At 34.1% G+C, this 50,104-nt stretch carries 41 protein-coding genes (1 of these 41 running past the window's edge); 23 read left to right on the forward strand and 18 right to left on the reverse strand.

Going from position 1 to position 50,104, the window contains the following annotated elements:
• The 7 genes from BM088_RS10445 to upp (BM088_RS10475) form a co-directional block, all read left to right on the forward strand.
• Positions 1 to 341: the 3' portion of a GlxA family transcriptional regulator gene (locus BM088_RS10445; protein ID WP_091983438.1), read on the forward strand. 670 nt of this gene lie to the left of the window's left edge; the window shows 341 of its 1,011 coding nt (coding positions 671–1,011); the start codon falls outside the window, past its left edge; it ends in the stop codon at positions 339 to 341.
• 201 nt (positions 342 to 542) lie between these two features.
• Complete coding sequence (locus tag BM088_RS10450) at positions 543 to 2,465, forward strand: putative bifunctional diguanylate cyclase/phosphodiesterase (RefSeq protein WP_177208013.1); 1,923 nt, start codon at positions 543 to 545, stop codon at positions 2,463 to 2,465.
• Between the two features lie 65 nt (positions 2,466 to 2,530).
• On the forward strand, positions 2,531 to 3,025 hold the full coding sequence (locus BM088_RS10455; RefSeq protein WP_091983441.1) for a peptidylprolyl isomerase: 495 nt from the start codon (positions 2,531 to 2,533) through the stop codon (positions 3,023 to 3,025).
• A gap of 155 nt (positions 3,026 to 3,180) precedes the next feature.
• Positions 3,181 to 3,831 carry a uracil phosphoribosyltransferase gene (upp, locus tag BM088_RS10460; protein ID WP_091983443.1) on the forward strand — a complete coding sequence of 217 codons (651 nt, stop codon included), beginning with the start codon at positions 3,181 to 3,183 and terminating at the stop codon, positions 3,829 to 3,831.
• Positions 3,832 to 3,857: 26 nt separating this feature from the next.
• The gene (locus tag BM088_RS10465; protein ID WP_091983444.1) at positions 3,858 to 5,111 is read left to right on the forward strand and encodes a GTP cyclohydrolase II; all 1,254 of its coding nucleotides are present in this window, start codon (positions 3,858 to 3,860) and stop codon (positions 5,109 to 5,111) included.
• Complete coding sequence (locus BM088_RS10470; protein ID WP_218156498.1) at positions 5,108 to 6,337, forward strand: URC4/urg3 family protein; 1,230 nt, start codon at positions 5,108 to 5,110, stop codon at positions 6,335 to 6,337. The genes BM088_RS10465 and BM088_RS10470 overlap by 4 nt, the downstream gene beginning before the upstream one ends.
• A 61-nt stretch (positions 6,338 to 6,398) precedes the next feature.
• A complete protein-coding gene (gene upp / locus BM088_RS10475) occupies positions 6,399 to 7,028 on the forward strand; it encodes a uracil phosphoribosyltransferase (RefSeq protein ID WP_091983448.1) in 630 nt (209 codons plus the stop codon).
• A 760-nt stretch (positions 7,029 to 7,788) separates the two neighbouring features.
• On the opposite strand, the gene BM088_RS10490 is transcribed toward upp (BM088_RS10475), so the two are convergent.
• Entirely contained in the window at positions 7,789 to 8,643 is an 855-nt protein-coding gene (locus tag BM088_RS10490; RefSeq protein ID WP_091983452.1) for an alpha/beta hydrolase family protein, read from the reverse strand.
• A 198-nt stretch (positions 8,644 to 8,841) separates the two neighbouring features.
• On the opposite strand from BM088_RS10490, the gene BM088_RS10495 reads away from it, so the two are divergent.
• Entirely contained in the window at positions 8,842 to 9,204 is a 363-nt protein-coding gene (locus tag BM088_RS10495) for a MerR family transcriptional regulator (protein ID WP_091983454.1), read from the forward strand.
• A 30-nt stretch (positions 9,205 to 9,234) separates the two neighbouring features.
• On the opposite strand, the gene BM088_RS10500 is transcribed toward BM088_RS10495, so the two are convergent.
• Entirely contained in the window at positions 9,235 to 9,627 is a 393-nt protein-coding gene (locus BM088_RS10500; RefSeq protein ID WP_177208014.1) for a response regulator transcription factor, read from the reverse strand.
• Between the two features lie 677 nt (positions 9,628 to 10,304).
• On the opposite strand from BM088_RS10500, the gene BM088_RS27210 reads away from it, so the two are divergent.
• Positions 10,305 to 10,445 carry a hypothetical protein gene (locus tag BM088_RS27210; protein ID WP_177208015.1) on the forward strand — a complete coding sequence of 47 codons (141 nt, stop codon included), beginning with the start codon at positions 10,305 to 10,307 and terminating at the stop codon, positions 10,443 to 10,445.
• Between the two features lie 252 nt (positions 10,446 to 10,697).
• On the opposite strand, the gene BM088_RS10505 is transcribed toward BM088_RS27210, so the two are convergent.
• Positions 10,698 to 11,030, reverse strand: coding sequence for a PBPRA1643 family SWIM/SEC-C metal-binding motif protein (locus BM088_RS10505; protein WP_091983457.1), 333 nt, complete (start codon positions 11,028 to 11,030; stop codon positions 10,698 to 10,700).
• A 218-nt stretch (positions 11,031 to 11,248) separates the two neighbouring features.
• A complete protein-coding gene (locus BM088_RS10510; protein WP_091983459.1) occupies positions 11,249 to 11,842 on the reverse strand; it encodes a LysE family translocator in 594 nt (197 codons plus the stop codon).
• 97 nt (positions 11,843 to 11,939) lie between these two features.
• Between BM088_RS10510 and BM088_RS10515 the strand changes: the two genes are divergently transcribed.
• Positions 11,940 to 12,392, forward strand: a complete 453-nt coding sequence (locus BM088_RS10515) for an Lrp/AsnC family transcriptional regulator (protein WP_091983461.1) — start codon at positions 11,940 to 11,942, stop codon at positions 12,390 to 12,392.
• 19 nt (positions 12,393 to 12,411) lie between these two features.
• On the opposite strand, the gene BM088_RS10520 is transcribed toward BM088_RS10515, so the two are convergent.
• The 5 genes from BM088_RS10520 to gcvA all read right to left on the reverse strand — a co-directional run bounded on the left by BM088_RS10520 (position 12,412) and on the right by gcvA (position 19,577).
• Positions 12,412 to 13,701, reverse strand: a complete 1,290-nt coding sequence (locus tag BM088_RS10520) for a sensor histidine kinase (protein WP_091983462.1) — start codon at positions 13,699 to 13,701, stop codon at positions 12,412 to 12,414.
• 3 nt (positions 13,702 to 13,704) lie between these two features.
• Positions 13,705 to 14,376, reverse strand: a complete 672-nt coding sequence (locus BM088_RS10525; protein WP_091983464.1) for a response regulator transcription factor — start codon at positions 14,374 to 14,376, stop codon at positions 13,705 to 13,707.
• A gap of 11 nt (positions 14,377 to 14,387) precedes the next feature.
• Positions 14,388 to 17,444, reverse strand: a complete 3,057-nt coding sequence (locus tag BM088_RS10530) for an efflux RND transporter permease subunit (protein WP_091983465.1) — start codon at positions 17,442 to 17,444, stop codon at positions 14,388 to 14,390.
• Positions 17,445 to 17,467: 23 nt separating this feature from the next.
• Complete coding sequence (locus BM088_RS10535) at positions 17,468 to 18,571, reverse strand: efflux RND transporter periplasmic adaptor subunit (RefSeq protein ID WP_091983467.1); 1,104 nt, start codon at positions 18,569 to 18,571, stop codon at positions 17,468 to 17,470.
• A gap of 124 nt (positions 18,572 to 18,695) precedes the next feature.
• A complete protein-coding gene (gene gcvA, locus BM088_RS10540; protein ID WP_091983469.1) occupies positions 18,696 to 19,577 on the reverse strand; it encodes a transcriptional regulator GcvA in 882 nt (293 codons plus the stop codon).
• A gap of 92 nt (positions 19,578 to 19,669) precedes the next feature.
• Between gcvA and BM088_RS10545 the strand changes: the two genes are divergently transcribed.
• Positions 19,670 to 20,644 carry a glutathione S-transferase C-terminal domain-containing protein gene (locus BM088_RS10545; RefSeq protein WP_091983471.1) on the forward strand — a complete coding sequence of 325 codons (975 nt, stop codon included), beginning with the start codon at positions 19,670 to 19,672 and terminating at the stop codon, positions 20,642 to 20,644.
• Between the two features lie 95 nt (positions 20,645 to 20,739).
• Here the strand turns inward: BM088_RS10545 and BM088_RS10550 are convergent, their stop codons facing one another.
• Together BM088_RS10550 and BM088_RS10555 are read right to left on the reverse strand one after the other, a co-directional pair.
• Entirely contained in the window at positions 20,740 to 21,888 is a 1,149-nt protein-coding gene (locus tag BM088_RS10550; protein ID WP_091983472.1) for a M14 family metallopeptidase, read from the reverse strand.
• Between the two features lie 10 nt (positions 21,889 to 21,898).
• Positions 21,899 to 22,819: a permease gene (locus tag BM088_RS10555; protein ID WP_091983474.1), complete on the reverse strand. Its 921-nt coding sequence runs from the start codon at positions 22,817 to 22,819 to the stop codon at positions 21,899 to 21,901.
• 370 nt (positions 22,820 to 23,189) lie between these two features.
• On the opposite strand from BM088_RS10555, the gene BM088_RS10560 reads away from it, so the two are divergent.
• The 3 genes from BM088_RS10560 to BM088_RS10570 all read left to right on the forward strand — a co-directional run bounded on the left by BM088_RS10560 (position 23,190) and on the right by BM088_RS10570 (position 28,869).
• On the forward strand, positions 23,190 to 24,419 hold the full coding sequence (locus BM088_RS10560; RefSeq protein WP_091983476.1) for a leucine-rich repeat domain-containing protein: 1,230 nt from the start codon (positions 23,190 to 23,192) through the stop codon (positions 24,417 to 24,419).
• A gap of 254 nt (positions 24,420 to 24,673) precedes the next feature.
• Complete coding sequence (locus BM088_RS10565; protein WP_091983477.1) at positions 24,674 to 27,787, forward strand: efflux RND transporter permease subunit; 3,114 nt, start codon at positions 24,674 to 24,676, stop codon at positions 27,785 to 27,787.
• A gap of 14 nt (positions 27,788 to 27,801) precedes the next feature.
• Positions 27,802 to 28,869, forward strand: a complete 1,068-nt coding sequence (locus tag BM088_RS10570) for an efflux RND transporter periplasmic adaptor subunit (RefSeq protein WP_245763800.1) — start codon at positions 27,802 to 27,804, stop codon at positions 28,867 to 28,869.
• A gap of 116 nt (positions 28,870 to 28,985) precedes the next feature.
• Here BM088_RS10570 and BM088_RS10575 read toward each other — a convergent pair whose 3' ends face one another.
• The 3 genes from BM088_RS10575 to BM088_RS10585 all read right to left on the reverse strand — a co-directional run bounded on the left by BM088_RS10575 (position 28,986) and on the right by BM088_RS10585 (position 30,871).
• Positions 28,986 to 29,750 (reverse strand): DUF2182 domain-containing protein, encoded by a 765-nt coding sequence (locus tag BM088_RS10575; RefSeq protein ID WP_218156500.1) that lies wholly within the window; start codon positions 29,748 to 29,750, stop codon positions 28,986 to 28,988.
• Positions 29,738 to 30,361 (reverse strand): DUF1326 domain-containing protein, encoded by a 624-nt coding sequence (locus BM088_RS10580; protein WP_177208016.1) that lies wholly within the window; start codon positions 30,359 to 30,361, stop codon positions 29,738 to 29,740. The genes BM088_RS10575 and BM088_RS10580 overlap by 13 nt, the downstream gene beginning before the upstream one ends.
• Before the next feature lie 150 nt (positions 30,362 to 30,511).
• Positions 30,512 to 30,871, reverse strand: a complete 360-nt coding sequence (locus tag BM088_RS10585; RefSeq protein WP_091983481.1) for a DUF2750 domain-containing protein — start codon at positions 30,869 to 30,871, stop codon at positions 30,512 to 30,514.
• A 159-nt stretch (positions 30,872 to 31,030) separates the two neighbouring features.
• On the opposite strand from BM088_RS10585, the gene BM088_RS10590 reads away from it, so the two are divergent.
• A complete protein-coding gene (locus BM088_RS10590) occupies positions 31,031 to 31,783 on the forward strand; it encodes an SDR family oxidoreductase (protein ID WP_091983483.1) in 753 nt (250 codons plus the stop codon).
• A 15-nt stretch (positions 31,784 to 31,798) separates the two neighbouring features.
• On the opposite strand, the gene BM088_RS10595 is transcribed toward BM088_RS10590, so the two are convergent.
• A complete protein-coding gene (locus BM088_RS10595; RefSeq protein WP_091983485.1) occupies positions 31,799 to 32,638 on the reverse strand; it encodes an HDOD domain-containing protein in 840 nt (279 codons plus the stop codon).
• Positions 32,639 to 32,835: 197 nt separating this feature from the next.
• Here BM088_RS10595 and BM088_RS10600 point away from each other — a divergent pair, with 197 nt between their 5' ends.
• Both BM088_RS10600 and BM088_RS10605 read left to right on the forward strand, forming a co-directional pair.
• Positions 32,836 to 33,795 (forward strand): DMT family transporter, encoded by a 960-nt coding sequence (locus BM088_RS10600; RefSeq protein ID WP_091983487.1) that lies wholly within the window; start codon positions 32,836 to 32,838, stop codon positions 33,793 to 33,795.
• 67 nt (positions 33,796 to 33,862) lie between these two features.
• Entirely contained in the window at positions 33,863 to 34,300 is a 438-nt protein-coding gene (locus BM088_RS10605) for a nucleoside deaminase (RefSeq protein WP_091983489.1), read from the forward strand.
• Positions 34,301 to 34,332: 32 nt separating this feature from the next.
• Here BM088_RS10605 and BM088_RS10610 read toward each other — a convergent pair whose 3' ends face one another.
• Positions 34,333 to 34,884 (reverse strand): class I SAM-dependent methyltransferase, encoded by a 552-nt coding sequence (locus tag BM088_RS10610; protein ID WP_245763801.1) that lies wholly within the window; start codon positions 34,882 to 34,884, stop codon positions 34,333 to 34,335.
• A 529-nt stretch (positions 34,885 to 35,413) separates the two neighbouring features.
• On the opposite strand from BM088_RS10610, the gene BM088_RS10615 reads away from it, so the two are divergent.
• From BM088_RS10615 to BM088_RS10635, 5 genes are all read left to right on the forward strand, one after another.
• Positions 35,414 to 36,766 (forward strand): surface lipoprotein assembly modifier, encoded by a 1,353-nt coding sequence (locus BM088_RS10615; protein ID WP_091983491.1) that lies wholly within the window; start codon positions 35,414 to 35,416, stop codon positions 36,764 to 36,766.
• 11 nt (positions 36,767 to 36,777) lie between these two features.
• Complete coding sequence (locus BM088_RS10620) at positions 36,778 to 38,079, forward strand: FecR family protein (RefSeq protein ID WP_091983493.1); 1,302 nt, start codon at positions 36,778 to 36,780, stop codon at positions 38,077 to 38,079.
• 11 nt (positions 38,080 to 38,090) lie between these two features.
• Positions 38,091 to 45,101 (forward strand): Ig-like domain-containing protein, encoded by a 7,011-nt coding sequence (locus tag BM088_RS10625; protein ID WP_091983494.1) that lies wholly within the window; start codon positions 38,091 to 38,093, stop codon positions 45,099 to 45,101.
• 1 nt (position 45,102) lies between these two features.
• Positions 45,103 to 47,325 (forward strand): CHASE2 domain-containing protein, encoded by a 2,223-nt coding sequence (locus BM088_RS10630; RefSeq protein WP_091983496.1) that lies wholly within the window; start codon positions 45,103 to 45,105, stop codon positions 47,323 to 47,325.
• A 307-nt stretch (positions 47,326 to 47,632) separates the two neighbouring features.
• Complete coding sequence (locus BM088_RS10635) at positions 47,633 to 48,529, forward strand: DMT family transporter (RefSeq protein WP_091983498.1); 897 nt, start codon at positions 47,633 to 47,635, stop codon at positions 48,527 to 48,529.
• 78 nt (positions 48,530 to 48,607) lie between these two features.
• On the opposite strand, the gene BM088_RS10640 is transcribed toward BM088_RS10635, so the two are convergent.
• Entirely contained in the window at positions 48,608 to 48,994 is a 387-nt protein-coding gene (locus tag BM088_RS10640) for an MAPEG family protein (protein WP_091983500.1), read from the reverse strand.
• A gap of 148 nt (positions 48,995 to 49,142) precedes the next feature.
• On the opposite strand from BM088_RS10640, the gene BM088_RS10645 reads away from it, so the two are divergent.
• The gene (locus tag BM088_RS10645) at positions 49,143 to 49,769 is read left to right on the forward strand and encodes an SGNH/GDSL hydrolase family protein (RefSeq protein ID WP_091983502.1); all 627 of its coding nucleotides are present in this window, start codon (positions 49,143 to 49,145) and stop codon (positions 49,767 to 49,769) included.
• 56 nt (positions 49,770 to 49,825) lie between these two features.
• Here the strand turns inward: BM088_RS10645 and BM088_RS10650 are convergent.
• A partial coding sequence (locus tag BM088_RS10650; protein WP_143085036.1) for a transposase occupies positions 49,826 to 50,104 on the reverse strand: 279 nt, incomplete at its 5' end.

Raw genomic sequence — 50,104 nt, forward strand, 5'->3', positions numbered from 1 at the left:
GACATCCAGATGAATTGATTGCACAGATCCAGTTTTGGATGCGTACCAATTTATCTTCCACATTAGATTTAAGCCAAGTTGCAGCACAATTTGGCGTAAGTCAAAGATCATTCACACGTCGCTTTAAAGCGGCTACAGGTACAAAAGCAACAGATTATTGGCAGCAATTACGGATTGAAACTGTAAAAGATTTACTTTCATCTAGTAATTTATCAATTCAAGAAATTGCTTTTGAAGTAGGCTATAGCGATCAAGGATATTTAACCCGCCTTTTTAAAAAGCATTTAGGACAAACCCCAAAACAATACCGTGCTCTAGTACGTAAAAAACTTTTCAGTTGAATGTGCAATATACGGTGTTTTGACTCAAAAATGTAATTAATCCTAAAAACAGCTTTCCATAAAAGTAAATAAAAACTATTATCATTTTCGTGTTGGTATGTAGTAATAGAAGTATAAAGCATGAAGGATTTAAACTTAAAATTGAGTGGGCTAAAATTATATCTATTAGGTTACTTATTATTTAGCCTTACAGTTTTTTTAATGGCATATTATTTCAATGTATTGTTCGATAATTCACAGGTTTTTAGTTCATCTTTCATTTTAAATGAACTGAGTTTTATCATTATTTTATTGATTTTTGGGTCTGTATTTTTATGTCACATGCTCACCTTGTTAGTACGTAATAATAAAATCAGCGATATGTTAGTTCAAAAAACACAATGCTTAATTGAATCAAACTTAGCATTAAAAGAAGAGTCTAAATTAAAAGAGAGTGCGCTCAAGCAACAACAAAAATCAAAAAATCAGTATGAAAAATTATTTTTTAATTCTCCTGAAGGCTTATTTACTCTTGATAGCTGCGCTGTAATTACACGTTTTAATCCTGCTTTTTCAAGTTTGCTATTAGATCAAACACACAATATTCATGACTTGTCATTGAGTGATTTTATTTATAGTCAGGAACACATTGATACCTGGCAATTAGATGTTATAGCAAGAAAAAACTATAAAGAATATGAATGGTTAGCTAAAAACCAAAGCGGCAAAAGTATCTGGTTAAGGCAAAGTGGTCATTGGATAAAAAATGAGAGTGTTTGGACTTATGAAGGCCAAATTGTTGATATTACACAATCGAAATTATTGCGTGAACAGTTAAAATACAAAACGAAGCATGATGGTTTAACTAACTTATTAAATCGGGACGCTTTTTTTAAAAAAATTAACAATTTAAAAGGTCTAAATAAAGGTCACTATATTCTGCTGTATATAGACCTTGATAGGTTTAAATTGATAAACGATACGTTAGGACATGTTGCAGGAGATAAAGTACTTATTGAGTTTGCTGCGAGAATGCAATTTATGTTGGGTTCATTTTCTGATATTGCAAGACTCGGCGGTGATGAATTTGCAATATTAATGAGTGAAAAATCTTTAAATGGTAACGAAATTGATTTATTAATCAATATTCTTAGAGAAATCCAAAAAACTTTTAAATATCTTGAGCATCATATAAATGTAACAGGCAGTATGGGAGTACGTAAATTTAAGACTACATGTTGTAATTATGATGCTGAAAAATTATTACATGATGCTGATATCGCTATGCAAGAAGCTAAACGACAAGGTAAAAATGACTTCTTCATTTTTTCAAATCAACTTACCAAGAAAATTAAACGCAAATTACACATAGAAACCTTATTACGTGAGCTCGATCCAGATTTAGAGTTATCAATTAACTTTCAGCCACTTTATTGTAAATTTGATCAAAATTTAATTGGCTTTGAAGCTTTATTACGCTGGGATAATGATATTTTAGGGCGAATAAATCCCGATGAGTTTATTTCTATTGCAGAAGAGTGTGGCAAAATAACGATGCTAGGGAAATGGGTATTTGATCATGCTCTTATTTTTTTGGAACAGCAGGAAGCTCAATCGAAAAATTTATTTATTAATATAAATGTTTCACCTATGCAATTGCAACAAACTCGCTTCATGAGTTGGCTTGCAAAAAGAGTGACAAATTCTGCTTTATCAATTAATCAAATACGAATTGAATTAACTGAATCAGCGATGATTGCAAAGGAAGAAACCTTAATACCTCACTTGAATACAATTCATGAGCTAGGTATAGGTATTTATATTGATGATTTTGGTACCGGTTATAGTTCACTTGCTAGAATTAAAAAACTACCTATAGACGGCATTAAAATCGATCGCGCATTTATTGAAAATATAGAAACAGATAATGGAGCGATTCAATTAGTGAAAGCAATTTGTGCTATCGCAGAAGCTTTTAATTTATCGGTAACAGCGGAAGGTATTGAAACGCAGCAACAACTTAATGTGCTCAGACATTTTTATTGCCATCAATTTCAAGGCTATTTTTTTAGTAAGCCTTTAACTGAATTGCAAGCAATTAATTTGATTCAAAGTGAATTGGGGAACTTACCTAAGCGTGCATAAATTAAGATGAAACATATAATGTTATTGATTAAAATAGCATTAAATATTTTCAGCAGTTAAAAGTTATGATCACATTTAAAACAAACATGGGTGATATTCAAATCGCGTTAGATTATGAAAATACACCAATTTCAGCAAGAAACTTCTTAAAATATTGCAAAGAAGGTTTTTATGAAGGCACTATTTTTCATAGAGTGATCAAGGGGTTTATGATCCAAGGTGGCGGTATGTTACCTGATATGACGGAAAAAGAAGGCCATGATGTCATTGTTAATGAAGCAAACAGAGGTGGTAAAAATGTTGAAGGCACATTAGCGATGGCTCGTACTATGTCGCCACATTCTGCAAGCTGTCAATTTTTTATTAACGTAAGAGATAATTCTTTTTTAGATTTTACAGCAAAAACCAATGATGGTTGGGGTTATGCCGTATTTGGTAAAGTGACACAGGGAATGGAAATCGTTAAAAAAATTGAAAAAGTTAAAACGCGTTCTTATGGTGAGCATGATGATGTGCCCAAAATGGCTGTTATAGTCGAAAAGGTCATTGTGGCTGAGTAATATTTCAATTTTATGATTGCTGAGAATTGTTTCTCAGCTTCTATTTTAAACTTCGACTTTAATTAAATTTGTCTAAACCTTGTTGAAAAGCAAATGCTCTATTACTCTTTGAATTATAAATAAAATTTAAAAATTCAATTTATAGGGAAGTATGTATGGTTTTTCAAGATAATGCATCTCAAGCTGAAACTGACAATAATTTTGTTTTACCTCCTAATGTGACGTGTTTTTCTCGTGGTAAAAATGCACAAATCAGTGAACGACATTTATATTTACAACGACTCAGAAATCGTGACTTGTCATATCAAGAGTTTAGGCAAACGGCTAATAAATTATTTGAACTGATAGCCGATGCGATGATCCCTCATTTAGAAAATCATGAAGTGATTTTGACGCCTATTTTCAGAGCGGGTTTGAGTTTATTACCGGTATTTATGAATCGATTAGAAAACGCTAGGTTGTGTTCTATTGGTGTTAAAAGAAACGAAGAAACAGCAATGCCTGAACCTTATCTATTTAAAGTGCCACCTAATGTCGCTCAAGATGCTAAGTTTGTGATTTTGGAACCTATGATAGCAACCGCAGGTACCATGTGTTACAGCTTAGGTATGATGAAAAAACAGGGCTATAATTTAAATAATATAGAAATCATTTCCATTTTTTGTGCTTTAGAAGCTGTCACTAAGTTACAAAAAGAATTTCCTGAAATACATATTCATACCGAAGTCGTTGATCCTATTTTAGATGATCATAAGTATATCGTTCCTGGGTGTGGTGACTTTGGTGATCGATATTTTGGTACTTAATTTTGATAACATATTAAAGGATAAAAATGAAGGAATATTTAAAAACAAGCCATGTTATTTTAACATCTCATTCTAATCAGGCATTTCAAGAGTCAGCACCCGTAAAGTGGGGGGCTAAAAACCCAAAAGAGCGGGGTCCTGTGATTGCAACTATTTCAACAAAGGAAAATAGAAATGCAATAGGCTCACATAGTGGTAGTTATACAGTTTATCGTGCGCTTTCTATTGCGGCTGGGTCATTTGCACAAGATCATATTCCCGATCTTACTAATACCAGTCCTACGGTTAACATTACACCTAAATCCTCTTGGCATGATGCTGAGAAAATAATATCGCTCGACCCTTGGGGTGCAAGTATTGGCGATGTTTTTAGTAAAGAATTAAAAGAGGGGTTTAATATTCAACCCTCGATTGCAATTACACAGGCACATCTGACTTTACCTGAAATTAATGATGCAGTAGAAAAAGGTCGATTAAAACCAGACGGTGTAATTGTAAAAGAAAATGGCGATGTGTTTGTTACTAAGGTTGCGATTGAACCTGTATGGTATTTACCCGGCATAGCAAAACGATTTGGCATTGCTGAAGGCACTTTAAGAAAAATACTCTTTCAAGAAACTGGTGGTATGTTTCCTGAATTAGTAACACGGCCCGATCTTAAAATATTATTACCCCCTATTGGTAGCACAACGGCTTATATTTTTGGAGATATTAATAATTTAGCCGATGAATCAAAAGTGCTCACATGTCGAGTACATGATGAATGCAATGGTTCTGATGTTTTTGGCTCAGACATATGCACTTGTCGACCTTATCTAATGCATGGTATAGAAGAGGCCGTTAAAACCGCTCAAAATGGTGGCGTTGGCTTAATTGTTTACTTTAGAAAAGAAGGCAGAGCATTAGGTGAAGTGACCAAATTATTGGTATATAACGCACGGAAAAGACAAAAGGGTGGTGATAGTGCTGCGACTTATTTTGAGCGTACAGAATGTGTCGCAGGCATTCAAGATGCACGTTTTCAAGAATTTATGCCTGATGTTTTACATTGGTTTGGTATTAAAAAAATCGACCATTTAGTTTCTATGAGCAATATGAAATATAACGCAATAGTAAAGTCAGGGATCACAGTGATAGATAGAGTTTCAATTCCCAAGGAGCTTGTTCCTGATGATGCTCAAGTTGAAATTGAAGCTAAAAAAGCAGCAGGTTATTTTAGTGATGACGAAGCACTTACAGATGATGAACTCGATAGTATAAAAGGTAGGGACTTATCTTGAATTATCCTGATGTAACACCTAAAGAGATTGATTATTTATTATCACCCATTGCTATCAGAGAGCGTTGCCAAAAAATATTTGAGTTAAGCTTATCAGGTAAAGGTGCTTTTAATATTCATTTAGACAAACTCGATGATGTATCAGGCTATGTTCTTAGTGTTATTAAAGATAATTACCCAAGTTTAGATATCCCTTTTCACTCACGTTGGGGGCATTTTCAAACAGGGGGTATCGATAGACTCAAAAGTTTAAATGAAAAACTCAAGGGATGCTCTAAATACGAGCGTGTACGCGCTAAACTTGATTTGGTTTTAATCTCTGTATTATTGGATGCGGGCGCTGGTAATGAGTGGGGTTATGTCGAACCTAGCAGCGGTCATATTTATGCACGCTCCGAAGGGTTAGCTATTGCCAGTTTTGATATGTTTTTAGCGGGTGTTTTTTCAAATGATAAGTCAAATCCTTTGAAGGTTGATGCTCAGGCCTTAATTGAATTTAGTATTGAAAAATTAAAAATAGGATTTCAAGTAACGGATAAAAATCCATTAGCAGGTGTTGAGGGCCGAGTAAATTTATTACGTTCTTTAGGCAAAGTACTTACTCAAAATAATTCATTTTTTAAAGCGCAAAGGCCTGGGAGTTTGTTCGATTATTTAGTTGAACAGCATGGGAAGCATTTACAAGCAGAGCATATTTTAGCTGGCGTTTTAAATGGTTTCTCTGATATATGGCCAGGAAGAGTATCAATTAATCGCGTGAATATGGGGGACGTTTGGCAATATACGTTCTTACAATCAGAAGAGGCATTATCGAGTTTAGTCCCTTTTCATAAATTATCTCAATGGTTAACCTATTCATTGATTGAACCTATTGTAGAGGCAGGCGTCGAGGTCTCAGGTGTTGAAAAGCTCACCGGGCTTGCTGAATATCGTAATGGTGGTTTATTAATTGATAAACAGTTAATTGAACTAAAAGATAAAACGCTTTTTGATCAGTCTCATTTAGCAAGTAGTGATTTAATCATTGAATGGCGTGCTTTAACTATTATTTTACTGGATAAAATTGGTGATAAAATTCGAGATTCTCTCAACATGTCTAAAAATGAATTGCCTTTAGCCAAAGTATTAGAAGGGGGAACTTGGTGGGCTGGGCGTAAAGCTGCCAAGGAACTCAGAGCTAATGGTGAGCCACCACTCAAGTTAAAAAGTGATGGCACTGTTTTTTAATAAAAACATGAACAAATAAATAGCGCTTAGAATGTGCTGAAAAATCGGAATAGGAAAGACAATGGAAAAATTAACAATAATAAGTCATCCCGTATTGCAGCATAAACTGACATTACTCAGAAAAAAAGAGACAAAATCGTGTGAGTTTAGAAGACTATTAAATGAGATCAGTGGGTTGCTCGCTTATGAATCGACCAAAGAGTTAGCGCTGATTGATGTAGATATTCAAACACCGTTAGAGTCGATGCAAGGGCAAGAAGTAAAACAAGCACCTATAATTGTTTCTATTATGAGAGCGGGTAACGGCATGTTAGATGGATTATTAAATATGCTGCCTTTTGCAAGTGCAGGTCACATTGGTATTTATAGAGATAAATTTATTCAAAATACGGTGGAGTATTACTTCAGGTTACCCAAAGAAGTGGCAGGTAAAGAAATTATTTTAGCCGATCCGCTTTTGGCAACAGGTGATACTGCTTTGGCCTGCATAGATAGGTTAAAGCAATATAATGTTGGCAAAATAACGATGATCTGTATTTTAGTATCGCAGCAAGGTGTAGATAAACTTCATCATTTTCACCCTGATGTAAATATTATTGCCATAGGAAAAGAAAGAGAACTTAACGAGGATGGTCATTTATTACCGGGCCTTGGTGATGCTGGTGATAGGCTTTATAAAACAATAGATTGATAAAAATGTACAGCCTATTGTTTAACGGGTAAATAAATTAACCTATTGATGAAATCTATAAAGTTAACATTAAAAACATTATTGTAGGTTAAGTTTAATTGCGCTAATTCTTGCTTTGATGGGATTTCTTTTTTGGAGGTAATTAAAATAATATTTTTATAATTGTCAAAATCAAGCAAGGTAATATAAGAGAATGTTTTTCGAATTAAAATTAATAACTTTTCTAAAATTAGCGTATTAGATGCAATGAAATTAATGAATATAACCCCAGATCCATTTAAGTTTTTAAATAAACTTTTATAAAAACTATCTTGGTACAAATCATTGCTAGGTTCTTTATTATTAAATAATCGAATGCAGATTGTTGAACCAGATTCACATTTTTTGGCAGTTCAAAGTACTGTTTTGCTATATTTATTACTTCAGGGTTTTGTTTAAGAAATACTATTTTTATTTGTTGAAGTGAGTTTAAGCTTTGTTCAAATGAACCTGCCCCCATATCTAAATTAAGTCGCTGTATGTTTTTATTTTTCCATATAAAAACAGAAGTATAGGTTGTGTATAAGGTAGGGGTAACACTAAAGGTTTGGTGATATTAAAAAGTGATTGAAATGCTGGTAATTCTGAGGGAATATCGCTCAAAAATACCAAGGATACGCACCGTGTTCTCTCACTTCTAATAAGCCGCCAAATGTATTTTTTTATATATCAATTTGCCATCAGATGCATGCATTGGTAAGCATTTCAAAGACGTTTTCTCTTAGTATTTATCGATAATCAATTTTTGCCATAGATCTTGGTTTGACGGTTTAAAAAAACCAAAATGTCCGATCTTATGCTTATTAAGTTCTTTAGGATTAAATATTTTAATCTTCTTTTGCGCATTTGGAAAATGTGCCATTAAGTCAAAAATAGTTTTTTTAGGTGAAAAACCAAAATCATCAGAAAAACCAAAGGCTTGAATATTTCCCTGATATTGTTGATAAAATGTTTCCTTTAAACTGAGATCTGAAAATAAATAATCTCTTTTTAAGCTCCAATTTCTCCAATCCATTATCACACCTTTGGGTAAGTCATGACCAATGCCTAGTTTTCCTGGCATATAACCAAAAACTTTAATTGCAATAGGCACAAGTAATAACCAAGCAAATAACACTCTTGGCCATTGTTTAATTGAGAATAACCTCCAAGAGCAGGTGCCTGAACTAACTAAAATAATGTTTTTAATTTTATTAATTGAAGGACACAAACCAATTAAATGACCTCCAGCACTATGTCCTAGTAAGGTAATATCTTGCCATTTTGTTATATTGTTATTTATCAGGTAGTTTAATACTGCATTTAAGTCAATTTGGCCCCAATCTCTTAGCTTTGCAGTATCATTTTTTACTGGATTTTCTTTTGATAGTCCAATGCCTCTGGGATCCCAAGTAATTACGATATAACCTTGATTTGCTAAAAACTGTGCAAATTCTTGATAAAAAGATTGCTTTATACCTAGCGCTGAATTTAGGAGTATAAGCCCTTTTTCTTTTACCTTGGTATGTGTTGCTTGATATTGCATAGCCGATATTTTTCGACCGTCACTGCAAGTTATTTTTATTTGTATTGTCATAAAATCTCCTTATCTTTATCATAAACCGTGGAGCATACTCCATGGTCAAGATATTTATATTTCCTAACTTACATGAACGGTTTAAGTAATAGGATTAACTCAGTAGTCTAAGCTTGAAAGTATGCATTATAAAAAAGTGATATGTAAAAAAGATAACAATATAAAAGTGCTGTGAAATAAAAATATTAGGAGTGCAAAGTGTTAATTGGTGAGTTATGCCGTCAAACAGAAATGACAAAAGATACCATTCGATTTTATGAAAAAATGGGATTGTTGCCTCAAGTTAAAAGAAGAGAAAATGGCTACAAGGAATATACGTTATCTGATGTAAAACAGCTTAAATTATTAAAACATAGTAAAGAGTTAGGTTTTACATTAAATGAAATAAAAGACCTTGCGACATTATTTCGTGCAGATAATTTAGATATTAAAGAAATGAATCAATATTTGCTTAAAAAAGAACATGAAATAGATGAAAAAATAAAAAAGTTAAAGGCATTCAAAAAAGAGATTAAACTTACCCTTGAAGGGCAATGTATGTATAAAAATATGCTTTTTTGAGTCTATTTTATTAAATGTGATGAATATACGCTAATGTAACTTGCTGACTTCATCTTTTATTTTATCCAAATCGGCAATAAAATGGGTTTTACGAATACAATAATTTGCCCCAACAGAGTGACCGCAAGCAAGAAGATCATTCATATCAGCAAAACTTGGATCGCCAGCAGTCACTAAGATTCCAATTGTTTCATTGTTTATCTCTTTAGCTTTACTTAAAAGTTCATAGCCAGAAATATTAGGCATCACTAAGTCTGTTACTAAAATATCGACTCTTAAAAGCGCGAGTGTTTCCATTGCTTCTTCGCTATTTTGAAAGCAAAGTAAATTAGATTTAGGTAGTATTTGACTAAACACTTCTTTAAGTACAAGTAAGCTGCTATTGCAGTCATCTACAATTAAAACTGAAAGTTCTTTTCCCATAATTATTCCCTTCATTAGGTACTAAACAAAGATTAGTTTAATGTTTTCAAAACGCAATATTTAATAAATATTTAATAGTACTCAGTTAGATGAGGAAATAATGTAAGTCGGCATTGTTTAAAACGCGCGTATTAGGCGATTTAAGTTAAACAATACTGTGAATTCGTTTTTATATCTAATGCGCTTTGAATTACAATAAGCTTAAATTACTGAAATAATTGGTTATTTATTGTTATTTTGACATAAGGCTATTAGGAAATATATCTAAAGTGGTGAGTCATTTAGATGACTGACACAAGTCATTTTACAAAAGTTTTACAGTTCAAGTTACAGCTAACTGCTACCTTGGTTCGAAAGATATTAATAAACCAGATATTAAGCTACCGCTTGATTATATTTTTCTAGGATCATTACTTGAAGTTTCACATCGTTATCAAGGTTCTGACTTTTATGATTCAATCATTAACAAAAATAGAAATATAAACAATTATGTACCAAATGCTTTAGAAGTTAATTTTAGGCAGGACTTCATTGAACATAAATTAGCTTGGGGATTAGGGTATTCTGCGGGCACTTTAAATACAAGCTATCGTGTTAATGAGGTACAAACATTAGATGAAGCAAATAAAATTTGGTTTTTTATCGAATCCTCACAATTTTTTGGAGTAAAAACTTTTTTGGAAGTAAATAGCCGTGTTGAGCAAATACGTTCTCGTTTATTTTATCAGGGCAACCGTAATGGTCCATTTAACGGTCATCAGGTGTCCCACCGTAAACTAAACCCTGTCGTGGTTCTGAAGTTTTCAGGTACTTTTTAGTTTTATTTGGTGTATCGAAGGGAGTTTATAAAGTCATAAGTTGGCTAATGTATTCACAATTGTATTCATCAAATCTTGTAGTATAACTATTAGAAATTTATTGCTAATAGTTATACTGGTTTTGAGCAGTACAGCAAACACTGTGAATAATATAGTTTTGATTATTGAATGAGTTATGTATTTTTATAATGTTTTTGATTTCAGTTTTTATGTTCATTTCACATTTTAAAATCAATTATGAATCACTAAAACTCAGCCACAACATTTTTTGTATTTTTTACCGCTTCCACAGAAGCAAGGATCATTTCTATTGGGTTTTTTTTCAAATACTTGTGTTTTAGGTTTATTTAATACGGCATCAAGCTCTTTAATGTTTTCTGCTATATTGGCGTTTACTTCTATATTAGCGATATATTTATGAATTGCGATGATAGCTTCAATTTCAATTTTTCGTTCTTCAGATTGCACATTTAAAGTGAGTGGATTTGCATCAGTGCCTAACTTAACTAAAGGTTTAGGTTTATATGTGCCCTGATTATGTTTATCCATAATATCAGGCTTACCGCGGTAGAAAAATTTAGACATGATGTGATCCAGAATGAGTGTATTGTTTAGATTACGAAATAAATCATTACAACTTTAAATTGGCGCGCATTCTATCAGTTTAACTAACCTATGGCTAAAGCTGTTTTTTAATACTAATATAATTTTCTTCTAAATATTGTTGTTATAAATAATAGTTTTAAAATAATTAAAAGTAAGGTCGCTCTTATGTTTCCGATAGAGGTTTGGCTATAGCAGCCTTAAAGCAAAATAGGGTATAAACTTGCTACTAATAAAATTGCCATCGTGATATTAAATACTTTTAACTTTTTTTGGCTGGTTAAAAATCTTTGTAATTGCTGCCCTAAAATAGTCCATGCACTCACTGAAGGTAGATTAATAGCGCCAAAAATAATGCCTACTAACAATATTGATTCTAAACTTTTTGATGGTGAATAAACGCTGATAGCCGTTAATGCCATGGTCCAGGCTTTGGGGTTTACCCATTGAAATGAAGCCGCCTGTATAAAGGTGATAGGTTTGGCATTGTTCGCTTCTTTATTTTCAGGAGAGCTTGAAGTTGCAATTTTATAGGCTAAATATAGAAGATAAGTAATACTAAATACTTTTAATATTTGATAACTAATAGGATAAATATCAAATAATTGTATTAATCCAACCCCTACTAAACACACCATAAGTACAAAACCTAAGCCAACACCTAACATATGAGGGATCGTACGTTTAAAGCCAAAATTCGCACCTGATGACATTAGCATTAAGTTATTTGGGCCCGGTGTAATAGATGAAACAAAGGCAAATGTGATCAACGCTGTTAATAGTTCTATATTCATTTTAGTCTCTTAAACTTAAAGTGGTAAAACAATTATAATTTCTTTATGATGAAATTATCTTGCTTTGTTTTAATGGTTAACCTTAATTGCACAACTTATGATTGAATTAGATAAAATAAGCAAAAGAATATTGCGTGAGCTTGAATTGAATGGGCGTATTAGTAATGCGGAGTTGGCAAATAGAGTCGGGTTATCAGCTTCTGCTTGTTTACGTAGAGTGCAAGAATTAGAACGTTTAAATATTATTAAAGGATACAAAGCCGTACTTAATCAGACTGAATTAGGCATAGGGTGTATTGCATATGTTGCGGTTGGCTTATCGAGCCACACTAAAGATGCACAAGTTGCTTTTGAAAGTGCGATAACACTTTCTCCAGAAGTGAAAGAATGCCATAACATTACAGGTCCATATGAGTACTTGTTACGAGTTGAAACAACCGATTTAATAGCTTATAAAAAATTTCACACTGATGTATTAGGAACGTCGGCACATGTGGCCTCTATTACAACTCATGTTGTAATGGGTTCGCCAAAAGATGATAGGGCTTAAAATTTTTTGGTTTATCATATTATTTGTTTGAAAACTGAATAACCACCTTTCTGCCACCTGATATTTGAATATTTTCATATTGCCAGTGCATTTTGTGAATAATTTTGTCTACCAGTCTTAAACCCAGTCCATAGCCATAATCCGAGCCTGTATAGTCTAATTCACCATCAGCGATATTGATGTTTTCTATGATTAATTTGCTATTCTTAAAACTGAAATTAACAGTGCCCTCAGCTGTGTATTGAAATGCATTACGTATCAAATTATTTAAAATGAGTCGGCATGGAGTGGCTGCCAAGTCTTGCAATTCATTATCCATATTTATATTGAGCTTAACGGTTTTACCTTGTAATAAATATTGATTATCTTCTATTAAATGGCTGAGCATATCAGTGATATTGAGCTTTGATGTACTGAGTTTCTCTTTATCATCGTCTCGACTTAACCATAATAATGTTTCTGTCATATGTTGCATGTTAAGGGCTGCACGTTTTATTCGTGCAACCGATGCAAGGCTTTTATCTTCAGTTAATCTACGCTCCATAAGTTGTGCATTACTTTTTACGACGGCAATGGGTGTACGTAATTCATGGCTGGCGTGACGTAAAAAATCTTGCTCTTTGCTTAACACATCACTTATGCGTAGCATGGCTATTTTTTGTTGTTTGGCAATATGTTTAAATTCTTTAAAGTCAAAATCGGGTATAGGATCTGAAACATTTTCTAAGGTTAAATCATCAATCCAAGTACCCAGTCTAAAGAGTGGCTTCATTGTACGTTTTAATAAAACATGTACAGATAAGTGCATCATAATTAAAAATAAAAGAGCCAAAGGCCATGTGAGCTTAAACATATTTTTTATACTGCGTTTACTCAGTGCTTGATATGTTTCAATATCTATTTTTCGAATTAAATAAAAGGTTTTTCCATCGTTAAGTGGTTTAGCTAGAATAAAAATGACTTGTTCAGGCCAAGCAATTAAATTCCCTTCAGGTTTGAGTTTTACATTACTCATTTGGGTTTGAGTTACTTGCGCAAGTTCTGGAAATTGTTTTTGCGCCCAGTCGGGTAAAGTTTGCCAATTTAAGTAACCATTAAAATGAATTGACTTAGGTAACTTAGGGGCGAGATGTTTATTATAAGCTTGGCTAAAACTGATGGCTTCTAGATGGAGGTCTTGATAATTCCCCTCATCTAAACCAAACATAAAATAGATGTTAATTAAAATGGTGTAGCTTAAAATAATGACACTTGCGACGATGAAATCTACTTTGAGTATATAACGTTTTAATGTTTTATTTTTAGACATATTTTAAGATGCTTTTAAAGCAAAGCCTTGCCCAGTAATTGTATTTAATAACTTAGTGTCATCTGTTGCGTCAATTTGTTGCCTTAATTTAAAAATATGCACTTTTAGGCTATTACTATCAGGAATATCATCCCCCCAAACTGCGCGTGATAATTGTTCACGGTTGACGACATAAGGTGACTTTCTTAACAGTGCTTCGAGTAGTTTCCAACCAATTGGTGATAATTTTAAGGTACGCTCGGCGCGAATGGCCACTTTAGCTGAAAAATCTACTGATAAATCAGCTAAAGTAAACTTATTTGATTGTCCATTTTGCCTTTTTATCAGTACTTTTATGCGGGCTATAAGCTCTAACATTTCAAATGGTTTGACCATGTAATCATCTGTACCAACTTCAAACCCTGCCAGTTTATCTGGCAGCGTATCACGTGCGGTCAACATTAAGACGGGTATATTTGAACCTGAATCTCGTAAAGATTTACACATGCTTAAACCATCCATACGCGGCATATTGACATCTAATATCACCATGTCATACATGTTCTCTGCATGTAGCTGTAAACCAGCAATACCATTCGCTGCATGATCACAGGTGATATCTTCAATTTCTAGATAATCAATAATAGTGGCTGCTAAGTCGAGATCATCCTCAACTAGCAGAATATAAGATGTCATTTACTTTCCTATTAAGCAGGCTTTACTTTAAAGAAACTAGCATAAAGTACGGGCACTACAGCTAAGGTGAGTACTGTGCCGACACCTAAACCAAAAGCCAATACATTAGCCATGCCATAAAATAGCGGATCTTTATTTAAAATAAGGGGCAGTAGACCCATTATTGTTGTGACAGTTGTCATAGTAATAGGTCTTAATCGTGTTAAACAGGAATTAATGATTGCTTGATACTGACTGACACCATTTGAAATTTCGATGTCGATTCTATCAATTAGCACAATGGCATTATTAATAATGATCCCCGCCAAACTATAAATGCCTAAAGTGACCATAAAGCCAAATGGCGCATTCATAATTAATAAACCACTTACCGTACCAATAAGCAGTAATGGAATTGTCAGTACAATAATTAAAGCACGGCGGTAAGAATTAAATTGGATCACCAATAAAATTAATACAAACCCAATTACCATAGGCATGCTGGCGCCCAAGGCTTTTTGTGCATCTTTAGATTGGGTAATAACACCGTCGTATTCTATCGTATGGTTAACGGGTAAATCAGTTTTAAGAGCTTGAATTTGTTCATCGATTATTTTTTGTAAATCTTGTGCTGTCATGGCTGTATTGGCCGCTTCAACACTCACAGTATTAAACATGTCTTCACGTTGAATTTTTGAATATTGGTTTACTGGCACAAAGTCCGCAACTTGAAATAAAGGAATGGCTAAACCTGAGGTATTTGAAAATACGGATGCAGTTCGTAGCCTATCTAAATTAAAGCGTTCATCGTCATTTGCTCTGAGTAAAATAGGAATAATATCATCACCTTCTCTATATTCGGTGATGTTAGTACCACTAAAGAAGCCTTTTAGTGCTGTGGCAATATCATCGGATGTAACACCAGCACGACGTGCTCTATGTTGGTCTATTTTAACCATAACTTTAACAATGCGATTTTCCCAATCGGTGCGTATATTTTTGGTATGTGGCACTTGATGTAAAACATCCATTATTTCTTGGGCTTTGGCATAAATGAGGTCTTTGTCAGGACCTTTTACCTGGATTTTAATTGAACTTGAATCTGAAGGCCCTGCAAACATGCGTTTTACACGACCAAATACATTTGGAAAGTTTTCAATTAACCCATTATGTAGCTTACTGACCATTATATTAAGGTCGGTACCTTCTTTGACATTTAAAACAACAAAACCTTTATTATCAGAAGGGTCTTCTGGTGTTAAAGTTAATACAAACCGTGGACCATTAAAGCCTGAATATCCTGAGTAGCTGGTTATTTCTGGAAAACGTTGTTTATCATCTAACCAATTAAAAACTTGTTTCATTTGTCGGTTGGTTTCTTTTGCCGATGTACCATTAGGTAAATCGATATAGACCATTATTTGAGTTCGGTCTGAATCTGGGAAAAACTGCTTTGAAACAAATTTAAAGCCCGACATTGAGATGATTAATAGTGCAAGCATAGAAACCATAAATAGGGTTTTATGGTTTAATACCCAATGCAAAAAAGTTTCATACTTTTGATAAAAAACACTGTTTTTAGCTTCTTTCTCTTGGTTGGTTTTACCTTTTGGATCTTTTTTAATGAAAAAATAACATAGTGTAGGTGTGACACATAAAGCCAAAACCCAGCTTGTTAATAAAGTAATTAAAATTACTAAAGAAATGGCTCGGGTAAACTCACCGGCAACATGTTCAGCTAAAATAAGCGGTAAAAAGAAAAGAATAGTTGTTACAGATGAGCTAAGCAAAGGTAAAGCAAGCTCTTTACCGCCTTGACACATAGCCTCAAATCTATCTTGACCATCTTCGATACGACGTTTAAAGTCCTCGGCAACAACAATGCCGTTATCCACTAATAGACCTAATGCAATGATCAAAGTTGCTAAACTCATTTTTTCTAAAACCATGCCACTGTATTGCATGATGGCTAAAGTTGTTAGCATAACAAATGGCACAATTGAGCCCACAATAAGACCTGTTCGCATGCCCAAAAAGAAAACGACTACGACAAGTACGATGGCAAGTGTTTGTAATACGTTCATTGATACGCCCCGTACTGTGCGTTCAACTTGCTCGGCCTGATAAGTTGCGATATTGATGTTGTAGCCAATGGGCAAGGTGCTTTGCACTTGGGCCACTTTAGTTTTTATGCGAGGGGCATACTCTAATAAATTATAGTTAGGTAACATCGCTATAGAGAGCATAATCGCAGGTTTGCCATTAAAGTAAGCAGGTTGATGTGGTGGATCAATATAATCGCGACGTATCGTGACAATATCTTTAAGTGCTATGGTATCGCCAGTGTCTGGAATAGAAATATGGGTATTGCTGATCTCTTCAATAGAATTGAAATTTCCTGTTGGTTCAATAACAAATGATTTAGCACCTGTATCTATTTGACCCCCAGGGCTGATGATGTTTTGTTTTTGCAATGAAGCTATGATTGCTTGGGGTGAAATGCCCAGTTGTGATAACTTAGCCGAACTTGCTTCTAAAAAGATGCGCTCGTCTTGAATACCTAAAATATCAACTTTTTTAGTGCCTGCAACAGCGTAAATATGATCTCGTAAATGTTTTGCAATATCATGAGATTCACCCATAGTAAAACCATCCGCTGTGAGCGCTAAGGTTACAACGGATACATCTCCAAAAGAGTCATTAACATAAGGAGTACGTGTACCGTCAGGTAGATTAGCTTCTGCTTGTTTTACTTTATTACGTAAATCCTGCCAAATATTGTCTAAGTTAAAGTATCTATCGTATATTTCAACATGGATCACTGACTGACCTGTGGTTGAGGTAGAAGTCAGTTTTTCTACCTCAGGTATTTTGCGAATTTCCTTTTCTAAAGTACGGGTGATCAATTGCTCAATGCGTTCAGGTGCCATACCTGGATATGATGTTGTCACAATGGCATTACGTATTGTGATTGAGGGGTCTTCTTGTGCTGGCAAAGTAAAATAGGCAAACATGCCATTGATCAATAATAAAGCTAATATCATCAAAATTGATTTTCGATAAGTAAAAGCGATTTTTGTTAAATTCATTTTTAAACCTTAACTATCAAAAATTAATTAAATTGTTTTACATGTTTATCAAGTAAACGTACGTTTTGACCCTCTCTTAGGAAGCTCACTCCAGCAGTTGCGATAATTTCATCTGCTTTTAAACCTGATGACACCATAACTTTGTTATTGATAATATTTTCAGTTTGAACGACTCGCTTTGAGATTGTTTGATTTTTTTCATTATAAACAAATACATAAGATGATTGACCCGCACCCGCACCTAATGCAGATAAAGGTAGGCGAAAAGCTTGTCCGCGGTAGCCAGTGCGGCCAACGCCTACAAAAGTAAAATCAACTTCAGCTGTCATGCCAGCTCTAAGTCCTGTTATGGAGGTATCAATTAAAACGGTTACAGGAAAAGCATTAGCTGTTCTGGCGCGGGTTCCAATTTCTGTTACTGTTCCTTCACCATTCAAGTTAGGAAATGCAGGGTAATGTATACGCATTTTATTACCTGTTGAAAGGTCTCGAATCAAAGTTTCAGGGATCATAATTTGCACTTCTAATCCGTCTTCACCTTCAATTTCAAATACGGTTTGTCCTGGAGTAATCTGCATTGACGGTTCAATGGAACGTTTGGTTATTCTACCGTTATAAGGGGCTTTTAATTGGCTGTCATTTAAATCTTTTGTTGAGATATCGAGTTGCGTTTTAGCTAAATTTACGGCGCTGCTTGCAGTTTTAAATGCTGCTTGGGCATTATCAAAACCTGATTTAGAAACTAGGCCTTTTTCTGATAGTTCGGTATAACGTTCAAACTCATTTTTTGCTTCAACTAAAGCGGACTGGGCCTTTTGTAAGTTGGCTTGAGAAGATTGTTGGCTGAATACAAAACTACGTTTATCTAATTTTGCTAAAAAGTCACCTCTTTTAACAGCGTCTCCTAATTTTACAGAAACAGCATCAACCTTGCCGCCTACTTGAAAACTTAAGTTGGTTGCTTCAACAGGTTGAATGATCCCTGATAAACGTCTTACTTGGTCTAAATTAGACAGCTTCACTTGTGTCCAGGCGATAGGTCTAATAACTTGCTCAGAGACTTTTTCAGGTTTACTACACCCTCCTAAAATAAAGGCACAAGTGAGTAAAATAAATGAAGCACGCATAAATAAATCTCCGCTAGAGTGATGATTAAATAAGTGTAGGCTAAAATAGCTTATAAAATTCAATCTGTTTGATACATTTTTGACTAATTATACTTATTATAAACTAGCTGGGGTTATCACAGGGTTAACTTTTAATTGATTTAATCCAACAAAGAAATTTAATGATGTTTATGTGTTCTAATTTGTTTTTTGGGATCACCAGCCAGTGATAATCACCTAAGTCTACACTTGCTTCAAAAAGTTGAATTAAACGGCCTTGTTTTATATCTTCTTGTGCAAGTTTTTCACTGACTAAGGCAATGCCTTGGCCACTCATTGCTGCACGTAATAAAATGTCTGAACTTGAGAATCTAGGGCCTTTTGTTGGATCTATATTGAGTACTTGATTGTCTTTAAACCAACGACTCCACTGTGTTGTTGGGTCTTGGTCGTGCAATAAAGTTTGTTTTGCCAAGTCTTTAGGTGTTTCTAATTTATTGTTTTGGTTTAGTAATAAAGGACTGCAAACGGTAATTAATTTGTCTTTCATTAATGCAATACAATGTAAATCTGGCCAGGGTCCTGCTCCCATTCGGATCCCAATATCTATATTTGATTGCTGTAAATTTATGAGTTGTTGGTCAAGTGAAAGCCAAACTTCAATGTCGCTATGGCGTTTGTAAAAATCGGGCAACTTTTCCATTAGCCATTTACTGGCAAATGAATGTGTTGTGGCTAAACCTAAGGTGTTTGATGACTTGATATTTTGGATGTTTATTGTACCTTCTTGAATTAAATCAAGTGCGGCAGAAATGGTTTGTATATAACTTTTACCTAAAGTATTTAATTTTAAACTTCTTTGGCTTCGATCAAATAAAGTGATGCCTAACCATGATTCTAACTGTTTTACATGACGGCTTATTGCGCCATGAGTCACATGTAACTCTTCACTTGCTTTTTGGGCACTACCTAAGCGAGCCGTTGCTTCAAATACTTTAAGTGCGTTAAGTGGAGGGAGTTTTCTCATATGTTAAATAAAGTCACGTAATGGTGAGTTTATTATCCTTTTATATCTAGTAAATAGCCATATCATTGTATGAAATTATTTGGGAGTGATATATGGGAATGTTAGTTGAAGGTATTTGGTCTGATGAGGACCGTATTATTAAAAATGGAGCGTTTGTTCGTCAAAAAAGTGTACATGATCAAGATATTTCAAATGATATTGCGCTTACAATCATACAAGAGCCAGGTCGTTTTCATTTGATTGGTTCTTGGAGTTGCCCTTGGTCACATCGCACTTTGATTATGAGACAAGCCAAAATGTTACATGATTATATTCCATTACATATGACAGGAGGAGAGCGTATTGAAGGCTATCCTGCTAATTATGGTAATAAATGGCAAGTGCCCGGTAGTGAGAAATATATTACGCATTTACATCAACTCTATACCATTAATCATAATCAGCATACGGGGCGCGCAACAGTGCCAATTTTATGGGATGGTGCTAAACAAATAATCATCAGTGATGAATCTTCAAAGATAATGCGCTTATTTAACAAGGTAGAAACACAACAGGCAAGTATTAATTTTTTGCCTCATGACAAGCTAATTGATATTAATGAAATGAATGATGAAATTTACCATAACTTATGTAATGGCGTTTATAAGGCTGGTTTTGCAAAAAGCCAAGTGGTTTATGATGAAGCTATAAAAGTTGTTTTTACTATGATGGAAAAGCTGGAAAGCATTTTAAGCATTAATAGATATTTATTAGGTGAAATGATCACTGAAGTGGATTGGCGGTTATTTCCAACTTTGGTTCGGTTTGATATTGATTATTATTTGCATAGTAAGTGTTCGCAAAAAAAGTTGACTGATTTTCCCAATTTATGGGCTTATGCGCGAGATTTATACTCATGGCAAGGTATGGCTGAAACAATTGATTTTAATGCGATACATCTCAGTAATTATCAAAAAAATGACATTATAGGGGTTATGCCTGATATTGATTGGAGTGAAGCTCACAACAGGGATGCGTTAAGTATTGCACAAGTATGCTTAATGTCAGGCGAAAAAATAGAGATTTGACATTGTGAACTCTTAATTTAGTGCGAGTAAAAAACTAACATGTCGCGTAAGAGTGCTCATTTATACATGTTAGTTTCTGAATAAAAAGTTGAATTCTAATGGCTGAAATGCTGATAAATTGGCTCCGCAATATCGAAGCCTAATTGAATAAAAGGCTTGGTTATACATCTATTATCTATAGGTGAGTCTGTGTTTATAAAGGGCATCTCTAAAATCATAGATAAGCAATTAAATTTATTAGCAACATAATCGCTGGCCTTAGTTAAATTTTGTGCTCCATATGTATCATTTAAACGATTACAAGAACTGCCACAACAGCTGCTTTTATTATCAAAGGTATTGTAATCAACTTCAGTTTGAAAGCTGTTATTTGCTTTGACAAAGTTATGCTTAAAGATTATGGCTTGTTTGCTAAGTTTACAGCTAGTATTGGCTGGCATAATAAAGCTGTAGGGGATCTTTTCATCACCATGAATATCTAAAAATAAATCAACGCCTTTACTTTTCATGGCTTGTTGCACATAAAAAACTTCTGGTGTGTCTATTTCACTAGGTTTATGCCAGTGACGGTTTAAATTAAACCCTTTTGCATTGGTTCTGTGATTTCCTCTAATGGTGCCATCTGGGTTCATGTTTGGCACAATATAAAATACATTATCTTCTAATAACTGATTGGCAAGTTCATCACCTGAAATCAAACGCAAAATAAGTCCTTCAACAAACCAGTGTGCCATGGTTTCTCCAGGATGTTGCCTGGCAATTAGCCATACTTTATTTTTATGTTTAGCTTCTTTTCCAAAAATTAAAAGGTCTAAATTATTATCATCATGGGTTAACCCTAAAACTGAATGACGGCATATAGGGGATGCTGTTGCCTTGCGCAATAAATCTTGTTGCCTTTGGTTATTATAAGGCACAAAGTAGGCATAGCTGATAGTGCTTTTTTTGGGTATGTGTTTAATTATTAATTGGTTATCTTTAAACTGAGTATCAACCCGAAACCATGTTTTGTGATCATAAGAGGCAACAGCTTGATAACCTTCCCATGCATCACTAAAACTACTTTTTCCTGCATTTAATATTTTAATTGTATGTAGTTCATTTTGTGTTGTTTCTAATTTAAAATGAAACCACTGGCTAATATTCGCCTGGTTATCTTGAATGAGTTTGAGTTTTATATTTCTTTTGTCACTAATTTCAACGACTTCAATACTACCACTATCAAATTTGTGTGTAATTTTCATAAACTTCCCCTTAAATTAATTCAATTGCAAAACCTGTAATACATGCCGTGGTCAATACTACAAAAATAAAAGCGAACAAAAGCGGCCAATGAAACATTTTTTTCATCATGATCATTTCAGGTAAACTTGCACCTGCACCAGCTATGGTAAGTGACATAATTGCACCCATTGCCATGCCTTTTGCAGCAAGAGCCGTTGCAATTGGCACCATAGTGGATGCTCTAACATAAAGAAAAACACCTATGATGGCTGAAACTGGAATTAACCATAAAAGGTTTTGACCTGCGAGATTTTCAAAAGCGGTTTGTGGTACGTAACCATGCAAAACTGCGCCTACAGCGACACCTAAAACCATGTAAGGAGAAAAAGAAATGAATTGTTTGATTGTTTCTGAAAATAATTTTTTCCACTGTAATGGTTTATTATTTAGCTCAGGGATGTCATCAAAGTCTGAATTATGAGCCTTTTTAGTGTTGCAAGCTTTTTGATTAGAGTTAAAAATATCAGCACGGATAAAACGTTGGAAATTATATTTTTGCAATAAAATACCACTTAATACAGCACAAATAACAACAAATAGAGAATAAATAAGTGTTATTTTTGCACCAAAACTTATCCAAAATAATCCCACAATAAAAGGGTTTAGAAGTGGGGAGGTAAATAAAAATGCCATGATTGGGCCAAAAGCGGCTCTTGCTTGAATTAAACCGATAGTCATAGGTAACGTTGAACAGCTGCAAAAAGGAGTCACCGCACCTAAACCTACTGCAATACCATATCCTCGATTACCACTGAGTAAACGTTTAATTTTTTCGGGGGGAAGTTTCTGGTTAATTAAGCTTACAACAAAGCTAATCGCAATAAATAGTACAGCCAGCTCGCTAAAAACGAGCATAAAAAATTCTAAAGCACTGGATAATTGAGTTGACATTGAAAGTTCTCTTTAAATATATTTCGAATAACGTGGAATTATTATAATTCGACAAATCTAGAATTGTCAAATGTTAGTTTAAAGGTTTTTTATAAACTATTTTTGGTAGTGGTAAATTACTTGATGAAAGTAAAGTTATCCCTGATTCTGCATTTTTTAGCAGGATAAAATGAATTAGTTTTTCTGTTTCAGACTCATTTATATTTCACTATAGAGTCTTAATATTTGAATATATCAATAGAAAGTTTAGTAAAAGGGTCCCTATTTTACTATAAAATGTACCTAATATGTGTTTATATTACATTGTGTATAAATGCTTAGTTTTAAGCATTGTGCTACTAACTTAATAGTCATTATTAATGGAACTAATATGAATAAAATAATTATTTTTCTTTTGTTATGTTTTTTTTATTGTACAACCGCAAAGGGGGATGCGTTAGCAGAAGAAATACCTGATTTAGAGGATACTTACTATTGGCTTGCAGATATTTTAGGTGATGAGTTTAATGAAGAGCAATATAGGTTAGATAGGCTAATAGATTTACAAACATTATTGATAGATAAAAAGTGCTTAGATGATGATAGTTTGAGATTTTTGGCACCATTAAAAAACCTTAGAGCAATTTATATACCAAATGATAATTGTGAACAAAGGCTTATAACGGGTAGGGGGTTCAAGTGGTTATCGGACTTAAAAAAATTAGAAGAGCTTGATTTTGACTATAATGATATTAGACCTATTTACTTTTTTTATTTAAGTCATTTGACTAATTTACATACTTTATCTTTAAGAGGTAATAAATTAAATGAAAAAAAATTATTTGGTCTGTTATTTTTATCTCAGCTAAAAACCTTGCATGTGAATACAAATAATTTTAATAACAATAGTCTCAAAAATCTGAGTGTACTTACATGGCATCCTAATTTAATAACATTAGACATAGGAGATAATGCAATTGACGGGAGTAGCTTGTCAGCATTAAGTCATCTTAGAATCAAAAAATTAGTACTGGATGGTTGGCCAAATTCAAAAAATAACTTCCTCCTTAATGAAGAGTTGATTATTCCAATCAAATCTATGAAAAACCTAACAACTTTAAGTATTAATTATTTAGACATTTCAAAAACATTTATGACTGGCTTATTTTCAACTCAGATAAAATATCTACATTTTAATACTTATACATTATCTCTAGATGAAACTCTTGAAATGATCCTACATTCAAATATTGAACTCATTAAACTTTCTCCTGAAATTATTCAAAACTTTATTAAAGCTAATAAATATGCAGACTTATATTCAGCATTATCTGTTAGATCATCAATTGCTCTTCAAATTAGTCATTTTAATGATAAGAACTCGCGGCTTGAATTAGGTAATCTTACAGAAGGATTACCAGTTAAAACTTTATTTTTTAGTTATTTTGATTCAATTGAAAATGAATTACCTAAACTTGAACTTTTTCCTGAATTGAAAATAATTTTATTAAGTTATAAAGATTATCCTTATTTAAAAAGAGCAGGGGAAGTCGATGAGTTACAAAACCCTGAAAGCTTCAACTTTGATGTTTATCACTATGAAAAATATACAGTTCATTAATTATTTTTATTTTGTAGTTACTACTATTCAATAACTTATACTTTCCTCCTGTATTTTGTGCTTAATTACTTAGAGGTGATTAAGCATAAATACTAACTTCAAAAGATATGTCATTTTGTGTCAGAGTTTTACAAGGGATTTCTATTGAGTTGCTTGTCGTATTTAGCATGTCATTCATCGAAAGTGCACTTCATTTATCAGCAAAACTTGCTAGTTTTTAGTCATTATTTCTCATTTATTAAATAGAGATTGGCATGAAATTGATTTCGAATGCTTTGAAAAGTCCGGCTGCGGTGGCTGTAACCGTTGCGCTTATTTTGCTTGTGGGGGTGATTAGTTTATTTAAGTTACCGGTTCAGTTATTCCCAGATATTGAACGTCCTCGTATTGCGATTCAAACTACTTGGCGGGCAGCTGCGCCTAAAGAAGTTGAGTCTGAAATTTTAGAACCGCAAGAGCAAGTCTTAAAGGGCATTCCAGGGTTACGATCTATGAATGCATTTGCCAATCAAGGAAGCGGTTTTATTAATTTAGAATTTGGCGTTGAAACCGATATGGATCAAACGCTGATTGAAGTTATTAGCCGAATGACGCGGGTACAAAACCAACCAAGAGATGCTTTACCCCCTCGTATCATGCTAGGTGGGTTTGGTGGTAATAATCCCGCGTTAACGTGGTTTTTCCTACAAGCTTTACCTGGTAATACGAAATCAATTGATGAATATATAGATTATACCGATGATGTTATTAGGCCTCGATTAGAAGCTATCAATGGTGTCGCGGGTGTGCAAACGTTTTCTGCTCAAAATAGGGAGGAGCTGCAAATTCGTTTTGATCCTATCAAGGTTGCACAATACGGCATTCAAATACCTGAGCTTATTTCTTTAGTATCTGCCAGTAATGATGTTTCAGGAGGGTTTATCGATGTCGGTCGAAGACAGTATACATTACGATTTAATGGTAAATATAAGGTTGAAGAATTATCTGAACTAATTTTAGAGTCACGTAACTACAGTAATATTCGCTTAGGTGATATTGCTAAAATATCCGTTAGTCGTCAAGACAGGCAACAAATGGCGGTTCAAAATGGAAACCCTGCTTTTTCAATGCGAATTGATAAAGCGAATGGGGCGAATGTATTAGAAACACTGAATCGTGTTAAAGCCGAAGTTGAATTGATAAATACTGAAATATTAGCCGATAAAGAACTTGTAATGGTTCAGTCTTTTGACGCATCAGTTTTTATATATCGTGCCATTAATCTTGTTACCAGTAACTTGTTTATGGGTGTCATGTTGTCTTTAGTCGTTTTATGGTTGTTTATTCGCCGTATGAGAGCAACCTTAATAATTGCAACTGCAATACCAATTAGCTTGTTTACCACTTTTATCGTTTTACAGCTCACAGGGCGTTCATTGAATGTGATATCACTTGCAGGACTTGCATTTGCTGTGGGCATGGTTTTGGATGCGGCGATAGTTGTGCTTGAAAATATACTTAGAATGCGTGAACAGGGAAATGATTATCATACAAGTTCTGAGCTGGGTTCAAAGCAGGTTTGGGGAGCATTACTTGCTTCAACAGCCACAACGGTTGCTATATTTTTACCTGTGTTTTTTCTAAAAGACATTGAAGGTCAATTATTTGGTGACTTAGCGCTGACTATCGCCATCGCAGTTTCAGTTTCTTTATTAGTGGCGGCAGTGCTATTGCCTGTATTGGCTAAATATTATTTAAAAGAACGTAGCATTCCAGACCCTAATCAAGCGTTATGGCAAAAAATGAGTGCTTTAGTAATGACTGCTACTAATACTTCAGTTAAGCGGGTGTTACTTGCATTAACTATGTTAGTGATCCCTGTTGCAGTTACTTATGTTGCTATGCCTAAACTGGATTATTTACCGCCAGTAAAACGTGATGCCGTTGATGCAAACTTAAGGTTTCCACCGGGTGCTAATATCAAAACGATAGAGCAAGAGGTTGTAAAACCTATTGTTGAACGTTTAAAACCTTATATGGATGGTACTAAAGAGCCTGCGCTTAAAAATTACTACTTATTTAGTGGACCCTTTGGTGGCAATTTAGGCATAAGAGCAAAAGATCAATCTAAAGTAAATGAGTTACTTGACGTTGTGAAAAATGAAGTCTTAGTGGACTTGCCTGATACAACCGCATTTGCACGTCAGGGTAATTTATTTGGTGGGTTTGGTGGTGGTCGCAGTGTACAAGTCCATTTGCAGTCAAAAGATACCAATGCATTGCAACAAGTTGCTAAACAAGGTTTGCAATGGGTAAAAGATGCGATACCCGATGTGAGTGTCAGAGCTAACCCAGGTCTTGAAATGGCTGAACCTGAAATAAGATTACAGCCTAATGATCGTGAAATTTTAGAGCAAGGCTGGAATAGAAGAGATGTGGGTCGTGTGGTGCGTACTTTAGGAGATGGTTTATATGTAGGTGAGTACTTTAACGGTAGTAAACGTTTAAATATGATTTTACGTGCAGATGGTTGGAGTGATCCTGATACTTTAGGTGACGTACCCATAGTGACGGGAAAAGGCTCGATTAATCAACTATCTGACTTAGTAACAATTGATAGGACAGCAGGACCTTCACGTTTAACCCGTATAGATGGTAACCGAACAATTAGTTTAAACATTAATCCACCTAAAGGTTGGTCTTTAGAGGAGACAATCGCGGTACTCAAAACTCAGGTAGAGCCAAAAATAAGGGCTTTAATGCCTCAAGATGGCAATATTATATATGGTGGTAGTGCTGACCAGCTTGAAAAAGCCATAGGCATTATGAGTGAAAACTTTGCATTTGCATTAGTGATTCTATTTTTATTGATGGCTGCGTTATTTAGGTCTGTGAAAGACAGCGCATTGGTAGTGATCACTATACCTTTAGCAACTGTTGGCGGAATATTAGCATTACAAATTCTTAATTTGTTTGTATTTCAACCGCTTGATTTATTAACCATGATAGGATTTGTCATTTTATTAGGTTTAGTTGTGAACAATGCTATTTTACTTGTTCATCAAACTCGTTTAGCACAACAAAATGGTTTGACCCGTGATGAGGCTGTGAAACAGGCATTAACCTTAAGATTACGTCCAATTTTTATGAGTACAGCCACTAGCTTTTTTGGCATGTTACCGCTGTTATTAGTCCCAGGTGCAGGCAGTGTCATTTATCGTGGTTTGGCGGGTGTTATTGTTGGTGGGTTAGGGGTGAGTACCATTTTCACAATTGTGCTTTTACCTTGCTTATTAAGATTAACAGCAAAAGACTTTGGTTTTTCGATTAAAACACAAGATGAGTCTAAACATTTAGTCACAGTAGCAGCGAATACTGCTGAAAAATAATTTAGGAAAATATGATGAAAAAATTACTTTTAAGTATGTTATCAGCGGCATTAATTACAAGCACATTAGCTGTATCAGCAGAAGATCAAAAAGCAAAGTTAGTGACGGTAGATTTGGCTAAAAATGAACAAGTAAACCCAACAACTTGGTTACCTGGAAATGTGATTAGCCGAACAAATTCACCTATTTCTGCAGAGCAAACTGGTCAACTACTTTGGATTGAAGATGTCGGTAAAAAAGTAAAAAAAGGTCAGGAAATAGCGACAATTGATAATCGCCATTTGAAACTACAATTGGCGCAAAGACATGCATTATTAAAACAACATGAAGCCGATGTAGAATATTTAACAAAACAAAAAAAGCGTATGTCTAAACTCAATAAAATGAACAATACAGCCTTGAGCGAACTTGAGCGCATTATAAAAGATTTAGCCATTGCACAAAATGAAGTTTTAGCATTAGCATCACAAATTGCTCAAACCCAGTTAGCCATAGATAAAACACATATCACAGCGCCATTTTCAGGTAGTATAAGTCAGAGATTTGTTAATGTAGGTGAGCTCATTTCAATTGGTAGACCGTTAGTACAATTGGTTGATACGTATCATTTAGATATAAAAATTGCCGCGCCTATGAATATTGCGCCTTATTTAAAACAAGATGCAAAAGTAATGGTGAAATGGCAAGAAAAACTAATTGAATTACCAGTGAGAACATGGAGTCAGGCTGGTTCTCAAATATCGCGTACTTTTGATGTGCATTTATCAGCGGATGGCTTAAATTTATTAGCGGGTTCTGCTGTAACCGTTTCTTTGCCAAAAGATGCCACAAAATTAGCTACGCTTGTGCCACGAGATGCGCTGGTTTTAAGAGAGAAAGAAATTTATATTTTAACTGTGGATGAAAATAATCAAGCTAAAAAGGTTAATGTCTTAGTCGGGCAGGGGATAGGTCAGTGGGTTTCAATTTCAGGTGATGTGAATGCAGGTGATGAAGTCATAATTAGAGGTGGAGAAAGGTTGCAAGCCGGACAACAAATTAGACGTAATAAAGACCTTGTTGCAAAGGTTGAGCTAAATTAGCTTATTTTTGAATATAAAACTAAAGGTTTTTACTCTTAAATAGTGATCTGAACAAATACCTTATTTTGTGAAGATCACTTTCACGGCTTCATTAGTATTTTTATTGAAATGAAAGCTTATGAGTAATGAAAGCGCACTAAAATAAATACACAAGATAGTATTAAACCAATGCCCAGTATTTTGCTAAATACTGCTCCATATGGAGCGAGCTTTTCAATTAAGACAATGACTGTTAAAGCTAAAATCCACTTGAGATCCATGACACCAGCTACAAATAATAACGCCATTAAAACCCAGCAACAGCCAATGCAGTATTGGCCATGTTTAAAACCTATTTTTATTGAGTTTAAGGTTCCTTCTTGCCATTGCGTTATAATAAAGCTCAAGGGGGAACGGCATAATTTTAGACAGCGCTGTTTGATAGGTAACCATTGATACACTCCAGCACTGAATAATAATAAGCAGGTAAACCACTTTTGTGCACTTATCATCATAGGGGATAATATTGAAAGATAGTGTAATCCATACTGTACTAAAGTGATAATAAAGCTATATAGCGTCCAGGACAGTAAATAACCTAAGACAAAGTAAAGAGTATGTGAATATTTTGCTTTGCGAATTTTTCTATTTTGATTAATTTTTTCAACTAACAGTATTACTGGCAAAGCAGACGGAAGCATCATGCCAGCCATCATGATTGACCACATTATAAATAACAGAAGTATGTCAAGTGTACTCCAGTGGGATATCGGAGCCATATTCATGCTCATCATAAAAACCATGTAGTACCAACTTACCGTTATTAAGGTAAATATAATGAGCAGTATTAGTTTTTCATTTAATTTACTGGCACTAAAAGTATTCAAAATTAGTTTGCCCATTCAACTTCAGCTTTAGCTGCAAACCTTCCAACATGTTGAAAATCTAATGAATTATGTTTTATAGACATTTCACTCGATGTACCTATGATGCCATCGTTCCAAAAGAATCCACCATCGGGGTAAGTGATATGCACATTTTGATCTTCACCATTCATAGGGTTAATTAAAGGTGTTTGTTGTACTTTTAAGATACTTTCGACTGAAAATGATGAATATTTATCATCGATATTCATGGTGATTTTTTTGACCAATGGCCCTTCAAATTCACTAAAAGTCGTTGCTAACCCTTCAAAAGGCATGCCTCCAGCCTGACCCGAAAATATAGTTGCGATTGCTGTGACTTGCTCTTCAGTTGCTTCGCTGCAGATAAATAAAGCACCTTTACCATTACCTTCGTGTATGGCTTTTGGCCAAGTTGCAGCAAAAACAATTTTTAGACCTGAGAGGTCTAAGTTATTTAATTGTCCACTTTTCACAAGAAAACCTAACAGTGCTTCGCAACCGCCTGATGTGCTATCAGGGAATCCTGAAAATTGACAACCACAGCCATGACTACAGTTACAACACTCAATGTGATGCATAGATAAAGACCATTTTTTATCGTCAGACATAACATTCACCATATGTTAATGAATTAGATTATGAGTATAGCTGAGATAGTTTTTTTGGCTGGTATAGCTGGGCTAATTAAGGAGCAAAGTATAAAGTACTAATATAAAAAGGTGCGATATACACCTTTTTATATTGTGGAAAATGAAACCTTATAAAGCTTCTATTGAAGCGATGCCTTGTGTGAATGCTGATAAATCTACTTCTAGACATTCACCCTCTTCTTGCCAATTTACACCTATGATCACACCATCTTCATTTAAGTCTTCAGCCCAAAACTCAAGCCAATCGGCAACAGGAATCTCAGCCGGTACGTAACTTTTCCATTCATCTACGCAATGTTGTTGTGCTAATTCGTTATTTGACCAAACAGGCATGACATCTGTATTTTCAAAATTAATAGAATCTAAAACAACCCAATCTTCACTTGCTTTATCTTGAAGGGCCCAAAGAGTTTGAGTTGGTTTTAATTCAGCTAAAAAAGCTGTGAGTATTTGATTGTCATCTTTCATGATAAGGCTCATATAAATGTATTAAGGTTGGGATTATACTTACAACCCTTTTAATGAACAAATTGAAAATATTTTTAAATTTAAGCTTACCTTAAGATTCACCTCTTAAAGTCTGACATATCAACTAAGCATTTTAGTTAATCAAGACTGGAGATGATTATGACTTTAAAAAATAAAGTAATTGCAATAACAGGTGGAGCGGGTGGTATCGGTTCTTTACTTAGTCAACAATTTTCGCAACGAGGTGCAAAAGTCATCGTTATTGACAGGGTTGAGAGTATAGACTTTGAAGCTAAATTTGTTACAGGTGATTTATCTAGTACGGATGGTGTAAAAAACATTGTTCATGAATTAAAAAATGATGATATAGATATTTTAGTCAATCTTGCTGGTTTACAATATTTTGGTCCAATGGAACAAGAAAGCATGGATCATACGGCTTTGCTATATTTTGTGAATTTGGTGGCTCCTGTATTACTAACGCAGGCATTACTCCCTAAAATGAAACAGAAAAAAAGTGGTCAAATTGTTAATATAGGCTCTACTTTTGGGTCAATTAATTTTGCTCACTTTGTTACTTATTCAAGTTCAAAATCAGGAGTGAAAGGCTTTAGTGAAGCCTTAAGGCGTGAAGTTAAATCAGATGGTATTGATGTTACTTATATTGCACCAAGGGCAGTAAAAACACCTTTAAATACATCGAAAGTTCTGGAGTTTGCAAAGATGGTTAATATGAATATGGATGAACCACAATGGGTGGTTGATCAAATACTTAAAGCAATTGTAAATAAACAAAAAGAAACCTATTTAGGGTTTCCTGAAAAACTATTTGTTAGAATAAATTCATTGTTTCCAAGATTAGTTGATTGGTCATTGTTTGCAAATGATCAAAAAGCTAAAAAGCTATTTTAAGTTTATAGAAGAAAGTTACTGACGGGTCGCGCAGTAACTTTCTTCTAAGTCGGCGTATTCGTCAGTGTTTATGCCCAAAACATTAAGTACGTCTTCACCTATAAATTGCCAATCACTTGATTGACGAAATCGTAACTTTCTCTCTGTGATATTTTCAGCGATTTTTAATGTTGCATAAATAAGCTGTTCTTCAGAACCCGTGACTTTAAATAAAAAGTCGAGTTCATGATGCTGTAAAATAATATTACAAATGTCTTTAGGCAAATGCCATGATGAAGCAATGAAATAACCTACAATAGCATGGTTTGTTTTGTATTTTTCATTTTCTATAATGATAGAGTTAAAGCCTAATTCATCGGCTTCATCTAATGTGTTTTTATAGTCTTCATATTGTAACGCCATAGCTGGAACACCACAGTCGTGAAATAGGCCAACAGTATAGAGACTTTCTGAGGGCACATTACAAGATATGTTTTTGCTTACAAATACCATAGCTTGTGCAATATCAGTGGCATCATTCCAAAATCGGTCAAATGATAAGCAACTTGTTTCACCTTCAAATGCATTTTTGAGCAATAGCGCCGTGGCTAAATAATTAACCCCTTCCATACCCATAAAACATACAGCTTGATGAATATTGCTAATTGTTCTGGTTAACCCAAAAAATGGCGAGTTGATGGCTTTTAGAATTGCTGAAGATAAACTAAGGTCTTTAGAAACAATCGTTGCTTCGTCAGAAACACTGGCATCTTTATCTGCCATTACCAATTGAAATTCTTCTAGAATTTCTGGTTTTGCAGGGATGTGAAACCCCCTGGATACATCATCTAAAACTAAATTATCAACATAGATCATAGCTAAATTATTCCATTAATTTCTAGGGGAAATAGTAAGGTTTACTCTTTTTAAGCATAGACAAAAGTTTTGCAGATACCAAATTAGTTTATTTTATGGAATGTATTAAATATTAAAATGCGTGCTAATTGGGAAATAACGCAATCAATTTGATATTATTGTATAAGTTATAAAAAATAATTTTCTGAGAGCATAAAATGATGATACGAACACCAATAATGGCCTTTTGGGCTTTGGTATTGGTAAATTTAATTTGGGGGATAGGTTTTGTTGTTGTTGATGATGCGATAAATGTTATGCCAGTGAATACATTTAATGCATTTCGTTTTGGACTTGCGACTTTGGCGTTATTGCCACTTTGGTTTTTGATGAAAAAGCCGAATAAAGAAGAAACGGATTATAAAACATCACAATTAATTAAAGCCGGCTTTGGTTTAGGTCTGCTGTTATTTTTGGGATTCTCATTACAAACACAAGGACTACTATATACAACAGTTTCTAATACAGGCTTTATTACCGGTATGTGTGTACCTTTAGTACCAATTATTGGTTTTTTTATATTTAAAATAAAAGTAGGAAAAGAAGTGTGGTTAAGTGTGATCACCGCGACGGTTGGACTGTATTTTTTAACTATGGGTGATAAATTAGAATTTAATCAAGGTGATATTTTAGTTGCTGTAAGTGCTGTATGTTACGCCACTCATATTTCTATGATGGCTAGGTTTGGAGGTCGTTTCGCTGTAGTGCCTTTGAGTATCGTTCAGTTAGGTGCTGTAGCTTGTTATAGTGCAATTGCTTCTCTTTATGAATTTTCTATGGGTATAAATGTAAATTACCCCCCGTTATTAGTGCAATTAACCGACAGTGGTGTTTTGTTAGCAATTTTATATTCAGCTTTACTTGCAAGTGCTTTTGCTTACTGGGCTCAAACTTCAAGCCAAAGATTGATAGAACCGCATAAAATAGCACTTATTTTTGCATTAGAACCTATTTTTGCTCATATTGCAGCTTATCTTATATTAGACGAACATTTAGGGATTAAGGGCTGGATCGGTGCAAGTTTAATTATTTTAGGAATGTTGTACTCTGAGCTTGGCGGTAGAAGAAAAGCAAAAATTCAGGCTTTAGATCAAATGGCAGCACCGATAGATAAATAATCTAGTCTCATCAATTTTCATCTATACTGTTTTAAAATCAGCAATTCATGATTAATAAGGAAATATGATGGATGAATTTTTAAGTGTAGCCATAGAAGAAGCTAAAATTGGGCTAGATGAAGGCGGGATCCCAATTGGTTCAGTTTTAGTGATGGATAATAAAATAGTTGCCAGAGGCCATAATAAACGCGTTCAAAAAGGAAGTTCAGTTTTGCATGCTGAAATGGACTGTTTAGAAAATGGCGGTAGATTTAAAGCATCAGAGTACCAACAGGCAACTTTATATTCTACTTTGTCTCCTTGCGATATGTGTAGTGGCGCAGTATTGCTTTATGGTATTTCCAAAATTGTGATTGGTGAAAATCACACATTTAAAGGCCCTGAGGAATACTTAAAATCTAGAGGCGTTAATATTATCAATTTAGATAATGAAGTATGTAAAAACCTAATGGAACAATTTATTGCTGATAAGCCTCTTTTATGGAATGAAGATATTGGCGAGTGACTTTTAATTAATACCACGAGCATTGAGGTCATTTATTCAGTAAATGGCTTCAATGCAATAATTTGCGCTATGGCCTGAGGAGAGCCCTGATTATCAATTATTCCTTCAAATTGATGAATTATATTCCAGTCTTTAAACTGTGCTACAAGTTCACCTTTATTTAATAAATAATGTGCATTATGAGGTCGGCCAAACTGTCGGTTTTCAACAGTAAAAGTTTCATAAATTATTATACCGCCGGGTAAAATCGCGTTTTTAATACTTTCAAAGAGTGGTCGATGTAAATATCGGAAGACCATGATCCCAGAAAATGTTCTATTTTTTAGCTGATTATCTTTTTGTTCAAAATCAACGTGCCAGAAATGGGCTAATTCGGCTGTGTTTGAATTTAAAGTCTCTTTAATAACGGCTAGAGAGTCTTTTTTTACATCGCTAAAGAGAACAGGAATATTATTGTTTATCAAATAAAGTCCATTTCGGCCAGTTCCACAGGCTAAATCAAGAATTTTTCCAGATTCTGCCGCTTTTTTTAATTGCACTAAGTGCAGTTCTAATAATGAAGAGTAAGTAATAATTAATTCCACCTTTTAATTTTATGTATTAAATACTTTAAATAATTGTTACATATTTTGGGTTTTAAGTGTTTTTTAATGGTTTCAAATTTGATATAAAATAATATATCTGTCTTATTTATTGTTTAAAATAGCATTAAGAATCATAAAGGATGAATATTATGAATATTATGAATATTATGAATATTATTAATATTTTAGATTTTACCAATGAATCAACAAAGTCGATTTTACTTTATATTGTGATGAGCATTGTAAGTATATTATGTCCTTTCTTAGTCTTTGCTTTTTTTATGGGAAATTTACCCGGGATTAGTTAATTTTGAATGTTTTGTTTGAACTTAACCTTTATCATTTTTGCTCTACTTCATCTGAACATAAAAGTTGTTATACCTGTATAGATAGATACTTCTCCCAGTCTTATTGTTAAATTATCTTTCCACAATTTATATTTTAAGTATTTAATTGTTAAATAAAAACTCTGTGCTAATTTTAGTTTGATAGCCTTTTTCTCTCTCTAAAATTAGCTTAAGGACTTTATATGCAATTAAATTTAAAAAAAATAATATTTTTTATTAAATTTAATAGCATGGTTTGTTTGTTTATTCTTATTTCAACCTCTGCGTATGCAAAATCTTTAACTATAAAGGAGGCTGTTGACACATTAAACCAATTTATTAAACAAGAAGAATATGCATTAGCACTGGCGTTTTCACAGGAAAATGTTTTTGATTTTGCAGGTGAGCCTAAATTTGATTTTTTAACTGGGATTGCGGCAATAAAAATAGGGGAATATCAAAGGGCTGTTTTTGCTTTAGAGCGTGCTGTTATTGTGAAGCCAAAATGGAAGCTAGCGCGTTTTAATTTAGCGAAAGCTTATTTTTATATCGATAATTTTTTAGCTGCAAAAAATGAATTAAAAAAATTACAGACAAGGGTCAATGATGAAATATTAAAAAAAACAATTTTGCAATTTTTACAACGCATAGATCAGGTTTTAATTACAAAAAAACGTCAACTGAAACAATTATACGGGCTATCTTTTGGCCATGATACGAATATAAATAGTGGTGCAATATTAGATGAATTTGAAACACCACTATTAAGTCAACCGATACAAATATCTGAAGATAGTCAGGCAATTGAAGACGAAGCTATTTATTTAAATTACCAATTACAATATCAATTACCAATAAATCAACAAAGGTTAGTTATTGGTGAATTAGCATTATTTCATACAGACTATATCGATAGTAAAAATGATAAATTCCAAAGTAGTATTGCGCAATTATCGAGTAAGTTTCAAGATGTTTGGGGTGATAAAACTTATCAGTTAGGTGCTTATGTAAGGCCTTTGTTATTAGACAGTTCACTTTATCGTAATCAATATGGTTTTGATGCGAACTTAATAATGCCTTTTAATAAAAATTTAAACTTCGGCATTCAATTTGGTTTAGGTAAGACGGATTATGAAGATATAAATGATTTAGACTCCCAAGACATTTTTTTTGCACTGAGCGCGCAATACACTAAAGGTGCAATGTGGCATCAAATTAGCAGTCATTTCAATCAAATTTCAGCAAATCAAAAAAGCAGTGATTTCAATTCATACAAGCTAGTTTTACTACAATATCAAACCAGCTATTTTATTTCTCAATATCACCAATTGAACTTGTTACTTCAATATCAAGACTATAATTATAAGGATATGCATCCATTTTGGCTTGCAACACGAGAAGAAGAATTATATCGAGGAAGTTTAAGCTGGCGATACTATTTGGAAGATGACTGGACATGGCAGCTGAGTCTTAAGCATGCTCAAAAACAAAGTAACTTACCTATATATGAATATAAAAGAGATGAAATATCTCTGGGCATAATGAAACAATTTTAAAGGTTTTTATAATGATTAGATTAGGTCAATATCAATTAAATATTTGTTTTATGTTATTCATAGGGTTGAGCCTGCCATTAAATGTATTGGCAAGTAAAGTTGCAGGTAAAACGATTATTGCCAAAGGGGAAGTGAGTGCAATACAAACTAAAACAACCACAAAGAGAAAATTAAAAAGACGGTCAGCAATATTTGATATTGATTTAGTTAAGACTGCGAATAAAAGTAAAACACAATTTAGAATGCTTGATGGGGGAATGATATCTTTAAAAGAAAATAGTGAACTGTTTATTGCAAAGTATGAATTTGATGTGAAAGAGCAAAAAGGCTCTGTGGCTATGGAATTGCTCAAAGGGGGCTTGCGATCTGTCACAGGTGCGATTAAGTCGGAAAAGGGAAACTATAAATTATCAACTCCGATAGGCAGCATAGGTATACGTGGAACGCATTACGAAATTGAGATTATAAATGGGGAAGTACTTGTTGCAGTTTGGGATGGTGCTGTTGATATTGATATTGATGTGGGTGCACTAGCTCAGCAAGTCTCACTAGGCGAAGGTGAAAATTTTTCTTATGCCAAAATTGATGCCGTGGGAGAAGTGACTGAATTATTACTACCGCCAGAAAACTTTAATGAAGGCCATAGTTCTGATCCTAAGTCTGAGTCTGAAGAAACGCTTGCTGTACAAGGTGATGAAAGTAAAAATCAAGAAGAACAAACACAAATTGAAGCGGAAGGTTCAGAGGTTGCTATAGAGCAAGAAGAACCTGAAACAATTGTAGATGAAGATATTGAAATTGTTGAAACGCCAACAACCCAAGAAAGTGACTGGGTACCTGAACCTGCCATTGAAGAACTAGAACTCATTGTTGAACCATTTCAAGATGAAGTTGAAACTTTGATCCCGCCTAATAACTTAGCTGATCTTATTTTAGAGAAAACGGGCAGCTTTACTTACGATAATATCAGTGAAATTGCCGTTAGCAGTACTTTAGGACAAGTATCAGATTTTCAAGCAAGTATGACGATAAATTTTGATAGCGGCACTATTCCGACAGGCAATTTATCTTTTACTGATAATGGTGGTGAGTGGTTTGCTGCTTTTAACGGCATTATTAATATTGACGCTTTTGAAATTAATGTGAACTTTGCATCACATGGCAATAATAAAGCGGGTGGTGATATAGAAGCTTTTTTTATTAATGATTTAAACCATACTCTAACTAACTTTAACTTGTTTGAAATTGAAAATAGGCAAATAACATCAAATGGGAGTTTTAGATCGAGTATTAAAAATGTGATTATGAAGTGAAAGGGGGGAGCATGAATAATCCATTTTTTAAATCCATTTTATGGGTTTTTACTGTGTTATTGCTAATTAGTTGCGGTGATAGCAGTAATAAAACCTCATCTGTGGCAATTCCCGACCCTGATGTGATCCAACCTCCGATTATAAAACCTGAGACTCATAAAGTTGTTCCATTTGATTATCAACAAAGATCAAATAATCAAATTCATTCCTCATCAAAAGTGCAAACCTCAACTTTTACAAATGCAAGTGGCGCATTTAGGTTACCGATATCAAATCAAGAATTAAAAGGTAATTTAACAGCCTCCATTGATGTAGAAGACCCTGACGGGCTTAATGCTATTTATATTGGCTTTCCTGAATATCCAAATGCATATATTTTGTGTGAAGCTAATTGTGGCAGTGTTTTTCATAAAACTTTAACTGCAATTAACCCTCTTGATTTTGGTGTAAAGTCAGGACCTGTTCGGCTAGAGTTATGGGTGGATGACAGTAAAGATAATAGAGTTTTAATTAATAGTATCGATTTTAATTGGCACTCAAATTCTATTGTTGGCATTAATGCACAAAGAAGCAGTCGTAATATTGATTTTAGTTGGGAGCCTATTGGGAGTTATTTAAGGTATAACGTTTACATTGCGTCTGTTGCGGGTGTGACACATAAAAATTATGCCAGTCTAACTGATGGGCAAGCATTTTTAGCACTAAAAGAGCCGAAATTATCTTTTACAGGACACAATGATAGTAAGGTTTTTTTCACTGCAGTTACTGGTGTAGATGGTTCTGGAGAAAGTGCTTTTGGAGATATTATTAAAGTATCTGTCCTCAATGGTGCTGTTGATTTAGCTCCTGTAGCTGAAAATGATTTTTTTACAATTGATGAAGATACAATATTAACGAGTAATTTACTTGAAAATGACACTGATGCTGAAGATGGTGTTCCCAAAATAAATGTGCTCCCTATAACATCAACAAATAATGGTGTTTTAATTATTAACTCGGATGGATCTTTCAGTTATGAACCCGCCGCTGATTTTAGTGGTCGAGATATTTTCACCTATCAGGTAGCAGATGAGTTAGGTCAAACTGATACTGCGCTGGTTGTTATTTCAGTTATTGCAACAAATGATGAGCCTGAGTCTTCTTACAATAATTTTAATTCAACAAATGCAAGTAAGTTTCAATCTAAAAATAATTTTATAGCTCAAAAATCAAGAGTTGTGTTAACAGTAGAAGCACCCGGTCTATTGATCAACGATTTAGATATTGATAGTACTCATTTAAGCATAGTGACCACGCCTTTAGTCGCTCCAACTCAAGGAAGCTTAATTTTAAATGTTGATGGAAGTTTTACTTATACTTCAGCTGAAGGTGCAAGTGGTTTTGATAGTTTTACTTATCAAGTTACAGATGATCAAGGTGGTATTGCGCAATCACAGGTGCAAATTGCAATTAATGGTGAAAGCTTTCCACCTATTGCAGCGAATGACCGTTATGAAATAGAACAGGAGCAAACATTAGAAGTTAATACCAGTAATTCTATTTTATCAAATGACGTTGATTTTGATAGTAATGATGTTTTGACCATAAGTGAAAACCTAATTCGAGGTACTACTCATGGAGTATTGAATTTGAGTCCTGATGGTACTTTTAGTTATTTTCCTAACCCAGGCTATTATGGGGTTGATAGTTTTATATATGAAGTGACAGATCTTCAGGGAAATAAAGCACAAGCAGGCGCTATAATCACAGTTACTAGAAAAAACAATGCGCCAACGGCCTTACCTGATAGCTATACTCTTGATGAAGATATTGTTTTATCAGTTGATGCTAATTCTGGTGTATTAGCTAACGATAGTGATTTAGATCTTGATGTTTTAATTGTTGATACCAATGTTTTACTTGCTCCAGCGCAGGGTGAGTTAAATATGTCTAGTGACGGTAGTTTTATTTATACACCTAAATTAAATTTTTTTGGTACTGATACTTTTCAATACCGTGTTGTTGATGAACTCAATTTATCGTCAATTGAAACAGTCGCGATCGAAATCAATAGCATAAATGACCTCCCAGTTGCGAATGATGATAATGCACAAACATTTACAAATACCGCTGTAAATATAGATGTATTAGCGAATGATACCGATGCTGAAAATGAAACTTTAACCGTTATATCTGCTGTAACGGATAATGGAAATATTCTTGTCGGGACTAATAGTATTTTAACTTATACCCCACAGGTTGATTTTGAAGGTGATATTGAGATTATATATACAGTGGAAGATCTTTCAGGAGGTTCTTCACAAGGAAAAGTATTTGTTTCAATAAATAACCGTAATAGTGCACCTGTAGCCTTAGATGATAACTTTTCAATTAATGAAGATGAGTTATTGATTATAGGTGTGAGCGGTTTATTAAGTAACGACAGTGATGAGAATGGAGATATGTTAACTGTCAATACGACTCCTTTTGTAAATGTTACGCAGGGTACGCTTACATTATCAAGCGATGGTAGTTTTCTATATCAAGCGAATGAGAACTTTTTTGGAACTGATACTTTTGAATATCAAATAAGTGATGGTGAAGGAGGGGGTGCTGTTGCTAAAGTTCACCTAACGATTAACAGTATTAATGACAACCCGATTGCAAATGATGATGTATCAACAACAGCTGAAGAGACATTAATCAATATTGATGTATTGGGTAATGATAGTGACATTGAAAACTCAACTTTAACTGTGCTTGCTGCTAGTGCACAAAATGGTACTGTGAGTATTGAAAACAATAATACAATTAATTATTTACCGACTCTTGATTTTGTTGGAACTGATATTGTCACCTATCAAATTACCGATGATGAACAAGGCGTTGATTCTGCAATTGTTACAATTACTGTATTAAATATAAATGACTCGCCAGTTGCTAATCCGGATTCAAATAATACTAATGAAGATGAAATAATCATTATTGATGTTTTAGGCAATGATACTGATGGTGATAATGATACGTTAATTGTAACATCTGCGAGAGCAATAAATGGAAGCGTTGCAATTCAGGGAAATCAAAGCTTATCTTATACCCCAAATGAAAATTTTAATGGTTCAGATACAATAGATTACAGTATCAGTGATAGTAATGGTGGAACCGCATCATCAAGAGTGAATCTAACTATTTCTCCTGTAAATGATGCTCCAGTAGCGGTAAATGATATAAGTTCAATAAATGAAGATACCTCAGTCATAATCTCAGTTTTAAACAATGATTCAGATATAGATGGCGATGCGCTCATAATCACATCTGCAAGTGCATCAAATGGTGGTGTTGTGATCTTGGGTAGTCAAAGTTTAAATTATACCCCAAATGAAAACTTTAATGGTTCAGATACAATAAATTATAGTATTAGTGATGGTAATTTAGCGGCATCTGCAAATGTTGTAGTGACTGTTATCGCTGTAAATAGTGTTCCTATAGCAGTTGCAGATAAAGGTTTTACCGATGAAGATATCTCAGTAAGCATTTCAGTATTAAGTAATGACAGTGACTCTGATGGTGATACATTATCTGTTACATCTGCAAGTGCTTCAAATGGCGTTGCTACCATTCAAAGCGACCAAAGTATTAATTATACACCAAATGAAAATTATAATGGTTCTGATACGATTAATTACAGTATTAGTGATGGCAATGGGGGAACAGCATCTTCTATCGTGACTGTAACTATATCATCAGTAAATGATGATCCAATTGCAGTTAATGATTTAGCTACTACCGATGAAGATTCTCCAGTTAGTATTTCAGTTTTAGCCAATGATACAGATGTTGATAAAGATACCTTGCTCGTTACTTCTGTAAGTGCAATAAATGGTACGGTTGTAGTGCAAAGCGATCAAAGTATTAGTTATACGCCAAATGAGAATTATAATGGTTCAGATACGATTAATTATAGTATTAGCGATGGTAAAGGCCGTACAGATTCAGCTTTGGTAAATGTAATTATTAATGCTGTAAATGATTTACCGATTGCTGTACCAGATAGCTTTAGTTTAAATGAAGATTCAACTGTAAGCATTTTCGTTTTAGCAAATGATACTGATATAGATAATGATACATTAATAATTAATTCTGCTATTGCATTAAATGGTGTTGTTTCTTTTGCTGGTGGGACAAGTATTTCGTATACCCCAAATTTAAATTTTAATGGTTCAGATACAATTGATTACAGTATTAGTGATGGCAATGCTGGAAGCGCATCATCAAGTGTGAGTATTACAATTTCTCCAGTAAATGATGCGCCAATTTTAAGTGATATAACGCTAACTGTTGCTGAAAATACACCTAATGGAACTGCACTCACGACTTTAGCTGCAACAGACGCAGATTTAAGTGATTCGCATTCGTATAGCATTTTAATAAATAGTGGTGGTATTTTTGCGATAAATAGCAGTACGGGAGAGTTAAGTATTGCAGATAACCGTAGTCTTAATTTTGAATCTGGGGTCTCGCATACATTAACGATTCAAGTAGCAGATAGTGGTTTGTTAACTGATACAGCAACTGTTTCTGTCATAGTGACCGATGTAGCTGAGAATGTAACGCCAACAATTGATACTAGCTTTGGCTCTTCGGGCACAGCCAGTTCAAATTCATTCACCAGTATGCGTTTTGATAAACCAAATGATCTTGCAATTGATGCTTCGGGAAAATTACTTGTGGTAGGTCGAAATGACGCTAGTGGCAATAGTGCCGACATTTCCATTATACGCTTTAACACTGATGGCACAATAGACCGTAGTTTTGGTACTCAAGGTGTTGTTAATACAGATCTTGGTTTGTTTGAAGAAGCAATCGCAATTGATATTGATGCATCTGGAAAAATAGTCGTTGTAGGTACGCAAGATAATAGCGCAACCAAAGAAATTTTTGTAGCGCGTTATACATCTTCAGGAATACTTGATACTAGCTTTAATAGTACGGGTTATAGAGTGACAAGTTTTGGTGCAACAAATACTGCTGCTGATGCACAAGTTCATTCAAATGGCAGTATTATAGTGGCTTCAAGTCTTGGTTCTGGTGGTTTCAGAATTGTAAAGTTTGCAGGCGATGGTAGTTCTCACGCTACTGCTGATGCAAGTTTTTTTGCTGGCGCTGATATTGCCTCTACTTTATTTATTCAAAGCGATGGGAAAGTTGTTGTTGCAGGCACCATTGTAAACAGTACTAAAGATTTTGCTGTAGCCAGATTTGATGTGTCTTCAGATCCAGCAGTAGATACTAGCTATGGTGCAAGTGGTATTGCAAGTTTTGACTTTACTGGTGCAGTAGATGATATTGTTTATTCTGGGCTTATTAATAGTAGTAATGAAATAACCTTAGTGGGTTCAACAAAACCCAATCCAAATGAAGATATGGCAGCACTAACAATAGACTCTACAGGTTCCTTAATAACAGCATTTGGCTCAAGTGGTTTTTTAGTGGTCGATATTGATGGTGATGCAGGTGCTGGTACGAACAAGTCAATTGCAAGAGATATCGTTGAAGATGGGTCCGGGAACTTGTTATTTGCGATAGATAAAGGAACTAGCAATATAGATAATGTTTTATATAAAACAGATATAAATGGTGTGGTTGATTCTACTTATGGCAGTTCTGGAATCGTTAATTTTGATAATAACGCTAGCCCTAATATTATTGGTTCAATGGTAAAAGACAGTGCAAATAACATTATTTTATTAACAACAACTACGTTAACATCAAGCAGTGAGCCTGATTTACTCATTGTAAGATTTTCTACCGCTGGAGCATTAGACTCATCATTTAATACAAAAGGTTATAATATATTTGATCCCACATTTAGTAATGATGCTCTATCGAAAGTTATCGAATTAACTGTAGCGCCCCACACAGGTAAATTTATTGCGATTGGCAGCTCTGAGATAAATAAAAGGCTGATTGTTGCTAGGTATAATAGTAACGGATTACTAGATGAAACATTTGGTAGTAATGGATATTTTATAAAACAAGATGCAGTAAATTCATTTACTGGTAAAGATATTGTTGAGCTATCAGATGGAAGATTAGCTGCTGTTGGTGGTGTTGCAGGTTCTGGTTTTGTCACTATGTTAACCACTTCAGGCACTCCAGATAATTCCTTTGGCAGCTCTGGTGAATATAAAACAGCAAGTTTAGGGTTAACATTTAATGCAATTAAACTTAATGCAAGCAAACTAGTGATAGGAGGCACTAGCAACAATTCAGGAACAGAAGATATTTATTTAACCCGAATGGATTTATCTGGAAGCTTAGATAATAGCTTTGGCTCTAATGGTGTCGCTACTTTTGATCTTATCGTAGGGCAAAACCCCGCAGAAGAAGAGACCGTTGAAGATATTGCTGTTTTGACCGATGGTTCAATTATTATTGTAGGTGTTAAACATTATTCTGAAGGTAATCCAACAGGTTTAATTGTTAAAGTGACAGCTTCAGGTGTATTAGATACTTCTGGGTTTGTTGTTGGAACTGGATATTTATTGTTAGATTTAGATCCTCAAAACTTTAGTAATGTAGATATGTTATATGAAGTTAAAATTGACTCAAATGGAAAAATTATTGCTGTGGGTTCAACCACACAAGGTCAAACCTCAATTGTAGTCATTCAGCTAAATAGCAATGGCAGTGTTGATACAAATTTTGATCTTGATGGCATTGTATCTCATAACTATGGCTCAGGTAATGGCGCTGCTTTATCACTTGTATTAGATACTACAAATAAAATTTTTATTACTGGTTACAATAATAATGGCACTAATGAAGATGTTTTTATCGCGAAAATTACTCAGACAGGGGTTAAAGATACTTCTTTTAATGGGGCCAATGGTGGCATTTTATTTGACTATAACTCAAATGAAAGAGCCTTTTCAATTTTGATTAGTTCAGATGGTAGCTTAGTGATTGGAGGAGGGGATAACTTAAGTAGTTATCCGAATAGTTTCTTTTATATACAAAAAATAAAGCTGTTGGAACCTTAGATTGCCTTGGGTTTATAGTAATTTAAAAAAGCATAAAACTGCTGTTATGAGTGGTTTTACTGTTACCTTCTTAATGATGCTATTGCAATACTTTGTAGCTGAAAACTCAGCAATTTTACAACGTATCAATGGCTTAATTTATGATATTCGGCTTAATTCAACCCTTGAAGTAAGAAATACTGATATCAATATTATTATTTTAGATATAGATGAAAAAAGCTTAGAGCAAGAAGGGCGGTACCCATGGAGTCGGGTTAAAATTGCAAAAATTATCAATAAACTTGCTGAAGCTGGTGCGGTTGTTGTAGCGTTTGATGTCATGTTTTCTGAGCCTGAAAGAAACTATATTAATTCAGTTATTAATCTATTAGATGATCAACCTGATACTCAAAATTTAATTGAGCAAATATCGCCTTTTATGTCAAAAGCCGATGCTGATGCGATTATGGCGCAAAGTTTAAGTGCAACAGATGTTGTTTTAGGTATGGCTTTTCAGGGAGATCCTAAAGTTAAAGTGGGTACTTTACCCCCAAGTGTTGTTACTTTTGATACACCGGATATGAGTACTTTACATAGTCATGAGTTTTTTGGTTATACGAATAATATACCCATTCTACAAAATAACGCACCGGGAATTGGTTTTATTAATTCAACTCCAGACCCTGATAATTTCATAAGAACAACTTCTTTAATAGCACGCTATGGAAATACTTTCTATCCATCATTGGCATTAGAAGCTGCCAAGCTTTATACACTTGCTGATGATATAAAAGTAATAACGGCAAACTTAAAAACTTCTCGCAGTATCGTGGGCATTAAGCTTGGCCGAAAAGTGATCCCTACAGATGAATATGGACGTGTTTTAATTCCTTTTAAAGGTGGGGCAAAAAGCTATCCCTATATATCGGCAACAGATTTATTGAACGACCAAGTTGATTCAAATATTTTTAATAGTGCAATTGTTTTTGTTGGGACTTCTGCAATAGGGCATTCTGATTTAAGAGCCACGCCTGTAGGTGTTCAATACCCAGGTGTTGAGATACACGCAAATGTAATTGATGGTTTACTTCATCCTGAATTTATTCCAAGCGTGCCTGATTGGTGGGAAGCTGCAATATTCATGATGTTGTTAATAATTGGGGGAAGCTTATCTTTATTGTTTCCTTTTTTGGGCCCGAGAAGCATTGCTTTTTTTGGAGTCTGTGTTTTTGCTAGTCTTATTTTATTTGATTTATACCTTTGGGCAGTGCAAAAAATAAGCTTACCCTTGGCAACAAGTTTATTTTTAAGCATTGCTTTAAGCGTTATTAATATTGGTATAGGCTATTTTAAAGAGTCAGGTAAGCGTAAACAAATAAAAAGTATATTCGACCAATATGTGCCACCAGCGCATATTGATAAAATGCTTGATGATCCTAATGCTATTAACCTATCTGGACAACGTAAAGAAATGACAGTGCTGTTTTCAGATATTCGCAGTTTTACAACAATTTCAGAAAATTTAACCGCTAATGAATTAGGAAGTTTATTAAATCGCTATTTTTCACCTATTACCAAGTCGATATTTGAACATAAGGGAACAATAGATAAATATGTTGGTGACATGGTTATGGCTTTTTGGAACGCCCCACTTAATGATGAGAACCATGTACAAAATGCAATAAATTGTGCATTTCAAATGCTGGATATCACAAAAGACCTTGGTGATATTTTTGCAAAAGAAGGACTACCAGAAATAAAAGTTGGAATAGGTATCAATACAGGTGAAATGAATGTGGGGGATATGGGGTCAACATATCGGCGCGCTTATACTGTACTAGGAGATGCGGTTAACTTAGGTTCAAGGTTGGAAAGTTTAACTAAGTTTTATGGTGTGGAATTATTAGTGGGTGAAACATGTGTGGATTTGTGCCCTAAAATGAAATTTCGACAGATAGATAAAGTCAGAGTGAAAGGAAAAAACAAAGCTGTTAGTATTTTTGAACCGATACCTGAATTTCTTGCAGACAGTGAAGGTGTTAAAAATGAATTAAAACAATATCAGGCCGCGTATGATACTTATCTTGCACAAAATTGGGAACAGGCTTTGAAGTTGTTTTTAAAATTACATGAAAAAAATAAACAGAGAAAGTTATATTCTATATATTTACAAAGGATAAAAGAATTAAAAAACATGCCTATTTCAAATGATTGGGATGGTTCATTTACGCATCAAAATAAATAATAAAATAGTATGTTTGGGGGTTGACGCAAGCATTAGTATTGGCGCAGAATGCGAGTTCACTTATTTAAATGTAAAGTTTACATCACACAAAATGCTGCAAAAACGACTTACCATAAATGTAAATCTAAACTGTCATAATTGGCTATTAATGCTCAATTATAAATGGCAGAGCTGCCCTGTGGTGTAAAGTAATCTAAATTTATCTTTTAAAGCCGCAGAAAATAATTTTGCGGCTTTTGTCTTTCTAAACACTTTCAATTGCTGCAATTTTTATTTCTACGATATTTCAAATATATAGGAGAATAAAATGAACGTATCTGTAGCATATTTGGCTGTTGTTTTGATTTGGTCAACGACTCCGCTAGGTATCGTATGGAGTAGTGAGTCAGTTAGTCCTACTTTAGCTGTGCTGTCTCGTATGCTAATAGCGACAGTTTTTGGTGGTTTTATGATTCGAGTATTTAAGATTAAATTTCCAATAAATAGACTTGCTATAAAGTTATACTGTTATTCTGGTTTAGGTATTTTTGGAGGAATGACATTTAGCTATATGGCTGCACCTCATATTTCATCTGGCATGATGTCACTTATATTTGGTTTAGCACCTGTTTTAGCTGGATTATTAGCACAGAAAATTCTTAATGAACCTAAGTTTGGGTTAATTCGTAAATTAGCGATGATACTGTCTTTTGTTGGTCTAGGGATTGTGTGTTCGGATAACTTAGCACTAGATGGACAGAGTACTTTAGGAGTGTTTTTCATTTTAATTGCAGTTTTTTTCTTTAGTTTAAGCTCTGTGCTGGTTAAAAGTGTTGATATAAAAATACATGCCATTTCTACCACTGTAGGGGCTTTATTAATATCTCTGCCATTATTTATTTTAATATGGCTGATTATGGATGGGACCTTGCCTGTTCATACTTGGGGAAAACGCTCTATATGGGCTATTGTATATTTAGGTATTTTTGGTTCATTAATTGGATTTATCGCATATTATTTTATTTTACAAAAGTTAAATACAAGTACTGTTGCACTGATCACTATGATGACACCTGCAATTGCATTGAGCTTAGGTGCTTATTTGAACAATGAAGCAATTAGCTTAAATTTAGTTATAGGCGCTTTATTCGTAATTATGGGATTAATGCTTTATAACTGGGGTGATAAGCTGGTTTTCCTAAAAAGAAAAGGTTTGCAAGTATAACGCTTTACTTTTAATGATATAACCGGATTTTAATAAGGCTCTGAAGGTGAAGTATTAACTCAACAGAGCCAATTAAACTTAGGGCAAACTTAGCCAAATCATTGCTAATGGGCAAATAAAACTAATAAACCAAATTAATGATCGCATTGTGCTTTGATTAAAATAATACATGAGACAATATCCAATTCGAGCAAGAACATAAATAATGGCGAGTATCTGAATTGTTTGAGAAGTATTTTCAGTCGCTAAAACCACAGCAATTGCGACAGAAAATACGATTAAGGATTCAAATGAATTTTGGTGGGCTGCTAAGGTCCTAGCTCCAAAACCTGTTAATCGTGTTTGCTGCTCTCTAGGATGTTTATTGTCATATTTACTTTCTTTATTCATAGCAAATGCAAGTGGTAATTTTGCTAAATAAGGAATTAGTGCAGCTATAAATGCACAAATAATGATTGTTTCCAATGTATAACTTCCTGTAATTAAAATAATGACTGTTTTATAACAGAATTTTTTTAGTTTGTATTAAACATTTTATACTTTTTTGGCTTTGCCAAATTTAATCATAGTGGTACTGTATATTTGACAATTTAGTAAAATAATAATAAATCATATGAAAAATATATTATGTTTTGGCGACTCTAATACTTGGGGTTATACGCCTTTAACAACGGAACGCTATCCACTTAATATAAGATGGACGGGTGTTTTACAATCATTATTAGGTGAAGGTTTTTGTATTATTGAGGAAGGGCTTAATGGTCGAACTTGTATCCATGATGATCCCACTCGTACTGACCGTAATGGTATTAAATTATTACCTTCAATTTTAAAAAGTAACTCTCCACTTGATTTAGTTATTATTATGTTAGGAACAAATGATTTAAAAGCCAGTTTGAAGCAAACTGCTTATAGTATTTCTTTAGGTGCAAAACTGGTCTGTGAGAGTATTTTAAATAGTGAGATGTTGGGTTTGAAAAATACGCAGATACTTCTGATCTCACCGAGTCATGTTGAAATAGTGCCTGAAGAAGATAAAGATGAATTTGCACATGCCTATGATATGTCCCGTAAATTAAGTCAATATTATTCAATTATTGCAAAAGAGTTAGATATACATTTTTATAATGCGGCTAAAATTGTTAAAACAAGTAAACTCGATGGCGTACATTGGGACGGTGAGCAGCACATTTTTTTTGCTGAACAATTATCTCATAAAATACATGCGATATTGAGTTGATCACTTATTTTGTAAAGAACGTTTTATTCTGATTTTACCTAGGGGCTGTTGATCTTTCACATTGGCAGCCAAATCATTGCACACGCCAGTGCTAGCATACTTTCAAACTGTAACTTTAATTTATCATATCTTGTAGCTATAGCACGGAAGTGTTTCAGTCTTGCAAATGCATTTTCAACTAAGTGCCTATATTTATATAAGCACCAATCTATATCTCCATTACCCGTTTTTGAGTTCTGCTTTCTGGGGATCACAGGGCTTGAATTTCTCTCTCGAACTTTATTTCTAATCGCTTCACTATCATAGCCTTTATCCGCGATAACAAAATCACCTTG

This window comes from Pseudoalteromonas denitrificans DSM 6059, from assembly GCF_900112265.1.
GTDB classification, from domain to species: Bacteria; Pseudomonadota; Gammaproteobacteria; order Enterobacterales; family Alteromonadaceae; genus Pseudoalteromonas; species Pseudoalteromonas denitrificans.

Bases quoted from the DNA above. Each gene is read 5' to 3' on its own strand.
- BM088_RS10450 (WP_177208013.1), top strand. From the start codon at position 543: ATGGCATATTATTTCAATGTATTGTTCGATAATTCACAGGTTTTTAGT.
- BM088_RS10455 (WP_091983441.1), top strand. From the start codon at position 2,531: ATGATCACATTTAAAACAAACATGGGTGATATTCAAATCGCGTTAGAT.
- upp (WP_091983443.1), top strand. From the start codon at position 3,181: ATGGTTTTTCAAGATAATGCATCTCAAGCTGAAACTGACAATAATTTT.
- BM088_RS10465 (WP_091983444.1), top strand. From the start codon at position 3,858: ATGAAGGAATATTTAAAAACAAGCCATGTTATTTTAACATCTCATTCT.
- upp (WP_091983448.1), top strand. From the start codon at position 6,399: ATGGAAAAATTAACAATAATAAGTCATCCCGTATTGCAGCATAAACTG.
- BM088_RS10490 (WP_091983452.1), bottom strand. From the start codon at position 8,643: ATGACAATACAAATAAAAATAACTTGCAGTGACGGTCGAAAAATATCG.
- BM088_RS10500 (WP_177208014.1), bottom strand. From the start codon at position 9,627: ATGGGAAAAGAACTTTCAGTTTTAATTGTAGATGACTGCAATAGCAGC.
- BM088_RS10505 (WP_091983457.1), bottom strand. From the start codon at position 11,030: ATGTCTAAATTTTTCTACCGCGGTAAGCCTGATATTATGGATAAACAT.
- BM088_RS10510 (WP_091983459.1), bottom strand. From the start codon at position 11,842: ATGAATATAGAACTATTAACAGCGTTGATCACATTTGCCTTTGTTTCA.
- BM088_RS10515 (WP_091983461.1), top strand. From the start codon at position 11,940: ATGATTGAATTAGATAAAATAAGCAAAAGAATATTGCGTGAGCTTGAA.
- BM088_RS10520 (WP_091983462.1), bottom strand. From the start codon at position 13,701: ATGTCTAAAAATAAAACATTAAAACGTTATATACTCAAAGTAGATTTC.
- BM088_RS10525 (WP_091983464.1), bottom strand. From the start codon at position 14,376: ATGACATCTTATATTCTGCTAGTTGAGGATGATCTCGACTTAGCAGCC.
- BM088_RS10530 (WP_091983465.1), bottom strand. From the start codon at position 17,444: ATGAATTTAACAAAAATCGCTTTTACTTATCGAAAATCAATTTTGATG.
- BM088_RS10535 (WP_091983467.1), bottom strand. From the start codon at position 18,571: ATGCGTGCTTCATTTATTTTACTCACTTGTGCCTTTATTTTAGGAGGG.
- gcvA (WP_091983469.1), bottom strand. From the start codon at position 19,577: ATGAGAAAACTCCCTCCACTTAACGCACTTAAAGTATTTGAAGCAACG.
- BM088_RS10545 (WP_091983471.1), top strand. From the start codon at position 19,670: ATGGGAATGTTAGTTGAAGGTATTTGGTCTGATGAGGACCGTATTATT.
- BM088_RS10550 (WP_091983472.1), bottom strand. From the start codon at position 21,888: ATGAAAATTACACACAAATTTGATAGTGGTAGTATTGAAGTCGTTGAA.
- BM088_RS10555 (WP_091983474.1), bottom strand. From the start codon at position 22,819: ATGTCAACTCAATTATCCAGTGCTTTAGAATTTTTTATGCTCGTTTTT.
- BM088_RS10560 (WP_091983476.1), top strand. From the start codon at position 23,190: ATGAATAAAATAATTATTTTTCTTTTGTTATGTTTTTTTTATTGTACA.
- BM088_RS10565 (WP_091983477.1), top strand. From the start codon at position 24,674: ATGAAATTGATTTCGAATGCTTTGAAAAGTCCGGCTGCGGTGGCTGTA.
- BM088_RS10570 (WP_245763800.1), top strand. From the start codon at position 27,802: ATGAAAAAATTACTTTTAAGTATGTTATCAGCGGCATTAATTACAAGC.
- BM088_RS10575 (WP_218156500.1), bottom strand. From the start codon at position 29,750: ATGGGCAAACTAATTTTGAATACTTTTAGTGCCAGTAAATTAAATGAA.
- BM088_RS10580 (WP_177208016.1), bottom strand. From the start codon at position 30,361: ATGTCTGACGATAAAAAATGGTCTTTATCTATGCATCACATTGAGTGT.
- BM088_RS10585 (WP_091983481.1), bottom strand. From the start codon at position 30,871: ATGAAAGATGACAATCAAATACTCACAGCTTTTTTAGCTGAATTAAAA.
- BM088_RS10590 (WP_091983483.1), top strand. From the start codon at position 31,031: ATGACTTTAAAAAATAAAGTAATTGCAATAACAGGTGGAGCGGGTGGT.
- BM088_RS10595 (WP_091983485.1), bottom strand. From the start codon at position 32,638: ATGATCTATGTTGATAATTTAGTTTTAGATGATGTATCCAGGGGGTTT.
- BM088_RS10600 (WP_091983487.1), top strand. From the start codon at position 32,836: ATGATGATACGAACACCAATAATGGCCTTTTGGGCTTTGGTATTGGTA.
- BM088_RS10605 (WP_091983489.1), top strand. From the start codon at position 33,863: ATGGATGAATTTTTAAGTGTAGCCATAGAAGAAGCTAAAATTGGGCTA.
- BM088_RS10615 (WP_091983491.1), top strand. From the start codon at position 35,414: ATGCAATTAAATTTAAAAAAAATAATATTTTTTATTAAATTTAATAGC.
- BM088_RS10620 (WP_091983493.1), top strand. From the start codon at position 36,778: ATGATTAGATTAGGTCAATATCAATTAAATATTTGTTTTATGTTATTC.
- BM088_RS10625 (WP_091983494.1), top strand. From the start codon at position 38,091: ATGAATAATCCATTTTTTAAATCCATTTTATGGGTTTTTACTGTGTTA.
- BM088_RS10635 (WP_091983498.1), top strand. From the start codon at position 47,633: ATGAACGTATCTGTAGCATATTTGGCTGTTGTTTTGATTTGGTCAACG.
- BM088_RS10645 (WP_091983502.1), top strand. From the start codon at position 49,143: ATGAAAAATATATTATGTTTTGGCGACTCTAATACTTGGGGTTATACG.